General features: G+C 72.5%; 59 protein-coding genes, 1 tRNA gene and 1 riboswitch (1 of these 61 running past the window's edge). Of the genes, 19 read left to right on the top strand and 41 right to left on the bottom strand.

Annotation, left to right across the window (positions count from 1 at the left end; all coding sequences use genetic code 11):
• The 6 genes from ACIBJE_RS03500 to ACIBJE_RS03475 form a co-directional block, all read right to left on the bottom strand.
• On the bottom strand, positions 1-2780 hold the 5' portion of the coding sequence (locus ACIBJE_RS03500) for an FtsX-like permease family protein (RefSeq protein WP_396742354.1). 406 nt of this gene lie to the left of the window's left edge; only the first 2780 of its 3186 coding nucleotides appear in the window; the start codon lies at positions 2778-2780; its stop codon lies off the left edge, out of view.
• A gap of 147 nt (positions 2781-2927) precedes the next feature.
• Positions 2928-3608: a thymidine kinase gene (locus ACIBJE_RS03495; protein WP_396743460.1), complete on the bottom strand. Its 681-nt coding sequence runs from the start codon at positions 3606-3608 to the stop codon at positions 2928-2930.
• A gap of 75 nt (positions 3609-3683) precedes the next feature.
• Entirely contained in the window at positions 3684-5069 is a 1386-nt protein-coding gene (locus ACIBJE_RS03490) for an MFS transporter (RefSeq protein ID WP_396742352.1), read from the bottom strand.
• A gap of 16 nt (positions 5070-5085) precedes the next feature.
• The gene (locus tag ACIBJE_RS03485; protein WP_396742350.1) at positions 5086-5847 is read right to left on the bottom strand and encodes a glycerophosphodiester phosphodiesterase family protein; all 762 of its coding nucleotides are present in this window, start codon (positions 5845-5847) and stop codon (positions 5086-5088) included.
• A 307-nt stretch (positions 5848-6154) separates the two neighbouring features.
• A complete protein-coding gene (locus ACIBJE_RS03480) occupies positions 6155-7288 on the bottom strand; it encodes a calcium:proton antiporter (protein ID WP_396742348.1) in 1134 nt (377 codons plus the stop codon).
• Positions 7289-7463: 175 nt separating this feature from the next.
• Positions 7464-8240 carry a lysophospholipid acyltransferase family protein gene (locus ACIBJE_RS03475; protein WP_396742346.1) on the bottom strand — a complete coding sequence of 259 codons (777 nt, stop codon included), beginning with the start codon at positions 8238-8240 and terminating at the stop codon, positions 7464-7466.
• Positions 8241-8432: 192 nt separating this feature from the next.
• Between ACIBJE_RS03475 and ACIBJE_RS03470 the strand changes: the two genes are divergently transcribed.
• Together ACIBJE_RS03470 and cydB are read left to right on the top strand one after the other, a co-directional pair.
• Positions 8433-9848, top strand: a complete 1416-nt coding sequence (locus ACIBJE_RS03470; protein WP_396742344.1) for a cytochrome ubiquinol oxidase subunit I — start codon at positions 8433-8435, stop codon at positions 9846-9848.
• A 15-nt stretch (positions 9849-9863) separates the two neighbouring features.
• Positions 9864-10862, top strand: coding sequence for a cytochrome d ubiquinol oxidase subunit II (gene cydB, locus ACIBJE_RS03465; RefSeq protein WP_396742342.1), 999 nt, complete (start codon positions 9864-9866; stop codon positions 10860-10862).
• A gap of 65 nt (positions 10863-10927) precedes the next feature.
• Here the strand turns inward: cydB and ACIBJE_RS03460 are convergent, their stop codons facing one another.
• Entirely contained in the window at positions 10928-11740 is an 813-nt protein-coding gene (locus ACIBJE_RS03460) for a hypothetical protein (protein WP_396742340.1), read from the bottom strand.
• 190 nt (positions 11741-11930) lie between these two features.
• Positions 11931-12635, bottom strand: coding sequence for a hypothetical protein (locus tag ACIBJE_RS03455; RefSeq protein WP_396742338.1), 705 nt, complete (start codon positions 12633-12635; stop codon positions 11931-11933).
• Positions 12636-12811: 176 nt separating this feature from the next.
• On the opposite strand from ACIBJE_RS03455, the gene ACIBJE_RS03450 reads away from it, so the two are divergent.
• Both ACIBJE_RS03450 and ACIBJE_RS03445 read left to right on the top strand, forming a co-directional pair.
• Positions 12812-13546 (top strand): SDR family NAD(P)-dependent oxidoreductase, encoded by a 735-nt coding sequence (locus ACIBJE_RS03450; protein ID WP_396742336.1) that lies wholly within the window; start codon positions 12812-12814, stop codon positions 13544-13546.
• Between the two features lie 536 nt (positions 13547-14082).
• Positions 14083-15078 (top strand): tyrosine-type recombinase/integrase, encoded by a 996-nt coding sequence (locus ACIBJE_RS03445; RefSeq protein ID WP_396742334.1) that lies wholly within the window; start codon positions 14083-14085, stop codon positions 15076-15078.
• A 33-nt stretch (positions 15079-15111) separates the two neighbouring features.
• On the opposite strand, the gene ACIBJE_RS03440 is transcribed toward ACIBJE_RS03445, so the two are convergent.
• A complete protein-coding gene (locus ACIBJE_RS03440) occupies positions 15112-15891 on the bottom strand; it encodes an endonuclease/exonuclease/phosphatase family protein (RefSeq protein WP_396742332.1) in 780 nt (259 codons plus the stop codon).
• Positions 15892-16083: 192 nt separating this feature from the next.
• On the opposite strand from ACIBJE_RS03440, the gene ACIBJE_RS03435 reads away from it, so the two are divergent.
• Together ACIBJE_RS03435 and ACIBJE_RS03430 are read left to right on the top strand one after the other, a co-directional pair.
• The gene (locus ACIBJE_RS03435) at positions 16084-16842 is read left to right on the top strand and encodes a sulfite exporter TauE/SafE family protein (protein ID WP_396742330.1); all 759 of its coding nucleotides are present in this window, start codon (positions 16084-16086) and stop codon (positions 16840-16842) included.
• 32 nt (positions 16843-16874) lie between these two features.
• Entirely contained in the window at positions 16875-17030 is a 156-nt protein-coding gene (locus tag ACIBJE_RS03430; RefSeq protein ID WP_396742328.1) for a hypothetical protein, read from the top strand.
• Here ACIBJE_RS03430 and def read toward each other — a convergent pair.
• Positions 17013-17519, bottom strand: coding sequence for a peptide deformylase (def, locus tag ACIBJE_RS03425; protein ID WP_396742326.1), 507 nt, complete (start codon positions 17517-17519; stop codon positions 17013-17015). The two genes, ACIBJE_RS03430 and def, sit on opposite strands and share 18 nt — an antisense overlap.
• Positions 17520-17670: 151 nt before the next feature.
• Between def and pip the strand changes: the two genes are divergently transcribed.
• Positions 17671-18621: a prolyl aminopeptidase gene (gene pip, locus ACIBJE_RS03420; RefSeq protein ID WP_396742324.1), complete on the top strand. Its 951-nt coding sequence runs from the start codon at positions 17671-17673 to the stop codon at positions 18619-18621.
• Between the two features lie 15 nt (positions 18622-18636).
• On the opposite strand, the gene ACIBJE_RS03415 is transcribed toward pip, so the two are convergent.
• On the bottom strand, positions 18637-19824 hold the full coding sequence (locus ACIBJE_RS03415) for a chorismate-binding protein (RefSeq protein WP_396742322.1): 1188 nt from the start codon (positions 19822-19824) through the stop codon (positions 18637-18639).
• Positions 19825-19947: 123 nt separating this feature from the next.
• On the opposite strand from ACIBJE_RS03415, the gene ACIBJE_RS03410 reads away from it, so the two are divergent.
• Positions 19948-20148: a DUF5999 family protein gene (locus ACIBJE_RS03410; RefSeq protein WP_088983917.1), complete on the top strand. Its 201-nt coding sequence runs from the start codon at positions 19948-19950 to the stop codon at positions 20146-20148.
• 112 nt (positions 20149-20260) lie between these two features.
• On the opposite strand, the gene gcvP is transcribed toward ACIBJE_RS03410, so the two are convergent.
• From gcvP to ACIBJE_RS03325, 17 genes are all read right to left on the bottom strand, one after another.
• Complete coding sequence (gene gcvP, locus ACIBJE_RS03405) at positions 20261-23083, bottom strand: aminomethyl-transferring glycine dehydrogenase (protein WP_396742319.1); 2823 nt, start codon at positions 23081-23083, stop codon at positions 20261-20263.
• Positions 23084-23157: 74 nt separating this feature from the next.
• A riboswitch (glycine riboswitch) is annotated at positions 23158-23258 on the bottom strand.
• 68 nt (positions 23259-23326) lie between these two features.
• A complete protein-coding gene (locus ACIBJE_RS03400) occupies positions 23327-24175 on the bottom strand; it encodes an NAD-dependent protein deacetylase (RefSeq protein ID WP_396742317.1) in 849 nt (282 codons plus the stop codon).
• A gap of 82 nt (positions 24176-24257) precedes the next feature.
• On the bottom strand, positions 24258-24962 hold the full coding sequence (locus ACIBJE_RS03395; RefSeq protein ID WP_396742315.1) for a DivIVA domain-containing protein: 705 nt from the start codon (positions 24960-24962) through the stop codon (positions 24258-24260).
• Positions 24959-26134: a globin domain-containing protein gene (locus ACIBJE_RS03390; protein WP_396742313.1), complete on the bottom strand. Its 1176-nt coding sequence runs from the start codon at positions 26132-26134 to the stop codon at positions 24959-24961. Before ACIBJE_RS03390 ends, ACIBJE_RS03395 begins: the two co-directional genes overlap by 4 nt.
• A gap of 2 nt (positions 26135-26136) precedes the next feature.
• Positions 26137-26532 (bottom strand): group 1 truncated hemoglobin, encoded by a 396-nt coding sequence (locus tag ACIBJE_RS03385; protein ID WP_396742311.1) that lies wholly within the window; start codon positions 26530-26532, stop codon positions 26137-26139.
• 193 nt (positions 26533-26725) lie between these two features.
• On the bottom strand, positions 26726-27310 hold the full coding sequence (locus ACIBJE_RS03380) for a MerR family transcriptional regulator (RefSeq protein WP_396742309.1): 585 nt from the start codon (positions 27308-27310) through the stop codon (positions 26726-26728).
• A 197-nt stretch (positions 27311-27507) separates the two neighbouring features.
• Positions 27508-27972: a bifunctional nuclease family protein gene (locus ACIBJE_RS03375; protein ID WP_088983911.1), complete on the bottom strand. Its 465-nt coding sequence runs from the start codon at positions 27970-27972 to the stop codon at positions 27508-27510.
• Positions 27973-28143: 171 nt separating this feature from the next.
• A complete protein-coding gene (locus tag ACIBJE_RS03370) occupies positions 28144-28854 on the bottom strand; it encodes a MerR family transcriptional regulator (RefSeq protein ID WP_396743457.1) in 711 nt (236 codons plus the stop codon).
• Between the two features lie 50 nt (positions 28855-28904).
• Positions 28905-29357 (bottom strand): FHA domain-containing protein, encoded by a 453-nt coding sequence (locus ACIBJE_RS03365; RefSeq protein ID WP_088983909.1) that lies wholly within the window; start codon positions 29355-29357, stop codon positions 28905-28907.
• A gap of 217 nt (positions 29358-29574) precedes the next feature.
• Positions 29575-29955, bottom strand: coding sequence for a glycine cleavage system protein GcvH (gcvH, locus tag ACIBJE_RS03360; protein WP_396742306.1), 381 nt, complete (start codon positions 29953-29955; stop codon positions 29575-29577).
• A 68-nt stretch (positions 29956-30023) separates the two neighbouring features.
• On the bottom strand, positions 30024-30968 hold the full coding sequence (locus tag ACIBJE_RS03355) for a DUF881 domain-containing protein (protein ID WP_396742304.1): 945 nt from the start codon (positions 30966-30968) through the stop codon (positions 30024-30026).
• Positions 30969-30979: 11 nt separating this feature from the next.
• The gene (locus ACIBJE_RS03350; RefSeq protein WP_088983906.1) at positions 30980-31312 is read right to left on the bottom strand and encodes a small basic family protein; all 333 of its coding nucleotides are present in this window, start codon (positions 31310-31312) and stop codon (positions 30980-30982) included.
• Positions 31309-32292, bottom strand: a complete 984-nt coding sequence (locus ACIBJE_RS03345) for a DUF881 domain-containing protein (RefSeq protein ID WP_396742301.1) — start codon at positions 32290-32292, stop codon at positions 31309-31311. Before ACIBJE_RS03345 ends, ACIBJE_RS03350 begins: the two co-directional genes overlap by 4 nt.
• The gene (locus tag ACIBJE_RS03340) at positions 32289-32930 is read right to left on the bottom strand and encodes a CDP-alcohol phosphatidyltransferase family protein (protein WP_396742299.1); all 642 of its coding nucleotides are present in this window, start codon (positions 32928-32930) and stop codon (positions 32289-32291) included. The genes ACIBJE_RS03345 and ACIBJE_RS03340 overlap by 4 nt, the downstream gene beginning before the upstream one ends.
• Before the next feature lie 297 nt (positions 32931-33227).
• Positions 33228-33701 (bottom strand): MarR family transcriptional regulator, encoded by a 474-nt coding sequence (locus ACIBJE_RS03335; protein WP_396742297.1) that lies wholly within the window; start codon positions 33699-33701, stop codon positions 33228-33230.
• A gap of 48 nt (positions 33702-33749) precedes the next feature.
• A complete protein-coding gene (locus tag ACIBJE_RS03330) occupies positions 33750-34934 on the bottom strand; it encodes a PP2C family protein-serine/threonine phosphatase (RefSeq protein WP_396742295.1) in 1185 nt (394 codons plus the stop codon).
• Between the two features lie 72 nt (positions 34935-35006).
• Positions 35007-35804, bottom strand: coding sequence for an SAM-dependent methyltransferase (locus ACIBJE_RS03325; protein WP_396742293.1), 798 nt, complete (start codon positions 35802-35804; stop codon positions 35007-35009).
• A 115-nt stretch (positions 35805-35919) separates the two neighbouring features.
• On the opposite strand from ACIBJE_RS03325, the gene ACIBJE_RS03320 reads away from it, so the two are divergent.
• From ACIBJE_RS03320 to ACIBJE_RS03310, 3 genes are all read left to right on the top strand, one after another.
• Complete coding sequence (locus tag ACIBJE_RS03320) at positions 35920-36801, top strand: universal stress protein (protein WP_396742291.1); 882 nt, start codon at positions 35920-35922, stop codon at positions 36799-36801.
• A 115-nt stretch (positions 36802-36916) separates the two neighbouring features.
• Complete coding sequence (locus ACIBJE_RS03315) at positions 36917-37126, top strand: phosphatidylethanolamine-binding protein (protein WP_396742289.1); 210 nt, start codon at positions 36917-36919, stop codon at positions 37124-37126.
• A complete protein-coding gene (locus tag ACIBJE_RS03310; protein ID WP_396742287.1) occupies positions 37123-37590 on the top strand; it encodes a hypothetical protein in 468 nt (155 codons plus the stop codon). The genes ACIBJE_RS03315 and ACIBJE_RS03310 overlap by 4 nt, the downstream gene beginning before the upstream one ends.
• Here ACIBJE_RS03310 and ACIBJE_RS03305 read toward each other — a convergent pair.
• Positions 37587-37790, bottom strand: coding sequence for a hypothetical protein (locus ACIBJE_RS03305; protein ID WP_396742285.1), 204 nt, complete (start codon positions 37788-37790; stop codon positions 37587-37589). The two genes, ACIBJE_RS03310 and ACIBJE_RS03305, sit on opposite strands and share 4 nt — an antisense overlap.
• Positions 37791-37934: 144 nt before the next feature.
• Between ACIBJE_RS03305 and ACIBJE_RS03300 the strand changes: the two genes are divergently transcribed.
• Positions 37935-38591: a hypothetical protein gene (locus tag ACIBJE_RS03300; protein ID WP_396742283.1), complete on the top strand. Its 657-nt coding sequence runs from the start codon at positions 37935-37937 to the stop codon at positions 38589-38591.
• A gap of 74 nt (positions 38592-38665) precedes the next feature.
• Here ACIBJE_RS03300 and ACIBJE_RS03295 read toward each other — a convergent pair whose 3' ends face one another.
• From ACIBJE_RS03295 to fdh, 9 genes are all read right to left on the bottom strand, one after another.
• Entirely contained in the window at positions 38666-38851 is a 186-nt protein-coding gene (locus tag ACIBJE_RS03295) for a hypothetical protein (protein WP_396742281.1), read from the bottom strand.
• Between the two features lie 51 nt (positions 38852-38902).
• Positions 38903-40291 (bottom strand): hemolysin family protein, encoded by a 1389-nt coding sequence (locus ACIBJE_RS03290; protein WP_396742279.1) that lies wholly within the window; start codon positions 40289-40291, stop codon positions 38903-38905.
• Between the two features lie 26 nt (positions 40292-40317).
• A complete protein-coding gene (locus ACIBJE_RS03285) occupies positions 40318-40515 on the bottom strand; it encodes a hypothetical protein (RefSeq protein WP_396742277.1) in 198 nt (65 codons plus the stop codon).
• Positions 40516-40578: 63 nt separating this feature from the next.
• Entirely contained in the window at positions 40579-42339 is a 1761-nt protein-coding gene (gene selB / locus ACIBJE_RS03280; RefSeq protein WP_396743454.1) for a selenocysteine-specific translation elongation factor, read from the bottom strand.
• A gap of 2 nt (positions 42340-42341) precedes the next feature.
• Positions 42342-43634, bottom strand: a complete 1293-nt coding sequence (gene selA / locus ACIBJE_RS03275) for an L-seryl-tRNA(Sec) selenium transferase (protein WP_396742275.1) — start codon at positions 43632-43634, stop codon at positions 42342-42344.
• Positions 43635-43658: 24 nt separating this feature from the next.
• A tRNA-Sec gene (locus ACIBJE_RS03270) sits at positions 43659-43754 on the bottom strand.
• Positions 43755-43801: 47 nt separating this feature from the next.
• Complete coding sequence (gene nrfD / locus ACIBJE_RS03265) at positions 43802-44851, bottom strand: NrfD/PsrC family molybdoenzyme membrane anchor subunit (protein WP_396743451.1); 1050 nt, start codon at positions 44849-44851, stop codon at positions 43802-43804.
• Between the two features lie 50 nt (positions 44852-44901).
• Positions 44902-45867, bottom strand: coding sequence for a 4Fe-4S dicluster domain-containing protein (locus ACIBJE_RS03260; protein ID WP_396742273.1), 966 nt, complete (start codon positions 45865-45867; stop codon positions 44902-44904).
• A complete protein-coding gene (gene fdh / locus ACIBJE_RS03255) occupies positions 45860-49102 on the bottom strand; it encodes a formate dehydrogenase (protein ID WP_396742271.1) in 3243 nt (1080 codons plus the stop codon). The genes ACIBJE_RS03260 and fdh overlap by 8 nt, the downstream gene beginning before the upstream one ends.
• Positions 49103-49294: 192 nt before the next feature.
• Here fdh and ACIBJE_RS03250 point away from each other — a divergent pair, with 192 nt between their 5' ends.
• Both ACIBJE_RS03250 and ACIBJE_RS03245 read left to right on the top strand, forming a co-directional pair.
• Positions 49295-49636 carry a hypothetical protein gene (locus tag ACIBJE_RS03250; RefSeq protein WP_358041656.1) on the top strand — a complete coding sequence of 114 codons (342 nt, stop codon included), beginning with the start codon at positions 49295-49297 and terminating at the stop codon, positions 49634-49636.
• The gene (locus tag ACIBJE_RS03245; RefSeq protein WP_396742269.1) at positions 49633-50292 is read left to right on the top strand and encodes a nucleotidyl transferase AbiEii/AbiGii toxin family protein; all 660 of its coding nucleotides are present in this window, start codon (positions 49633-49635) and stop codon (positions 50290-50292) included. Before ACIBJE_RS03250 ends, ACIBJE_RS03245 begins: the two co-directional genes overlap by 4 nt.
• 28 nt (positions 50293-50320) lie before the next feature.
• On the opposite strand, the gene ACIBJE_RS03240 is transcribed toward ACIBJE_RS03245, so the two are convergent.
• Both ACIBJE_RS03240 and ACIBJE_RS03235 read right to left on the bottom strand, forming a co-directional pair.
• Positions 50321-51217, bottom strand: a complete 897-nt coding sequence (locus ACIBJE_RS03240; protein WP_396742267.1) for a glucose 1-dehydrogenase — start codon at positions 51215-51217, stop codon at positions 50321-50323.
• A gap of 41 nt (positions 51218-51258) precedes the next feature.
• Positions 51259-51588, bottom strand: a complete 330-nt coding sequence (locus ACIBJE_RS03235; RefSeq protein ID WP_396742265.1) for a hypothetical protein — start codon at positions 51586-51588, stop codon at positions 51259-51261.
• Positions 51589-51895: 307 nt separating this feature from the next.
• On the opposite strand from ACIBJE_RS03235, the gene ACIBJE_RS03230 reads away from it, so the two are divergent.
• The 3 genes from ACIBJE_RS03230 to ACIBJE_RS03220 all read left to right on the top strand — a co-directional run bounded on the left by ACIBJE_RS03230 (position 51896) and on the right by ACIBJE_RS03220 (position 53042).
• Positions 51896-52099, top strand: coding sequence for a helix-turn-helix transcriptional regulator (locus ACIBJE_RS03230; protein ID WP_396742263.1), 204 nt, complete (start codon positions 51896-51898; stop codon positions 52097-52099).
• A 22-nt stretch (positions 52100-52121) separates the two neighbouring features.
• Complete coding sequence (locus tag ACIBJE_RS03225) at positions 52122-52358, top strand: GntR family transcriptional regulator (protein WP_396742261.1); 237 nt, start codon at positions 52122-52124, stop codon at positions 52356-52358.
• A 378-nt stretch (positions 52359-52736) separates the two neighbouring features.
• Positions 52737-53042 (top strand): hypothetical protein, encoded by a 306-nt coding sequence (locus tag ACIBJE_RS03220; protein ID WP_396742259.1) that lies wholly within the window; start codon positions 52737-52739, stop codon positions 53040-53042.
• Positions 53043-53128: 86 nt separating this feature from the next.
• Here the strand turns inward: ACIBJE_RS03220 and ACIBJE_RS03215 are convergent, their stop codons facing one another.
• A complete protein-coding gene (locus ACIBJE_RS03215) occupies positions 53129-54277 on the bottom strand; it encodes a geranylgeranyl reductase family protein (protein WP_396742257.1) in 1149 nt (382 codons plus the stop codon).
• Positions 54278-54412: 135 nt separating this feature from the next.
• On the opposite strand from ACIBJE_RS03215, the gene ACIBJE_RS03210 reads away from it, so the two are divergent.
• A complete protein-coding gene (locus tag ACIBJE_RS03210; RefSeq protein WP_396742255.1) occupies positions 54413-54649 on the top strand; it encodes a hypothetical protein in 237 nt (78 codons plus the stop codon).
• 48 nt (positions 54650-54697) lie between these two features.
• A complete protein-coding gene (locus ACIBJE_RS03205; RefSeq protein WP_396742253.1) occupies positions 54698-56161 on the top strand; it encodes an MFS transporter in 1464 nt (487 codons plus the stop codon).
• Positions 56162-56270 lie beyond the last annotated feature (109 nt).

Raw genomic sequence — 56270 nt, 5'->3', positions numbered from 1 at the left:
GCGAAGAGGGCGCCGCGCGCGCCGACACCGAACGGGTCACCGGCCAGGTCCCGGGCGGTCGCCTGCCGGTCGTGCACCTTGACGCCGGTCAGGGCGGCGGCTGCGGTGACCGCCTCGTCGTGCCGGTCGGCGGGTACCGACAGCCACCACTCCTGCGCCTCGCGGGTGAGGCCCCGGTCGTGGAAGATCCGGTCCCGCAGGGACGGCAGGTCGGCGACGACGGTGGCGGCGGCGGTGTCGCCGGGGAACGCGTCGACGGTGCCGACGACCCGGACGTCGACCTCGGCGGCGCCGAGGAACAGCCGGGTGTCGTCGCCGACGTCCAGTCGCAGCGCGGCCAGGGCCGGCGGGGTGACCAGCAGCGGCACCCGGCCGGTGGCCGGTCGGGTGACGGCCATGTGCACGGGGGAGTTGCCCCGGCCCCGGCGGCTATCGTCGTCGCGTGCCCATCGGGCGGTGAGGGTGTTTCCGGTGGCGGTCGCGGTGGCGCCGTCGCGGGGCGTGCCGCTGCTGTCGGCGGTGTGCCACGGTCCGCCGTCGGCCAGGTCGACGGGACGGCCGTCGACGCGCAGGTCGTCGAGGCGCCAGTCGAGGACCAGCCGGGCGGGACCGGTGGTGTCGACGGTGAAACCGGCCAGTCGGGCCGGGGTGGCAGGCAGGTCGACGGTGAAGTCGACGGGTCGTCCGTCGCGGCTGGCGCCCAGCGGCACCCGCCGGTGCGTGCCGGTGGGTTCGGTGAACACGGCGAAGGCGCGGACCGCCCCGGTGTCGGTGGTGACCGCACCGGTGAACTGGCCGGTCAGCCGGCGGGCCCCGGCCGGCAGCACGGTGTGGGGAGCGTCGACGCGGGCCTCGGTGAGCTGCGCGAAAGCGCTGGCGGGGGAACCGCCGGCCAGGTCGGGGCGCAGTCGTACGACACGGGCCGCAGTGTCGGCGTCGACGGCGACCAGCGACGCGGGTTGCCTGGTCGCGCCGAGGCTGAGGGTGGCCCGCCAGGCGGGCAGCGCGGCGGCCACGCCGGGCAGCCGGGTGAGCTGCGCGGCCCGGTCGTCGGGTGCGCTGCCGTCGGTCTCGGTCAGCCGCAGGTCGGCGCCGACCCGGTGGTCGGCCTGGTCGGTCAGGGACCGTCCGGTGGTGCCGGCCAACGACCAGGCCAGGGCGCTGACCGCGACGGCGAGGGCGACCAGCAGCACCGGGCCGGCGTGCGGGCGGCGGCCGGCCTGCCACACGCCGAGCATCGTCGCGGTCGCGCGGGTGCGGTCGACGTACCGTTCGGCCAGGCGGGTCAGGGGTGGCAGGAGCCGCAGGGCCAGGACGGCGCCGGCGAGGACCCCGATGGTGGGCGCGGCGGCGAGCAGCGGGTCGATGGCCAGGCCGTCGCCGGTGGTCCCGGACAGCGGCGACGAGTACGACCGCAGCTGGTACCAGCCGAGCACGGCCACGGCGACGAGGACGACGTCGACGCCGGCGCGTTGCACCGCGCCCCGGCGGCCGGGCCGGGACCGGGCGGCCAGGTCGGCGACATAGCTGTCGCCCCGGCGCAGGTTGGGACCGACCATGGCGAGGGCGCAGCCGGCGGCGACGAGCAGGCCGGCGGTCCAGGCGAGGGTGTCCAGGCGTGGTTGCAGACGCAGCGACACCTCGGCGAGCGCCGGTATCCGGCCGGCGTGTCGCAGCAGTTCGGTGGCCAGTGGTGGGGCCAGCAGCACGGCCGGGGCGACGACCAGCGCGGCTTCCCGGCCGGCCAGGCCGGCGATCTGCCAGCGGGCCGCGCCCCGGGCGCGCAGCAGCGCGGTCTCGGCGCGACGCTGCTCGGTGATCAGGGCGGCGACCAGCAGCAGCGTGTACCCGCCGAGCACCGCGACCAGGAGCATCGGGGTGACCAGGGCGGACCGGCCGACCAGGGCGGCGCGTTGGATCCGCTCGACCAGGTCACCGAGGGCGGTGGTGACGGTGCCGGAGTCACCGAGCCCGGCGGTGCCGGCCAGCCCGCCGGTGGCGGCGTCGGCGGCGTCGGCGAGCCGGTCGAGGTCACCGGTGCCGGTGGCCGCGTCGACGTCGGGGGTGATCAGCCAGCCGGCGGAGGCGTTGGTGAGGAAGTGGCGCAGGAAGTCGGCGCGGTCCACGGTCAGTGGCCCGTAGGTGGCGGTGCCGGGTTGCACGCCGGTGGTGGCCTCGGGGGCGAGCCGCCAGTACGGGTCGTCGGCGGCGCGGGGTCGCCACAGTCCGACGACGGTGAGGTCGGTGACCCGGCCGGTGAACCCGTCGGTGACCGGGATGCGGTCGCCGACGGTGACGCCGAGGGTGGCGGCGGCCGGTTCGGCGAGGGTGGTCTGCACGGGGCTGCCGCCGGCGGTCGGCCAGGTGCCGGCGGTCAGGTCGGCGTGCGCGGCGAGGTCGTCGAGGAACAGCAGGCTGGCGTAGACGGTGCCGCCGTCGTCGGCGACGGCCGCACCGACGTCACCGCGCAGTTGCCGGCCGGCGGCGTAGCCGGCCGCCTCGACGGTGCCGGGCCAGCCGTCGAGGACGTCGGCGGCGCCGGCGCGCAGCGCGCGGTCCCGTTCGGCGTGGGAGTCGGGGGTGCGGCCGGCCGCACCGCGAACCAGGATGGAGCGTTCCTCGACGGTGGCGGCGGCGAGGACCCCGCGCACCCCGGAGTCGACGACGTCGCGGTGGTAGCCGGCCAGGCCGGTGAGGGCGACCGTCGCCACCAGGGTGGCGCCCACCGCCGCCAGGAGCAGGCCCTTCGCCCCACGGGCCCGTCGAAGCGCCAGCCGCATGTGTGGTGTCCCCCGCGTCGCCGTGGCGGGGCGGCCCGGTGCCGTCCCGCGTGCCGGTTGAGAGCGGTAGGGCGGGGCGAAAGGTTGGCGCGGCGACCGGATCCCTTGATCACGTTCTGGTCACGGCGGGGGGGCGTGCCGGTGCGTTCAGTCGCGGGGGCCGAGGTCGCCAGTGCGGTGGTGGCGGCGGCAGAGCACCTGGTAGCGGACCCGCGCGTCGGGGACGGTGTCACCGATGACGACCTGTTCGCCCTCCCGCACCACCCGTCCGCCGACGACGCGGGCGTTGAGCAGCCCTTCCCGGCCGCACCAGCAGAGCACCTCGACCTGGATGCGGGCGACGGAGTCGGCGAGTTCGAACAGCCGCTGCGCGGCGGGGAAGAAGCACGACCGGAAGTCGGTGGCCAGGCCGAAGGCGAACACGTCGACGTCGTCGTGGTCGACCAGTTCGGCCATCTGCTCGACGTGCGCGACGCTGTAGAAGGACGCCTCGTCGCAGATGAGGTAGTCGATGCGTTCCCCGTCGGCCCACCGCTGCCGCACCAGGGCCCGCAGGTCCAGGTCGTCGGTGACCTCGATGGCGTCGTGGGCGAGACCGATGCGGGTGGTGACCCGGGGCCCCAGGGACCGGTCGATGCGGGTGGTGACCAGTCCCCGGCGGCCCTGCCGGGCGTGGTTGTAGTTCATCTGGAGGGCCATCGTGGACTTGCCGCAGTCCATCGGCCCCCAGAAGAACTTCAGCGCCGCGGCGTGCAGCGGACGCCCGTCGGCCCCGCGCGTGGCGGCGCAGACGGGGGTGTCCTGCTCACCCGGCAGGGGTCGGGCCAGGCAGGTGGGGGCGGCGGGGTCGAGGTCGGTCACGGTCGGGCAGCCTATCTGATCGACCGTGACCGATTGGCTTGGTCAGAGGACGCGCGGCGGGGTGTTCCCGGCGGCGATGATGGCCCGACGCACCGGCACCGCCGCCAGGAGCAGGAACCCGACCACGAAGAAGATCAACAGGGAGACCAGCCCGACCCGGTAGGAGTTGGTCAGCTGGAACACCAGCCCGAACGCCAGGGGCCCCAGCCAGCTGGTGCCCTTGTCGCTGATCTCGTAGAAGCCGTAGTACTCGCCCTCCCGGCCGGCGGGGATCAGCTGGCTGAACAGCGACCGGCTCAACGCCTGGCTGCCACCGAGCACCAGACCGATGCCGGCGCCGAGGATCATGAACGGCACCGGCGCCTCGGCGGGCAGCCGGAACGCGGCGAGGATCACCGCCGTCCACAGCACCAGCGACAGCAGCACCGTCTTCCACGCGCCGATGCGGCGGGCGAGCGCGCCGAGCAGCAGCGCCCCACCGAAGGCCAGGAACTGCACCAGCAGGATCGTCACGATCAGCGTGGTCTGCCCCAGCCGCAGCTCCTCGGTGCCGTACTGGCTGGCCAGGGCGATCACCGTCTGGATACCGTCGTTGTAGACCAGGAACGCCAGCAGGAAGAACAACGTCAGCGGGTACGCCTTGACCTCCCGCAGGGTCCGGCCCAACTGCCGGAACCCGTCGACGAGCACGTTCCCGCCGGCGACGGTCGCCTCCACCGACGGGTGTTCCCGCAGCCACCGCAGCGGCACCAGGGTGAACAGCGCCCACCACAACCCGGCCGACACGATCGACCAGCGGGCCAGGTCCAGGGTGCGCTGGGCGGTGCCGTCGCCCAACGAGTTCACCACCACCAGGTTCACCCCCAGCAGCAACCCACCGCCGAGGTAGCCCAGCGCCCAGCCCCGACTGGAGATCGCGTCACGGTCGTCGGGGCCGCCCAGCTGCGGCAGGAACGAGTTGTACACCACCACACCCGCACCGAAGGCGATGTTGGCGACCACGAACAGCGCCCCACCCAGCAGGTAGCGGTCCCCGGTCACGAAGAGCATCGCCGTGGTCGCCCCCGCGCCGAGGAACGCGAACCCGGCCAGCAGCGGCTTCTTGTGCCGCGACCGGTCGGCGATCGCGCCGGTGACCGGGAGGACGAACACCGTCAGGAACACCGACAGCGACACCAGGTACGGGAAGTACGACCCGGCGGCGACCTTGACGCCCAGCGGGTACACGTACCCGGAGCAGGTGTCCGCGCCCAGCTCGCAGCCGGCGGCCACCTCCGTGATGCTGGTCAGGAACGGCCCCAGGAACACGGTGATGACCGTGGTGGAGAACGCCGACATCGCCCAGTCGTAGAAGTACCAGCCGGTGCGTTCCCGGCGGGTGCTCGACGGTGGGGTGCGTTCCGCCGGGGCGGCGAGGGTCTCGGCCATCAGGTCCTCGGATGGTTCAGGCGGCCCAGTGGCCGCGGCTGCGGTAGACGTCGCGCAGCACGCCGACGTGATCGGTCATGATGCCATCCACACCCAGCTCCAGTAACTCGTGCATCTCGTCAGGTTCGTCGATCGTCCAGACATGCACGTGCAGACCGAGTCGGTGGGCGTAGCGCACCAGCCGCCGGTCGACCACCGGCACCCGCCCGAACCGGACGGGCACCTGCGCGGCGACCACCGACGGCGGCAGCCGCAGCCGCTGCCCGGTCAGCGACGCCCACCGCAGCCGGGCCACCCCGCGCATGCCCAGCGAGGTGGCGACCTTCGGGCCCGCGAGGACCCGCAGCCGGGCCAGCCGGGCGTCACTGAACGAGGCGAGCAGCACCCGGTCACCAGCCCCGGCGCGGTCCACCGTCGCGACGGTCGGCTCCACCCCGCCGTCGGCCTTGACGTCGACGTTGAACCGGATCTCCGGCCAGGCGCCGAGGACCTCGTCGAGGCGGGGCACCACGGCCGCCCCACCGACCCGGACGGTGGCCAGGTCCGCCCAGCGCAGCGCGGCGATGCGCCCCCGTTCACCGGTGACCCGGTCGAGGGTCGCGTCGTGGAAGACCACCGGCACACCGTCGGCGGTGGCGTGCACGTCGGTCTCGACGTACCGGTAGCCGAGCGCGACGGCCCGGGCGAACGCCGCGGCGGTGTTCTCGTCACCCTGCGCGGCGCCGCCCCGGTGGGCGGAGGCCAGCGGGGCGGCCGCGTCGAGGAAGGGGTGGGACACGCCGGCAGTATGCTCCCCGCCGGTGGCCGGCAGGTGACCGGCCGGCGACCACTGCGGGCGGTGCCGAACATCGGATACTGCGTACCGCCGCGCGGGCCGACTCGGCCGCGACCGGCGGCGGGCCCGTACCCGGCAGACCGTCCCGGACGCCGAACCCGCCCGGGTGGCCGGCCTGCTGGAACGGCTGGCCGTCGTGGCCGCGCCGGTGGCACCGATCACCACCGCGGTCACCGAACTGCTGCGGGTGTTCCACCCGGCCTGACGTCCCCGGGCGGGACCTCACCGACGACGGGGTGCCGGACGGCGGTCACGGGTTCGCGGCGAGGAACAGGTAACTCGCGCACAGCGACAGATGCACCCAGGCCTGCAACAGCGTCGCCCGGCCGGGCATGATGGTGAGGATCCCCACCGCGGCGGTCAGGCCGAGCAGCACGATCTGGGTGGCTCCGAGACCGAGCACCAGCGGCCCGTCGAGCCAGAGCGAGGCGATCGCGATCGCCGGGATGGTCAGCCCGATGCTGGCCATGGCCGACCCGAGGGCCAAATTGAGGCTGATCTGGGTGCGGTCGCGGCGGGCGTTGCGGGCCGCGGCGAGGGTCTCCGGCAGCAGCACGAGCAGGGCGATGACCACACCGACGACCGGCCGGGGCAGTCCCGCGTCGGCCACCACCGCCTCGATGGTCGGCGACTCGACCTTCGCCAGGCCCACCACCGCGACCAGCGCGACGATCAGCAGCGCGAAGCTGCCCAGGGCGGTGGTCATGGGCGGCACCGGGGCGTGCTCGTCGTCCCCCACGGCGTCACCCCGACGACGGCGCGAGGGCGACGAGGCGAGGACCTCGCGCGGCGGCGGCAGGAAGTAGTCGCGGTGCCGCACGTTCTGCACGAACACGAACGTCGCGTACAGGAACAGCGACGACACCGCGGCGAACGCCAACTGCGGCCCGGTGAACGCCGAACCGGGGCTGCCGGTGGTGAACGTCGGCAGGACCAGGCTCAGGGTCGCCAGGGTGAGCACCGTCGCCAGGGCCGCGCCGGTGCCCTCCGGGTTGAACACCACCACCCGCCGCCGTACGGCGGTCAGCAGCAACGACAGCCCGACGATGCCGTTGCAGGTGATCATCACGGCGGCGAAGACGGTGTCCCGGGCCAGCGTGGCGGTGTCCGGGCCACCGGACACCATGAGGGTGATGATCAGGCCGACCTCGATCACGGTCACCGCGACGGCGAGGATCAGCGACCCGAACGGCTCCCCGACACGGTGCGCGACGACCTCCGCGTGGTGCACCGCGGCCAGGACCGCGCCCGCCAGCAGCACCACGACGACGACCTCCACCAACGGCGGCAGGACGCGACCCCAGACCACGGCCAGCGTCACCACGGCCAGCAGCGGCACCAGCGTCGCCGGTGCCAGCAGGGGAAAGCGGGTCGGTGCGCGCATGCGTGCCTCCACGGTTCGGCGCGGGCCGGATCCGCCACCGGGTACTTCGCCGGCAGCCGGAACCGCTCACCGTCCGGCGGGGCGGGACACGACCTGGGCGGCGGGCGGCTGCCCAGGCCATGATCGTACCGGAGCGGGGCAGCTCAACCCGGCTGCCGGTGCCGTAGTCCCCGGTTCAGGGACGCGCCGACCGCCGGTGCAGCCGGCTGGTGTCGGCCGGCCGGCCGGGATCGACGTGCCGGGGCCGGTCGGGCTCGTCCAGGCGCAACGGCACCAGCGCGTCGGTGACCGCGTCGATGATCCGGTCGGTGGCCCGCCGGGCCGCACCGGACGCCACCGGATCCACGTCGGCCAGGTCGACCGGCGCACCGAAGTGCACCCGGATCACCGGCCGCCGCCACAGCGCCCGCCACACCGCGCCCACCATGCCCTTCGGCGCCCGGTAGGGCAGCACCTCGTGCGAGCCCCACTGGGCGACCGGCACCACCGGCGCGCCGCTGGCGAAGGCCAGTCGGGCGGTGCCGGTCTTGCCGCGTTCGGGCCACATGCCGGGGTCCAGGCCGATGCGGCCCTCCGGGTAGACCAGGATCACCGACCCGGCGGCGACCGCGTCGGCGGCGTCGTGCAACGCCCGTCCCACCGCGGCGGTGCCCCGGTCGACGCGGATGTGCCCGGCGTGCCGCATCGCCGCGCCCACCACGGGCGCCCGGAACAACCCTCCGGTGGCCATGATCCGGGGCGCGATGCCCCGGGTCCGGCAGGCGGCGGCGAGCACGATCGGATCGAACGGGCTGATGTGGTTGGCGGCCAGGACCAGCGGGCCCGCGCGCAGCCGGTCGGGCACGTCGCCGCTGACCCGCAGGCGGGCCACGGCACCGACGACGAGGTACGCGAGCAGCTGCGCGGCGCGCCACAGCCACGGCGGCCGCCAGGGGGAGTGGGGTGTCTCCATCAGCGGTCGATGGTCGCACGTGCACGCCAACGGCGGGGGACCGGGCGGCGACGGCGGCTGCGGCGGGGGCGAGCGGCCGGGGTGAGCAGGGTCATTGGTCCCGGGACGGTTCGGGCCGCCCGGCCCTGCCACCCCTTCTACGACACCCGGTAGTATTTACTACGTCTCGTAGTACGACCTGGGGGGTTCCTGGTGGACGCGTTGGACGTCGCCCGCTGGCAGTTCGGTGTCACCACCGTCTACCACTTTCTCTTCGTACCACTCACCATCGGACTCTCCGTCCTCGTCGCCATCCTCCAGACCATGTGGCACCGCACCGGCGACCAGCGCTACCTCAAACTCACCAAGTTCTACGGCAAGCTCTTCCTCATCAACTTCGCCATGGGCATCGTCACCGGCATCGTCCAGGAATTCCAGTTCGGCATGAACTGGAGCGACTACTCCCGCTTCGTCGGCGACATCTTCGGCGCACCCCTCGCCATCGAAGCCCTCGTCGCCTTCTTCCTCGAATCCACCTTCCTCGGACTCTGGATCTTCGGCTGGGACCGCCTCCCCAAACGCATCCACCTCGCCACCATCTGGGCCGCCGCCATCGGCTCCACCTTCAGCGCCTACTTCATCCTCGCCGCCAACTCCTGGATGCAGAACCCCGTCGGCTACCGCATCAACCCCGACACCGGACGCGCCGAACTCACCGACTTCCTCGCCGTCCTCACCAACAAGGTCGCCCTCATCACCTTCCCCCACACCATCGCCGGCTGCTTCCTCGTCGCCGGCAGCCTCATCGTCGCCGTCGCCCTCTGGCACCTCATCCGCCACCGCGACCACGCCGACACCCCCACCTACCGCTTCGCCGCCCGCTTCGGCGCATGGGTCACCCTCGCCGCCACCGCCGGCGTCCTCATCACCGGCGACATCCAAGGCAAGATCATGACCGACGTGCAGCCCATGAAAATGGCCGCCGCCGAAGGCCTCTACACCACCGAAAGCCCCGCCGCGTTCAGCGTCCTCACCATCGGCAGCCTCGACGGCAGCCGCGAAATCTACGCCCTCAAGATCCCCCACCTGCTCAGCTTCCTCGGCACCGGCGACCCCAACGGCACCGTCCAGGGCATCAAAGACCTCCAGGCCCAGTACACCGCCCAGTACGGCCCCGGCAGCTACACCCCGATCATCCCGGTCACCTACTGGAGCTTCCGCATGATGATCGGCTTCGGACTCGCCGCCGCCGCCATCGCACTCTGGGTCCTCTGGGCCCACCGCAAGGGCCGCACCCCCACCGGAAAATGGCTCCTCCGCGCCGGCCTCGTCATGCCCCTGCTCCCACTCGCCGCCAACAGCTTCGGCTGGATCTTCACCGAGATGGGCCGCCAACCCTGGATCGTCTTCGGCGAAATGCTCACCCGCGACGGCGTCTCCCGCAGCGTCAGCCTCACCGAAGTCCTCACCAGCTTCACCGCCTTCACCATCGTCTACGCCACCCTCGCCGTCATCGAGGTCCGCCTCCTCATCCGCTACGCCAAGAACGGCCTCCCCGACGTCACCGAAAACCCCCCACCCGACGACGACACCGACGACGCCGACCGCCCCCTCGCCTTCGCCTACTGACCCCGGAGCCCCACCGTGGACCTCACCACCGTCTGGTTCGTCCTCATCGCCGTCCTCTTCACCGGCTACTTCATCCTCGAAGGCTTCGACTTCGGCGTCGGCGCACTCCTACCCGTCCTCGCCCGCAACGACCGCGAACGCCGCGTCATGATCAACACCATCGGACCCGTCTGGGACGGCAACGAGGTATGGCTCATCACCGCCGGCGGCGCCATGTTCGCCGCCTTCCCCGAGTGGTACGCCACGCTCTTCTCCGGCTTCTACCTGCCCCTCCTGCTCATCCTCCTCGCCCTCATCGTCCGCGGCGTCGCCTTCGAATACCGCCACAAGCGCCCCGAATCCACCTGGAAACGCCGCTGGGACACCGCCATCACCCTCGGCAGCATCGTCCCCGCCCTCCTCTGGGGCGTCGCCTTCGCCAACATCCTCCGCGGCGTCCCCCTCGACGCCGACCACGAATACACCGGAGGCCTCATCGACCTCCTCAACCCCTACGCACTCCTCGGTGGCCTCACCACCACCGCCCTCTTCCTCACCCACGGCGCCGTCTTCACCGCCCTCAAGACCACCGGCGACATCCGCCACCGCGCCCGCACCCTCGCCACCCGCCTCGGCACCCTCGCCGCCGCCCTCACCGTCACCTTCCTCACCTGGACCCTCACCATCCGCGGCAACACCACCGCCGTCATCCTCGCCACCGCCGCCACCGCCGCCCTGCTCGCCGGCCTCACCGCCGCCCGCGCCCGCCGCGAAGGCTGGGCCTTCACCGGCACCGCAACCGCCATCGCCCTCACCGTCGCCACCCTCTTCACCGCCCTCTTCCCGAACGTCCTGCCCTCCACCGCAGACCCCGCCGGCACCCTCACCGCCACCAACGCCGCCAGCACCCCCTACACGCTCGAGATCATGACCTGGGTGGCCGCCGTCTTCACCCCCGTCGTCCTGGCCTACCAGGGCTGGACGTACTGGGTCTTCCGCAAACGCATCGGCGTCGCCAACATCCCCACCCACTGACCCCCGGACAGCCCGCCCACGCCTCGGCCCACACGCCGACGGTGGCCACGACCTGCACGTCCACATCACACGCTGCGAGGGAAGTCCTTGCGCTTGATCTTGGCGCGACGGCCGTCCGGGTGGTGGAACACGATGCCCTCAGCCAGGTGACCAGGAGCGAACCGGCTCTCCAACTCGACCAGATACTCCCGCAGCCCGACGTAGCTGCGCGGCGCGTCCGGCAGGACGGGCACGTGCAGATTGAACGGCACACACGCATGCTCTTCCAGGCCCAGCGGGTTGCCCTGAACACGAGGACCGAGCGCCTCGCACGGATGCTCGCCGTCCGGCCAGTCCGACACGTCGGTGTTGCCGGCGGCGGCCAGGATCCACTTGTCCTCCGCGCCCTGCTCGTCGGTGTCGACATACCACCCGTCGACGATGCCCTGCTGCTTCTGCGCCTTGGTGGGATTGCGACGCTTCTCCACCCGCACCAGATGTCCAGAACGGACGGTGAGCCGCACATTCGTGCCATCGAGCTTCTCGGTCGGAGTCCCCTCACCGTCGAACACCCACGCGCACTCAGGCCGCGGGCGGTCAACCACCCGGAAGCGGTCGTCACGTTCGAACAGCGTGGGAATCTTCTCCATGACCTGCGTTCCCTTCCTGACGTGCCCGATCAGTTCCTCGGCGGTGATGAGCCCACTGGCCAGACCACTGGCCAGCGCGCGGACCAAATCGGCCACGGCGACATCGGCCTCGACGGCGACGTGCTTGAGCGCCTTCTTCTCCTCCGGCGAAATCCAGGCGACCAGCCGCGACCAGCCCTCCGGTGGAGACCACCGCGCCAGCTGACCGGGTGTCTTACGGGGCCGTCCGGGGCGCCTCACCTCGTCCATGCCCGAACCGTAGAAGCGGGATCATATTGTGTCAATTGGCATAACAGAAATTACGACACCTGGGAGCACCCGGCAGGAACGCCGACGACCCCCAGACGACACGTGGCGCAGAGCCGCCCCCAGGCAACCCCACGCCACGCACCCCCACGGTCAGCGACACCCACCCCGGCGCCCCCGACCACCACACCGATTAACCCGCCTCGCGCAACTCCGCTAACCGCGCCTCGATCTCCGCCAACTCCGCCCGCAACCGATCCGCCTGCTGCTCCGCCTCAGCCCGCTCCGCAGCCATGATCTGCTCCACCGCCTCCTGCACCCCCGGCACATCCACCAACGCCACCATCCGCAACGCCTCCGCCGGCTTCACCACGTACGGCTTCGCCAACGACTTGCTGCCCTGCTGCGCCGCCACCGTCCACTCGCCCTCCGCGTACTGCAACGTCACCGTCAACCCCGCAGGCGCCTTCGGCTTCGCCGCCTTCACCGCCCGCTTCGCCGGCTTCGTCTCCACCGCATCCACCTTCGGCTCCTCCCGCCGCTCATCCCCACGCGACTGCTCCGGCACCGGCGCACGCTCCAACACGAACTCCGGCTCCGCCGCCACCGGCTCCACGACGACCTCCGCCTCCGGCTTCGGCTCCGCCACCCGCCGCCCCGCACCACGCGGCGCGACCGCCACGTCAGCGGGGGAGAAGGGCAACTCGTCCCGCCCGAACCGCACCACCACGAACTCGTCCGACACCGCCGGGTCCGTCAGCTCCACCACCTGACCCACCTGCCCGGCAATCTGCCCCGCCGCAGCCGTGAACACCACCTTCGGCTTACGGCCCGCCGCCAACGCCTCCCGGATGCCCTGCACCTCGTCAGTGGACAACCCCTGACCCGCAGCCCCCATCACCAACCACCCTCTTTTCGGACAACTGTCGGAATTTCCTGCCTTTGATACCAGCCGCCACCGACACCCACCCCGCCGGGGCACCACCCACCCGACACCCCATCACCGACCACAACCGACGGACCCGCGCCACGGTAACCTCGGCCGACACCACCACAGCGGGGGAGAGGGGCACCGTGACGACACCGGTCACCGTCATCACCGGAGGCGGACGCGGCATCGGCGCCGCCACCGCCCGCCGCCTCGCCCACGCCGGCCACGACATCGCCCTCTGCTACCGCCGCGACCACGACGCCGCCACCGCCGTCCTGGCCGACGTGCACGCCGCCGGCCGCCACGGCATCGCCGTGCCCACCGACACCCGCGAACCCGACCAGGTCGCCCGCCTCTTCGACACCGCCGCCGACACCCTCGGCCCGGTCACCGGCCTGGTCAACAACGCCGGCATCACCAGCCCGATCGGACCCTTCGTCGACCTCACCGTCGACGACATCCGCCGTGTCGTGGACGTCAACGTCGTCGGCTACCTGCTCTGCGCCCAACAGGCCGCCCGCCGGATGACCGCCGGAGCCGCCATCGTCAACGTCTCCTCGGTCGCCGCGACCCTCGGCAGCCCGGGGGAGTACATCCACTACGCCGCCAGCAAGGCCGCCACCGACACCCTCACCGTCGGCCTGGCCAAGGAACTCGCCCCACGCGGAATCCGGGTCAACGCCGTCGCGCCCGGCATCGTCCGCACCGAGATCCACGCCCTGTCCGGCATGCCCGACCGACCCGACCGGGCGGCGGACCGGATCCCGCTCGGCCGCGCCGGTGAACCCGACGAGGTCGCCGCCGCCATCGCCTGGCTGCTCGGCCCGGAAGCGTCCTACACCACCGGTACGGTCCTGCGCGTCGCCGGCGGACTCTGACAGCCCGCCCGCAGGCGACGCGGAGGAGGGCCACAACCTCGTTACTTTACATAATGTACATTATCGAATCACTGCCGGGGCGGGCGGAAGAAGGGCGATCGGGGTCCGTCCGGCGCGTGTGACGCCCCTGGCCGTCGGTGCACGTCGCGCGGACGTCGAGGCGCCCCGCCGCGCCACCCTTCTGCGGCGGGCTCGGTCGTCTCGACGTCTTCGGCGACGACCGTGCGTCATCCACGTACGCGGGACGCCTCCGCGCCGAAGGCCGCAGTCACGCGTGTCGGACCGGCCGTGTCGCCGCGCTCGCAAACCCGCAGGACACAGAACGCGCGACGGCCCGCGCGGTGGACGTGGCCCGCCCGGCCAGAACCCGCGCAGCCGTCCCCCGCGTCCACGGTGCCCGGCCGACGAGTCGCCTGCAGGTGGACGACAGTCGGGCACGCGCGGCCGGGGCCCCGTTCTCGCGGCACCGTAACTCTCCGAATTCACCCCGCTCCCCTGGCGTGCCGTCAACCCGAAAAACCTGCATAATTACCCTTATGCATGAAAAAGCGGATGAAAAGGTCAGCACGTTGATCGAGGAGTTCCTGACCGCCCGGGCCACCCGGAAGCCCTCACCGCACACGCTCCAGGCGTACCGACGGGACCTGCTGGGCGTCGCCCGCCTGGCCGCCGAACAGGCCACCCCTCCCCTGTCCCCGGACGCGCTGCCGATCACCGCCCTCTCCCCCCGGTCACTGCGGGCGGCCTTCGCCGCGTTCGCCGCTCCCCGGGCGGCGGCATCGGTGCACCGCGCCTGGTCCACCTGGAACAACTTCTTCACGTTCCTCGTGGCCGAGGGCGTGGTGGCGGGCAATCCGATGCCGGCGGTCGACCGTCCCCGCGCTCCTCTCCCCCAGCCCAAGCCGCTGCGGGGCGACGACACACCGGAGCAGTTGCTCGACGCGGTGGCCCGGGCCGCCGGCCGGCAGCACGATCCGTGGCCGGAGCGGGACTTGGCGGTGGTGGCGTTGGCGCTGTGTACGGGCCTGCGGTTGTCGGAGCTGTTGGCGTTGCGGGTCGGGTCGGTGGCGGGTCGGCCGGGTGAGCGCCGGGTGGACGTGGCGGGTAAGGGTGGTCGCCCGCGGGTGGTGCCGGTCGAACCGGAGCTGGACGGGGTGCTGGCCGCGTATCTGGAGAGTCGGGTGCGGCGGTTCGGGGCGCGCTCGGTGCGGCCGGACTCGGCGTTGCTGGTGGATCGGCGGGGTGGGCCGTTGCGGCGGGGTGGCCTGCAGTACCTGGTGGACTCGTGTTACCGGCGGGCGGGGATCACGGACCGGGTGCCGGCGGGTGCGCGGTTGCACGCGTTGCGGCACACGTTCGCGACCCGGTTGGCCGAGGACGGGGCGAGCGCGGCGGAGATCATGCGGTTGCTGGGTCACGCGTCGTTGGCGTCGTCGCAGACGTACATCGAGGTGACGGCGGGTCAGCAGCGGGCGGCGGTGCGGTCGAACCGTACGCATCGGGTGTTGGTGGGTCTGGTGTCGGCGGGGTGAGTGGGGGGCTGGCTGGTGGCCTCGGCACGGGGGTCAGCCGAGGTCGACGACGAGGGGTCGGTGGTCGGAGATGGTGGAGGTGGGGGTGGTGACGGCGGTGACGGGTGGGAGTCGGTGGGCGTCGTGTCGGTCGACGAGGATGTGGTCGAGTTGGACGCGGGGTTGGGCGGCGGGGTAGGTGGGTTGGCGGCCGAGGGGTTGCCAGCCGGAGACGAGTCGGGTGGCGGTGGTGGGGAGGTTCAGGTCGCCGAGGAGGACGCGGGGTGCGGGGAGGGTGCGGAGTGCGCGGACGACCTGGCGGAGTTGGTGGGCGTTCCAGCCGGGGACGAAGGAGAGGTGGGTGGCGGCGGCGGTGAGGGGGCCGTGTGGGGTGTCGAGGACGGCGGCGAGGAGGACGCGTGGTTCGTCGTGGAGCAGGAGCAGTCCGCCGCCGGGGCCGGGTACGTAGACGGGGGATCGTACGGGTGCGGGTCGTAGTCGGGTGACCTGCCAGGTGCGGACGGGGTAGCGGCTGATGAGGCCGACGCCGTAGCAGGGTTCGCCGTGGCCGTCGTCGTCGTGGGTGAGGGGGCGGAATCGTTCGCCGGGGGTGCCGACGACGGCGGCGGCGAATCGGTGTTCGGGGGCGTGGAGGGCGCGGGCGGCGATGGCGGTGAGGTCGAGGTTTCCGCTGCGGGTCTGGTCGCGGTCGACTTCCTGGAGGGCGAGGATGTCGGCGTCGAGGGCGGTGACGGCGGCGGTGAGGCGGTCGGGGTCGACGAGTCCGTCGGCGGGTGATCGGCCGTGCAGCAGGTTGAAGGTGGCCAGGCGCACGTTATGCACGATACGTGGTGGTGGGAGGGTTGCCGGGTGGTGAAGGCGCTGGTGTGTTCGGTGTTGGTGTTCATGGCGGTCGGTGTGGCGGGGTTGTGGGTGCGGCGGCGTCGTGGCCGGTGAGGCTGCCCACAGGCGGTCTCGTGGGGGTGGGTGGGGTGGGGAGAATGGCGGCCCGTGGATGCTGTGTCGTTGACGACCCTGCTGACTGCGGCTGCCCTGGCGGGTTGGGTGGATGCCGTGGTGGGTGGGGGTGGGTTGTTGTTGTTGCCGGCGTTGTTGGTGGCGGCGCCGGGTGTGCCGGTGGCGACGGCGTTGGGGACGAACAAGTTGGCGGCGATCGCGGGGACGTCGACGGCGGCGTTGACGTATGCGCGGCACACGAAGATCGACTGGTCGGTGGCGGGTCCGGCGGCGGGGTTGGCGGTGGTGTGTGCCGGGGTGGGTGCGGCGTTGGCGGGGGCGGTTCCTGCGGGTGCGTACCGGCCGGTGGTGTTGGGGGTGTTGGTGGCGGTGGCGGTGTTCGTCGCGGTGCGGCCCCGGTTGGGGGTGGTGGCGTTGCCGGAGCGGCGGACCCGGGGGCGGGTGGTTGCGGCGGTGGTGGTTGCCGGTGGTGGTATCGCGTTGTACGACGGGTTGATCGGTCCGGGTACGGGGACGTTTCTGGTGGTGGCGTTCACGTTGCTGGTGGGGGCGGATTTCGTGCACGGTTCGGCGATGGCGAAGATCGTCAATGCGGGTACGAATCTGGGTGCGTTGGTGGTGTTCGGGTTGGCCGGGCATGTGTGGTGGTGGCTGGGGTTGGCCATGGCGGTGTGCAACATCGTGGGTGCGGTCGTGGGTGCGCGGATGGCGTTGCGGCGTGGTGCGGGGTTCGTGCGGGTGGTGTTGCTGGTGGTGGTGTTGGCGTTGTTGGGGAAGTTGGGTTACGACCAGTGGTTGGCCGGCTGACTTGACGGGCGGGGCGGTTCCGGGTGGGCGGCGTGGTGGCGCATCGCCGGCTGGTCGACCATGTGGCGTTGAACGTGCGGGCGGACAACGTGGCGGCGTTGCGGCTCTACGGGCGCCTGGGGTTCACGCCGGTGGCGGAGTACGGGGAGTTCGCGTTGTCGGTGTGGGGGTCAGTGGCGGCGGGGTGAGTCGTAGCGGCCGGCGCGGATCTCCCGTAGTGCCCGGCGGCGGGTGTCGCCGCGGAGGGTGTCGACGTAGAGGGTGCCGGCGAGGTGGTCGGTTTCGTGTTGCAGGGCGCGGGCGAGGAATCCGCTGCCGGTGATGGTGAGTGGTTCGCCGTGTTGGTCGACGCCGTGGGCGGTGGCGTGGAGGGCGCGGGGGGTCGGGAAGTACAGGCCGGGGATGGAGAGGCAGCCCTCGTCGTCGTCCTGGAGTTCGGTGGACAGTTCGAGGGTGGGGTTGATCAGGTGTCCGCGGTGGCCGTCGGCGTCGTAGACGAACACCTGGGCGTTGACGCCGATCTGGGGGGCGGCGACGCCGGCGCGGCCGGGGGCGCCGAGGAGGGTGTCCATCAGGTCGGTGACCAGGGCGCGTAGTTCGGCGTCGAAGCTGGTGACGGGTTCGCTGGGGGTTCGCAGGACGGGGTCGCCGATGATGCGGATGGGGCGCATGGTCATGGCGGAAGGTTAGCGTCCGGGTGCGGGGGGTGTGCTGTCCGGTCGGTGGGCGACGGGGTCGGTGGGGTGGTGGGAAACCGGTCGTGGGTGGGGGTCGGGGCGGTCATCATGATCGGTTCGGATTCGTTCACGAGGGTGAGGAGGACCGCCCATGTATCCGTCGTTGCGGGCGCACGCGGAGGGGATGCTCGATGTCGGTGAGGGGCATCGGGTGTTCTGGCAGGTCGGTGGGAATCCGGACGGGAAGCCGGTGCTGGTGGTGCATGGGGGGCCGGGGTCGGGGTGTGCGCCGGGGTGGGCGCGGTACCTGGATCCGGAGCGGTACCGGATCGTGTTGCTGGATCAGCGGGGGTGTGGGCGGAGCACGCCGAGTGCGGGTGACGTGTCGGTGGATCTGTCGACGAACACCACGGACCGTCTGGTGGCCGACATGGAGCGGCTGCGGGAGCACTTGGGGGTGTCGCGGTGGTTGGTGTTCGGGGCGTCGTGGGGCAGCACGTTGGGGTTGGTGTATGCGCAGCGGCATCCGGAGCGGGTGTCGGAGGTGGTGTTGTTCAGCGTGACGTTGGGGACGCGTCGGGACATCGACTGGATTTGCCGGGACATGGGGCGGGTGTTCCCGCAGGAGTGGGCGCGGTTCCGGGACGGGGTGCCGGTGGCGGACCGGGAGGGGTGTCTGGCGGACGCGTACGCGCGGTTGTTGGCGGATCCGGATCCGGTGGTGCGGGAGCGGGCGGCGCGGGACTGGTGTGCGTGGGAGGACACGCATGTGGGGACGGTGCCGGGTCATCGGCCGGATGCCCGGTATGCCGATCCGGTGTTCCGGATGGTGTTCGCGCGGTTGGTGACGCACTACTGGCGGCATGGTTGTTTCCTGGCCGAGGACGAGGTGCTGCGGGGTGTGGGGCGGTTGGCCGGGATTCCGGGGGTGCTGGTGCACGGCCGGTTGGACGTCAGTAGTCCGGTGGACGGGCCGTGGCGGTTGGCGCAGGCGTGGCCGGGGGCGCGGTTGGTGTTGGTGGAGGCGGCTGGGCACGGGGCGTCGGGGCCGGGGATGGCGGAGGCGGTGACTGCCGCGTTGGACGGGTTCGCGTCGTCGTGAGTCCGTCGGGCGGGGTCAGGGTTTGGCGAGGGCGGCGCGGAGCGGGGCGGCTTTGGCGGCGGCTTCGGCGACCTCGGCGTGGGGGTCGCTGTCCCAGGTGATGCCGCCGCCGGCCCACAGGTGCAGGTGGTGGGGGTCGGCGGCGGCGGTGCGGATGGTCAGGCCGAGGTCGATGTGGCCGGGGCCGATCCAGCCGAGGGCGCCCATGCTGGCGCCTCGGCCGACGGGTTCGGTGGCGGTGATCTGGGTGAGGGCGGCGAGTTTCGGGGCGCCGGTGACGGAGCCGCCGGGGCAGACGGCGCGGAGCAGGTCGGCGAGGCCGAGGCCGTCGGCGACGGCGGCGGAGATGGTGGATTCGGCCTGCCACAGGTCGCACCAGCGGCGGATGGCGAAGAGGTCGTCGACGCGGACGCTGCCGGTGCGGGCGACGCGGGCGAGGTCGTTGCGTTCCAGGTCGACGATCATGATGTGTTCGGCGCGTTCCTTGGCGGAGGCGAGCAGGTCGCGGTGGCCTTGGGTGGTGGCGGGGCGGGTGCCCTTGATGGGGCGGGTGAGGATGCGGCCGGCGGTGACCTCGACGAGGGTTTCCGGGGAGGCGCAGCCGATTGCCCAGCCGTCTCCGTGGAGGGTGCCGCCGTAGCGGGCGCCGGGGAGGGCGCCGAGGCGGGTGAGGGCGGGCAGGGGGTCGCCGGTGTAGGGGGCGGCGGCGTGGCCGACGAGGTTGACCTGGTAGACGTCGCCGCGGGCGATGGCGGCGCGGACGGTGTCGACGGCGGCGGCGTGCTGGTCGGGGGTCCAGCTGGGTTGCCATGGGCCGAGCCACCAGGGTCGGGGTGGGGGTGGTGGGGTGGGCTGGTGGGTGTGGGCGTGGACGACGACGGCGATGTCGGGCAGGGCGGGTGCGGGGGTGGGTGGGCCGGGTGGGGAGCCGGCCATGAGGGCTCCGGCGGTGGCGGAGACGTACAGGGAGGCGCCGCAGACGCCGGTGGGGTCGTGGTGGGTGGGGCGGGTCAGGTCGTTCACGGGCAGGCCGTGGGCGGTGAGGAAGTCCTGGACGATGGTGGCGGGGTCGCCGCCGTCGGTGGGGCGCCATTCGAGGCGGGCGTGTTCGACGAGGGTGTGCCGGCAGGTGGGTGGGGCGGCCGGTGGGTTGCTCACCCGCCGTGAAAGGGCTTCCACGCCGTCCGGTCCATGGGGGATCATCCGTTCAGCGGAATTCCGGGCAGCTCTGCGTATAGCTGCTCGATGTCGTGCACTTCCGCTTGGTACTGTGCGTCACTGGTCATGTGAACCATGACACAGTGCCCCCACAGTGCGGAGAACCCGATGTGCCAGCACCAACCCACCTGCCCCTCCGCTGAGGCGACCGACCGGGAAGCCGCCCGGATCCTCGCCTGTTTTCCCGAGCAGGGCTGGAGCCTGCTCTGCAACGGCGTGATTGTCTTCGAGGACACCGGCGAGCTGCTTCCCGACGGCCGTACCATCGCCCCGCACCGCGGGCCCGCCCGCCACGCGCTCGCCGCCTGACGGCGACACCGCGACCGCCGCCCGGCCGGCGTCCGCGCTGGTCCAGGCTAGACCCCGGAACACGCGCCACACCGGCCGGGGCGGCGTCATCACCGCTCCGGCGCGGTCCGGCTCACTCGGCGAACGCCTCCGGCGCCGGACACGAACACACCAGGTTCCGGTCGCCGTACGCTCCGTCGACCCGCCGCACCGGCGGCCAGTACCGTCCCATCCGGTCCACGCCGGCCGGGTACGCGCCCACCGACCTCGGGTACGGGTGCGGCCACTCGTCGGCCGACACCATCGCCGCCGTGTGCGGGGCGTTCGACAGCGGGTTGTCCCCCGCCGGCCACTCCCCCGACCCCACCCGGTCGATCTCCGCCCGGATGGCGATCATCGCGTCGCAGAACCGGTCCAGTTCGGCCAGGTCCTCGCTCTCGGTCGGCTCCACCATCAGCGTGCCCGCCACCGGGAACGACATCGTCGGCGCGTGGAACCCGTAGTCGATCAGCCGCTTGGCCACGTCGTCCACGCTCACCCCGGTCGCCTTCGTCAACGGCCGCAGGTCCAGGATGCATTCGTGCGCCACCAGGCCCTTGTTGCCGGCGTACAGCACCGGGAAGTGGCCGCGCAGCCGCACCGCCACGTAGTTCGCCGCGAGGACCGCCACGCCGGTGGCCCGGGTCAGCCCCTCGGCGCCCATCATCCGCAGGTACGCCCACGGGATCGGCAGGATGCCCGCCGACCCGTACCGGGCCGCCGACACCGCCGGCCGGTCGGCGTCGTGCCCGCCGACCGGGTCACCGGGCAGGAACGGCGCCAGGTGCGCCCGCACCGCCACCGGCCCGACGCCCGGACCACCCCCGCCGTGCGGGATGCAGAACGTCTTGTGCAGGTTCAGGTGCGACACGTCCGCCCCGAACCGGCCGGGCTTGGCGTAGCCGACCAGGGCGTTGAGGTTCGCCCCGTCGACGTACACCTGACCACCGGCGTCGTGGACCTTCGCGCAGAGCTGCGCGATGCCCGTCTCGTACACGCCGTGCGTCGACGGGTACGTCACCATGATCGCCGCGAGGGCGTCCCGGTGCTTGTCGATCTTCGCGTCGAGGTCGACCAGGTCCACGTTGCCGTCGGCGTCGCAGCCGACCACCACCACGCGCATCCCGGCCATCACCGCGCTCGCCGCGTTCGTGCCGTGCGCCGACGACGGGATCAGACACACGTCCCGGTGCTCCTCGGAGCGGCTGCGGTGGTACGAACGGATCGCCAGCAGTCCCGCCAGCTCTCCCTGCGAACCGGCGTTGGGCTGCACGCTCACCGCGTCGTAGCCGGTCACCTCCGCCAGCCAGCCCTCCAGCTGGGCAACCAGGTCGCGGTACCCGGCGGTCTGCGCCGCCGGCGCGAACGGGTGCAGGTGGGCGAACTCCGGCCAGCTCACCGGCTCCATCTCGGTGGTGGCGTTCAGCTTCATCGTGCACGACCCCAGCGGGATCATGCCCCGGTCCAGGGCGTAGTCGAAGTCCGCGAGGCGACGCAGGTAACGCAGCATCGCCGTCTCCGAGTGGTGGCGGTGGAACACCGGGTGGGTGAGGATGTCGCCGGCACGCGCCAGCGCGGCCGGCAGCGCCGTGTCCACCGCACCGGTCACCGGCTCCACCCCGAACGCCGCCCACACCGCCTCCAGGTGCACGCCGGTGGTCGTCTCGTCGCAGGAGATCCCCACCCGGTCGGCGTCGACCAGCCGCAGGTTCACCCCCCGCTCGGCGGCCTTCGCGACCACCTGCGCGGCCCGCCCCGGCACGTGCGCGCACACCGTGTCGAAGAACGGCACGTCCGCGACGGCCACCCCACCGGCACGCAACCCGGCCGCCAGCCGCGCCGCCATGCCGTGGGTCCGCGACGCGATCTCCCGCAGCCCGTCCGGGCCGTGGTAGACGGCGTACATGCCGGCCATCACGGCCAGCAGCACCTGCGCGGTGCAGATGTTGCTGGTCGCCTTCTCCCGACGGATGTGCTGCTCGCGGGTCTGCAACGCCAGCCGGTACGCGGGGTCGCCGGCGGCGTCGCGGGACACCCCCACCAGGCGGCCCGGCAGCATCCGCTCCAGGCCGGAACGGACCGCCAGGTAGCCGGCGTGCGGGCCACCGAAGCCCATCGGCACCCCGAACCGCTGGGTCGTGCCGGCGGCGATGTCCGCGCCGATCTCACCCGGCGCGCGCAGCAGCGTCAACGCCAGCAGGTCCGCCGCGACCGTCACCAACGCACCGGCGGCGTGCGCCGCCGCGACCAGGGGGGCGTGGTCCCGTACCGCGCCGGACGCCCCCGGGTACTGCAGGTGCAGGCCGAAGAACTCCGCGGGCAGCTCGTCGACGTCGACGTCGACGACCCGCACCTCGATGCCGAGCGGCTCGGCCCGGCCGGCGATCACCGCGACGGTCTGCGGCAGGGTGTCCGCGTCGACCACGTACACGTTGCTCTTCGTCCTCGTGGCGCGGCGGGCCAGGGTCATGGCCTCCGCCGCGGCGGTGCCCTCGTCGAGCATCGAGGCGTTCGCGGTGGCCAGGCCGGTCAGGTCGGTCACCATGGTCTGGAAGTTCAGCAGCGCCTCCAGGCGGCCCTGGCTGATCTCCGGCTGGTACGGGGTGTAGGCGGTGTACCAGGCCGGGTTCTCCAGCACGTTACGGCGGATCACCGCCGGGGTGTGCGTGCCGTGGTACCCCAGCCCGATCATCGACACCGCGACGGTGTTCCGCGCGGCGAGGGCCCGCAGCTCGGCGATCGCCTCCCGCTCGCTGGCCGGGGCCGGCAGGTCCAGGGTGCCGTGCCAGCGGATCACCTCGGGGATCGCCGCGTCCATCAACTCCTCGACGGAGCCGTAACCCACCGTCTCCAACATCCGGCGCTCACTGTCCGGGTCGGGGCCGATGTGACGGGCGACGAACTGCTCTACGGTCATGGGCTGTGCTCCCCGGGGGCCAGGTCGACGGATCGGCCTCCCCCTCTGTCGCGCCCGCACAGCGCTCCACAGTGCCTGCCCACGAGGTCCTTTTGCCTGAGAGGTTCCGGGGAGGGGTTGCCCCTTCGGCGCCGCGGCGGGACGACGCCCGCGCGGTCTCTCCCCCGTGGGTGGTACCGGCATGGTCCACGCTACCAGCGTCCGTGGCGCCCGGCGGTGGTGGCGTACCCCACCCGTGCGGGGTCAGGACACCACGTCGACCGGCGCGGCCACCAGCCGGCCGGCCAGGGCGGGCAGGAACCGCCCCAGCGGCGCGTCGACCGTCACCGCCGCGTACCCGTCGCCCCGCGTCGGCCCCTGGTTGACGATCACCACCGGAACATCCCGTTTCGCCGCCCGCAGCACGAACCGGCGACCCGACATCACCGTCAGCGACGACCCGAGCACCAGCAGCAGCCGGGCCTGTTCCACCAGATCGAAGCAGCGGGCCACCCGGGACGCCGGCACCGTCTCGCCGAAGAACACCACGTCGGGCTTGAGCATGCCGGTACGGCAGAACGCGCAGTCCACCACCCGGAACGCGGCCACCGCCGCGTCGGGGAGTTCCACGTCACCGTCCGGGTTGACCGCCGTGACCGCCGCCGTGAACCCCGGGTTCGCCTCCCGGAGCCGCCGGTCCAGTTCCTCCCGCGAGGTGAGGTTCCCGCAGTCCAGGCAGACCACCTCGTCGAGGCGACCGTGCAGCTCCACCACCCCGGGGCTGCCCGCCGCGGTGTGCAGGCCGTCGACGTTCTGGGTGATCACCGCGTCCACCAGGCCCGCGTGCTGCAACCGGGCCACCGCCCGGTGCCCGTCGTTCGGCGCGGCCCGGGCGATCAGCCGCCACCCCAGGTGGCTGCGCGCCCAGTAGCGGCGCCGCGCGGCGGTGTCACCGGTGAACGTCTGGTACGTCATCGGGGTGTGCCGGCGCGCCACCCCGCCGGGCCCCCGGTAGTCGGGGATCCCCGACTCGGTGGACAGCCCCGCGCCGCTGAGCACCACCACACCACCGGCGGCCACCAGCTCGGCCACCGCGTCGACCTGCTCCGTCACCCGTCCATGCTGCCTCAGCCACCGTGCCCGTGGCGACCGGGACGTGCGGGGGTCGACCCGCGTCCGGGCCGACCCCCGCGCGTCACCGTGGCGCGGCGGGCGGCTGCTGCCGCGGCAACGCGGGCGCGCCTCCCGCGGCGGCCACCGCCGGACCGGCACCGGCCGCCCCCACCAGCCGGTCCATCGTCCGGGCCAACTGGCTGCTGCCGTCGTCGAGCTGACGGGCCGCCGCCTGCATGTGCGAGATCATCATCTCGCCGTAGATCCGCAGGGCCTCCCGGGTGGCCACCGAGTCGTCGAAGTCCGGCCCGGCCGTACGGCGGTAGTCCTGCACCGCCCGTTCCGCCTCCTGCCGGGCCTCCTCCGCGGCGGCCTGCACGTAGCTGTCGTACTGCATGCGGGCGTACTCGGCGACCCGCCGGGCGTAGTCGTGGGCCTGGGCGATGATCTGCTCCGCCTCGCGCTGCGCGGCCGAGAGCAGGTTCACCTCCTTGGCCGCCGGCATCGCCGGACCGGCGCTGGGGATCACCCCGTGCCGGTGCAGCTCCACCCGGTCGTTGAGTCGCTCGTTCTCCGCGCGCAGGTGCGCGAGCTGCGCGGACAGCAGGTCCAACTCGTCGGCGACCTGCACCCGGAACCGGTCCACGTCCTGGTGGTCGTAGCCGCGACGGGTGAACGACCCTGTCGCGAACTCCCACCGCCGCACCCGGTCCGCGGTCAACCGCACCTGCGGCCCGCTCCCGGGCACCGGCACACCCTCGTAACTGCCGATCGGGGTCGTGTTCACCGGGCACCTCCGGAATCGTCCTGGGGCGACGACTCCACCGCCGTGCGCCACGCCGGGCCGTACCAGTACCGGCCCAGCCCCTCGTGGTGCACCTGACCGGCGTGGTAGCCGGCCCGTGACAGGGTCTGCACCGTACGCCCCACCATCTCGTCCGAACCACACACGTACACGTGCCGGGACCGCCAGTCACCGTCGGCCATCGCCCGGTCCACCGGGTACGTCAACTCCCCCGGCCGACGTGGGTCGACCCCCATCACGGACGTCACCGTCAACCACGGGTACGCCGCCGTGAGCTTGTCGACCGTGTCGGTGTCGTAGAACTCCAGCCGCGACCGGGCCCCCAGATACAGGTCCACCCGCCGGTGGGAACCCTCCGCAGCCACCTGCTCCACAAGGGCCTTGACCGGCGCCCATCCGGTACCGGAAGCCAGCAGCAGCAGGTCAGCTCCACCCGCCGCCCAGAGCGTCAACCGGTCCCCCACCGGGGCCGCCAGGTGGACGTGGTCGCCCACCGCGCACCCGTACACCAACCGGGAACTCACCGCCCCGCCCGGGGCGGCCCGCACGTGCAACTCGATGGTGCCGTCCGGGCGGGGCGCGTTCGCCGGGGAGTAGTACCGCCAGGCCCGCACCGCCGGATGGGACACCCCGATCGACTGGCCCGGCGTGAACGGCAGCAGGTACTGCGGACGCAACGTCAGCACCGCCACGTCGAAGGTCCGCCGTTCGTGCCCGACGATCTCCGCCACCCACCACGGCGGGTGGACCTGCTCCGCCGCCTGCGCCGCGTCGATCATCACCTGGGACACCAGTTGGTACGCGCTCGCCCAGTCCCGGGCCAGGTCCTCGGTCCACTGGTCACCGAGGAAGTGCCGCAGGGTGGTCAGCAACGCCTCACCGACCGCCGGATAGTGCTCCGGGCGCACCGCGAACTTCCGGTGGTCCGCGCCGAGATCCCGCAGGAAGCCGGTCAACCGGTCCACCTGGTCCACATTGGACACTATGTGGCCCAGCGCCGTCACCAGCCGGTCCCGCTGACCGGCCATGTTCGTCGGGAACATCTGCCGGGTCTCGGGATGGGACAGGAACAGCGCCGAGTAGAAGTAGAGCGGAACCTGGTCGCCGTGCGCGGCGACCAGGTTCCAGCTCTGCTTGAGCCGTGCGACGTCCACGCTCAGACGCCCGAGCGGGATCCGTCGGCCACCACCTGGTCCTGCACCTGAACCAACACCGCCCGCACGTGGTCCTGCACGTCCTCCGGCACACCCAGCTGCGTCAACGTGGCCAGCAGGTGGGCACCGACGAGCGCGTAGTGCGCCTGGGGAATACCCAACGGCTGGTGCGCCTCGGCCAGCCCCCGACCGGCGTACTCGTTCGGGCCGCCCAGCACCACGGTCAGCATCAACGCCAGGTGCCGACGCTGCCCCACCATGTCGATGTCGGTGAAGTAGCCGGCCAGCTCCGGGTCGGCGAGCACCCGGTCGTAGAACACCTCGACGGCGGCCTTGACGGCCGCCGCGCCGCCGATGCGGTCGTAGTGCGAGGGAATGGACTGCTCGGTAACCGTCACGGTCAATCCTTCCAGAAGGGAGGGGATCCGCGCGAAGGACATCGCGGACCAACGGGCGGCCAGCTGGCATAAGCCGTTCGGGCCTCACCGGCTGACCGTGTGACGGACCATAGCGTGTCCGCCCGGACGACCCGCGCCCGGCCTGTCGGCTTCCCGTCTCCCCTGTCCCGGACGGCCTGGCCCTCCGGCCCCCTCAACCCGCCTGACGTCGGGCCCGCCGCGCCGCCAGTTCGTCCCCCGCCGCCGGCTCCGTCGGCTCCGCCGGGCCGGGCACCGCCGGCTCCGCCGGCAGGTGCGACAACGAACCCTGGATCTCCTTGAAGGCGCCACCGATCGCGATGCCGAACACGCCCTGGCCGCCCTGCAACAGGTCGACCACCTCCTCCGGGGAACGGCACTCGTACACCGTCGTCCCGTCCGAGATCAACGTGATGCCCGCCAGGTCACCGACCCCACGCGACCGCAACGCCTCGATCGCCTTACGGATGTTCTGGAGGGACACCCCGGCGTCCAGCAACCGCTTCACGACCTTCAACACCACCAGGTCGCGGAAGGAGTAGAGCCGCTGCGTCCCCGAACCCGACGCGTCCCGCACGCTCGGCACCACAAGCGTCGTACGGGCCCAGTAGTCCAACTGCCGATAGCTGATGCCCACCGCCGCGCAGGCGGTCACGCCCCGGTAACCCACCGAGTCGTCACCCTCCGTCGCCATCGGTGGCGACACCTCACCGAGGCCCTGCGGCGCCGTACCCGGATCTGAATCTCGCGGCCCGTGCATCCCGACAACCTCCCCGCCCGTGCGGTGACACGTCGTTTCCGGGACGTGCACCCCTCGACACGGCAACCTTATAGCGGGGTTCAGACGTTACCGGGCACGCGCGTCGCGACACGCCGAACGATCACCCATATATCACGGACCGTGACGACGGGCAACTCCACCGACACCCGGCTGGAACACCCCCGGTTCCGACCGGCTCAGCCGGCGAAGTCCTCCGGACGGACCTGCTCCAGGAACTCCCGGAACTTCTCCACCTCGTCCTCCTGCTCGTCGGGAATCACGATCCCCGCCTCGCTGAGGACCTGCTCGGCACAACGAATCGGCGCGCCGACCCGCAACGCCAACGCGATCGAATCGCTCGGCCGCGCCGACACCCGCACCCCGTCACCGATCAGCAGATCGGCGTAGAAGACGTTCTCCTTCAGCTCGGTGATCTCCACCGCCCGCAACGGCGCCTTCAACGCCGCCAGCACGTCCCGCAGCAGATCGTGCGTCAACGGCCGGGCCGTCTTCACACCCTGCTGCTCGTAGGCGATCGCCGTCGCCTCGACCGCGCCGATCCAGATCGGCAGATAGCGGTCCCCCTCAACCTCTCTGAGCAGGACGATCGGCTGATTGGTGGGCAGCTCCACCCGAACTCCGACCACGCTCAGCTCGCGCACCGCCGCCTCCGTGTCGTTGTCACCTACGCCGCACCGCGCCCTTCCCTGCACGGTACACGGACCCCGAGACGAGCGTCCCGCGCGCACCGCGCCCGCCGCACCCGCGCCGGGGAGGGATTACCCCAGGAAGCCTACGGCACGCTCCCTGGAGCAGATCTCTGCCGCCATCCCTCAGCGGCCACCCAACGTCGACCGCAGCCCCACCCGGACCAACGCCGCGTGCAACTGCTGCGACAACGCCACCAACTCCCGGGCGGTCTCCGCCGCCCGGGCCCGCGCCGCCGGGTCGCTCTGCCGCGCCAACGGCAACAGCAACTGCGCGAACAAACCCGCCTCCCGGTCCGCCGCCGTCCGGAAGGCCCGCAGATGCCGAGGCTCGAGCCCGTACGCCGCCAGCCCCGCCACCGCCCGCGCGATGATCAGAGCGTCCCCGTCGTACCAGCCCGGCGGACTCGACACCACCACCCCGAGCCGTTCCAGCTCACCCAGGGTGGACTCCTCGATCCCGCTGCGGGCCACCAGGTCGGTACGGCTCAGCCGCACCGACGCGGACTCGACCTGCTCCGGTTCCGCCGGCGCGCGGTTGGGCACCTCACCGCCCGGGCCCACCGCGACCAACGTCGGTCGCGGCCGGCCCGCGCCGTCCGGCGAGGAGTCCCACTCGGCCAACTGCTCACGGATCACCCGCAAGGGCAGGTACTGATCCCGCTGTGCCGTCAGCACGAACCGCAGCCGGGCCACGTCGTCCCAGCTGTACTTCCGGTAACCCGCCGGTGTGCGCTGCGGCTCCACCAGGCCCTCGGCCTCGAGGAACCGCAGCTTCGAAATCGTGGTGTCGGGAAACTCCACCCGCAACTGGGCCAGCACCTCGCCGATACTCATCAGCGGTTGGGACCGGGCCGCCCCGGGCGGCATGGAGGCCGCAGGCTCGTTCACCCCCGGCCGGCCTCCTCCTCCGGGCGCGGACCGGCGATGAACACGACCCGGAACTTACCGATCTGCACCTCGTCACCGTTGCTCAGCGTCGCCGCCTCCACCCGCTCCCGGTTGACGTACGTGCCGTTCAGGCTCCCCACGTCCCGCACGGTGAACGTGCCGCTGTCGCGGTGGAACTCGGCGTGCCGCCGTGACACCGTCACGTCGTCGAGGAAGATGTCACTGTCCGGGTGCCGGCCACTTGTCGTCACGTCATGGTCCAACAGGAACCGGGCACCGGCGTTCGGACCGCGACGGACCACCAGCAACGCCATACCCGGCGGCAGTGAACCGGACATCCGGCTCGGCACCACGTCGGTGTCCGGACCCTCGAGAACTTCGTCGAGCGAACCGAGATTGAGCGTCGACGTGACGTCGAGTGGGGGGAACTCGTCGTCTGGGCGCGTCATGGGACCACCTCACGGATCTGTTCGGTCGGCGTCGGGTGGAGACCGGTGTTGGCCGCCGGGCTCAGGAACACCCGGCGGCTGGCTCCCCGGGCCCGGGAAGGCAATTCTCCACGACGCTCAACTATTTGGTTTCTCGGTCGACTGGGCGAGCCTAGCCAGCGCCGAAATGCAGGGCAACCGGACGCGCGGGAACACCCCACGATCCGGATCGGAGGACTCAGCCCCCGATGAGATCCTGGTACGCGCCCGAGGTCAGCAGACCCGCCACCGCACCGGGATCGTCCGGCCGGATCTCCAACAACCAACCCGCACCGTACGGATCGGTGTTGATCACCTCGGGCGTGTCGCCGAGCGCCTCGTTGCGCGCCGACACCGTCCCGCTCACCGGCGCGTAGATCTCCGACACGCTCTTGGTCGACTCGATCTCGCCCAGCGGCTCACCGGCCGCCACCACCGCACCCTCGTCCGGCAACTGGACGTACACGATGTCACCCAACGCGTCCTGGGCATAGTGGGTGATGCCGACCCGGACCGGGCCGCTGCCGTCACCCGCCACCCACTCGTGCTCGGCGGTGTATCGCAGGTCCTCAGGAATCACCAGACGCGTCCTTCGTCCTCGTACTGACCAATCGGCGCGCCGGGACGAAACCCGGCGCCGCCCACCGGTCAGGAGACCGGACGGGCGTGTTCCAACGTGATCGGTTCGTGCAGTGCCGAAACCTCGGCAACCTCACGATCCTCAAAGCTCACGTTACCGCCGTCACCCTTGATCGATGCGGCCACCCCGCCGGGAATGTTCAAGGCGGTTCGCATCGTCGCCGGGTCACCGATCACCGTGATCGAATACGGCCCGGTCATCCGCCGCCCGTCGACCACCAGGCCACCGCCCTCGCCGTCCAGGAAATACGTCGACGCGATGATCCGCACCGGCGATCCGACCCCACCGGAGATCTGCATCGCCTCCGCGCCCGCGCCCCGCAACTCCTGCACCGCGTCGAGAACCCGACTCGCCGGGATCGACCTGCTCCCGCCGCTGATCCGGATCGTCAACCCCGGCCCGGTCGCCGGCAACGTCCCCGCCAGAATCCCCAGCTCGTCGGCGCGCCGCGCCGCCTCCTCCAGCGCCGCCTCCCGCCCCTGCGCGCCCGAGGCCAACTGCCGCTGGCTCTCCTCCAGCTCGGCGATGTCCTGCCGCAGCCGGTTCTCCCGGGCATCCAGGTCGGAGAGGATCCGCACCAGGTCCTCCTGCCGGGCCGCCGACAGGGTCGGATCGGTCGACGTGGTCTTCAACTGCACCACCAGGGTGAACCCCAGCAACGCCAGCAGCACCGCGATCATCACCGACGCGGAACTCATCCGCTTCCTCGACGCGGCCCGCGGCCCGTCACCTGCCGCCACCGAACGGCTCAGGTCGACGGTGGCCTCCTCACCGTCCGGACGGTCGCCGTCAGGGCCGGTCCGCTCCCGCTGCGGTTCGCTCCGCAGCGGCACGGTCTCGTCCGGGTCGGGGGCGTCGGGACGCGGATCCGGCTCCGCCGCCGGACCGGTGGGCCGGGACGGCCCGGTCGGCTCGGGCCAGCCGGTGCCGGTGTCACTCTGCTCGTCGCTCATCGCCCACCAACCTACGCCCGGAACAGGTGCCGGCGGATCGCCGCCACGTTGCCGAAGATCCGCACGCCCAGGACGACCACCACACCGGTGGAGAGCTGCCCGCCCACCCCCAACTGGTCACCCAGGTACACGATCAGCCCGGCGACCAGCACGTTGGAGATGAACGACACGACGAACTGCTTGTCGTCGAAGATCCGGTCCAGCTTCGCGCGCACCCCGCCGAAGACCGCGTCCAACGCCGCGACCACGGCGATCGGCAGGTACGGCTGCAAGCCGGCGGGAACGGTGGGGTCCAGGTACACCCCGAGCACCACACCGGCGATCAACGCCAGCACCGCGATCATCGGCCACCTCCGGAGGGGCTGGGAGACGACGTTCCCGAACCGGACGGCCGGGGAACACTGGAGGAACCCGCCGTCGACGACGACGGGGACGGCGACGGCGACGGCGTCACCGGTGGGCTGGCGTAGCGCAACTGCGAGTTGGTGGCCGCCTCCGGCAACGTCAGGTCATCGGCATCCCGTGACCCGAACGACAACCCGGTCTCGTCGGCGACCCGCCGCAGCAGCGCCGCGGTGGTGCTCGCCTCGAACTGGCGGCGCATCCCGTCCGGTCCGATCGCCGAGACCCGGTACGGGCCGGTCACCGGCCGGAAGTCCACCAGGATCGCCTCGCCGGCCGAACGGATCGTCGACGTCGAGGTCAGCCGCTGGTCGTTGACCGCGATGGCCTCCGCGCCCGCCGCCCACAACGCGTTCGCCACCATTTGCAGGTCCCGGTACAGCACCCGCCCCGGCCCGGGACCACCGGCGCCGGTGACCGCGTCCTGGTTGCCGGGGGCGTCGGCGAGCTGCACCACCAGGCCGTCCCCCCGGACCCGGCCCAGCCCGGTCGTCGCCTCCAGGTCCCGCAGCCGGGCCGCGGCACTGCGGGTCAACGCCGCGTCCCGCTGCCGGGTGACCTCCTCGCGTAACTGCTCGGCACGACGGGTCAACCGGTCGGTCTCCTCCTGCCGTTCCCGGATCTGACTCACCAGCCCCGACCGGGCCTGACTGCGGTCGGGTTCCTCCGCGACGGTCTGCCGGTAGGCCACCGCGAACAGGAACCCCAACGCCACCAGCACCACCGCGCTGACCACCCGCCCCGACCGGACCCGGGCCGGCGACGGCGGTTCCACCCGCCGTCGCGCCGCCGCGTCGGCGTAACCGTGGTCGAGGGGGTTGCGGAACAGCTCGGTGAGGAAGTCCGGCGCGAAGACACGGTCGCCACGGCCGCCGCCGTGGCGGGGGTCACGGTCGTCCCCGTCACGTGGGGATCCGGTCATGCGGCGGCTCCGCGACCACGTCGCACCAGCTGGCCGGCCTGCACCACGTAGAACGCGCCGGCCACCCAGTAGAGGACCAGCCCCCACCAGGCCAGGCCCCAGCCGATCGCCGCGGCGGCCGTCGCCACCGCCGGGGTGGTCGTGGCGAGCAGCAGGATCGGGAACGCGGCCAGCAGCACGAACGTGGCCGTCTTGCCCACGTAGTGCACCGGCGGTGGCCCGTAGCCGTGGCGGCGCAGCACCGCGAGGGCGCCGAGGAGCAGCAGTTCCCGGCCGAGCAGCGCGGCGGTGAACTGCCACGGCACCACCTCCCGCGCGGTGAACGCGAGCAGGGTGGCGAGGATGTAGAGGCGGTCGGCGAACGGGTCGAGCAGCTCCCCCAGCCGGCTCACCTGACGTAGCCGGCGGGCCACCCATCCGTCGACCCAGTCGGTGGTGCCGCCGATCGCCAGCACCACGATCGCGGCGACGTCGGCCTCGACGGCGAGGAACAGGTAGAGGAAGAGCGGCACCCCGAGCAGCCGGACGAAGCTGATCAGGTTCGGCAGGGTCCACACCCGCGAGCCCGCGTCCGTCGACTGGTCGACGGTGTCTCCGGACGGCTGGTCGTGCCCCGTCCGAGCCTGCCGACGCGACACCGAACCTCCCTCCGCGACACGGTCCGACGCCCGGCCGGTGGTCGGGGCGCTGCGGAGAGACGTGCGCGCTGCCGGGCCGGCGGTCGCCGGCACCCTCTGCCCCGTCTCGGGGCGCTGACGTGAACCCGGACCCATGGTGATCATGGGCCGCCGATTCGCGGTGCCACTATATCCGGCTCCCGTCTCCGGTCCGTGGTGCCGGTCGTTGGAGCGGGGTGTGAGCGGCGCACGTCGAGCAGGGGTGCCGGTCGACACGTCGCCTAACCCGTCCTAGGATGACCGGGTGGGCCGGGGCCGTCAGGCCGTCCGGGCCGCCGGGTCGCGCTGCGCGGGCACCGGTTCCCCGAGCGCCGCCGCCTGCCCGAAGGCCAACAGGGCCAGCAGCAGCTCGTGCTGCGCCCGGCTCGGCATCCGGTCCAGGACCGCCTGCACCGCCCGGTGCCGCCGTTCCTTGATCTCCCGCAGCAGGTTCTCCGCCGCCGGGGTCGGCACCAGGTGGACCTCGCGGCGGTCCCGGGGGTCGGCCACCCGACGCACCAGCCCGGTCGCCTCCAGCCGGTCGCAGAGCCGACTCGCCGACGACGGTACGACGTCCAGCAGCTCGGCCAACCGGTTGACGTTGGTGCCCGGCCGCTCCGTGATGATCGACAGCACGCGGAGCTGGGTCGGCGGCACCGACACGCTGTGCCGGGAGGCGGCCGACTCCAGCACACCGACGAGAGACCCGGCCGCAGCCTCGACCGCCGCGGCCAGATTCGGAGGTCGCTCCACCCGATGTCCCCTGCGATTGTCCCGTGTGGGTCGTCCCCGCACGTTCGGCTACTGCTCCCGCCCGTCCCGGCGCGGAAGTCCCCGCCAGTCGAGGCACACGACCACCGCATCATCGCGCAGATCGGCGTCAGCGTGGTAGGCGTGCAGTTCGCGCATCACCGTACCAACCGCCTCGGCCGCCGGTTGCAGCCGTGTCGATCGCATGGCCCGGGCCATCGCCCGCCGCCCGTACGGCTCCGCGCCGTCCGGGTCCGCCGCGTAGACCCCGTCGCTGACCGCGAACAGCCGGTCCCCCGGCTCCAGGGCGAACTCCTGCAGCTCGTAGCGGGTGTCGGGAAACATGCCCAGGGGCATCTGCTGTTCCAACGGGATCCGCTGCACCACTCCGGCGCGAGCCCGCAGCAGGTGCGGCGAGCCGGCGTCGACGGCCCGCACCCGCCCGGAGGGCACGTCCACCTCCAGCAGCAGGGTGGCCACGTGCCGGCTGCCCCGATGCTGGTAGAAGATCGTGTCGGAGGCCAGCTCGGCCTGCTCGACGAGACTCCCACCGGAACGGCGGGCATTGCGCATCGCGTTGACGGTCACCGAGGTCAACAGTGCCGCCGGCAGGCCAGTGCCCGTGCCGTTGAGCACCGTCACGGTCAGCCGGTCGGTGTCCAACGACCAGTCGAAGTGGTCGCCGCCGACGGAGTACGCCGGTTCGAGCTGCCCGGCCAGCAGGAACGCGGCGTGGTCGAGGCTGCGTCCGGGCAGCAGGTCCCACTGCATCTCGGCGGCCAGGGTCAGCCGCTCCCGCCGCCGCACCCGACGGTACCGGTCGGTCTCCCGGTCGGCGGCGCGCAACGCCACCGCCAGGTCCCCGGCGACCTCACCGGTCCAGGCGAGCAGATCCGGCCCCGGCGGCGCGGTCAGCTCCACCAGCAGCACCCCGAGCCGTTCCCCCCACACCGTCAGCGGCAGCCACAGCTGGCAGCGTCCGTCCCCGGCGTCGTCGAGCACCGGCTGCTGACTGCGGAAGCACCGGGGTGCGCCACCCTTGCCGTGCAGCGGCCCGGCGTCGGACAGCGTCGGGTCGAGCACCGGCCACAGGCCGGTGATCCGGTAGTCGGCGATGAAGACGTCCGTCCGCAGCGCGCCGGTCGACGAGCGGACGAGCCGGTCGGCGACCTCCACCAGCCGGTCGGGTGGGGCCTGACGTAACGCGCGCGACACCGGTGCGGGCGCCTGCGGCATGGATGCCTCCGAGAAACTGTTGCCGTACGGCAAGCAAGCATACGGAGGACGTCGCGGGCGCCTCGCCCGCGGTCACCCGGCGGGCTTCACCGCCACCGCCCCGTAGAACGCGTCGGGCACCGCCACGGGGGTGCCCTCCGGCCGCCACCGGGCCACCGGCACGATGCCGTCAGCGGTCGGCTGCCAGCGTCCCAGCAGCCGGGCGAACGACTCCGGCGGCCGCATCCGGAACGCCGGACCCATCATCGCCAGGGCCTCCGGGTAGCCGGCGAGCTCCTCGGTGTCGAAGTCGACGGCGAGCCGACTGCCCGGCGCCACCGCCTCGTACAGGTCGTCGAGGGTGCGGGCGAGGGTGTCGTCGTCGAGGAACGCGGCCAGCCCGAGGAAGACCAGCCCCACCGGCCGGTCGCCCCAGCCCGGAAGGTACCGCTGCCGCAGTGCCGGGTCGATACTGCCACCGGAGTCGGTGGCATCGGCGAAGCCGTAGCCAACCCGGTCGTGGCCGGCGACCATGCGCTGCCCGATCTCGACCGCCACCGGGTCCACGTCGGTGTAGAGGACGGTCGCCCCCGGCACCACCTCGTGGACGTTGCCGCAGGTCGGCACACCCGCGCCGAAGACCAGGAAGGAATCCACACCGGCGTCGGCGATGTGCCGCACCGCCCGGCCGAGGAACGCCCGCAACGACCGGAACACCGGCGCGCACGGCCCGTACGCCTGCTCGAAGGCGCGCGCGGCGGCCACGTCGACCGGGAAATGGTCACTCCCGCCGAGCCAAAAGTCGATCATCCGGGCAGTGCTCGGCGCGGTCGGCTCGGCCATCGTCTCGTCCCCCTCCACTGTGGTGGCCGACAGCGTACCGACCGGCATCCTGACCGGTATCGCCACGGCGTACCGGCCCCGGCCGTGATACTGGGCCGAGGTGGTCGGCCCCGTCACGTCCGGCGGGCGTGCCGGACCGGACGGCGCGGAAGGGGACACGGCGGTGAACTCGGCGGACGGCGCGGCGGTGGTGGTCGGGGTGGACGGATCACCGCAGGGACTGCGCGCGGTGCGCCTGGCCGCCGTGGAGGCCGACCGGCGAGGCCGGCCGCTGCGCGTGGTCCACGCGTTCATCTGGCCGCTGCTGCGGGTCAGCGGTGCCCCACCGGCCGGCGGGCCACCGGGCAGCGGACTGCGGCAGCAGGCCCACCGGATCGTCGGCGAGGCCGTCGACGAGGCCCGGGCGACCGTGGCGGACCTACCCGTCACCGGGGAGATCATCGACGGTGGCGCCGCCGCGGTGCTGCTCGGCGAGTCCGTCACCGCCACCGTGGTCGTCGTCGGCGACCGGGGCCTGGGCGGATTCACCTCACTGCTGGTCGGGTCGGTGGCGATCCAGGTCGCCGCGTACGCCGACTGCCCGGTGCTGGTGGTCCGGGGCGCCGACCGGACGACCGGTCCGGTGGCCGTCGGGGTGGACGGCTCCGACCTGTCCCGGCTGGCCGTGCAGGTCGCCGCCGAGCAGGCGGCATGGCGGGGCACCGGGCTGCTGGCGGTGCACGCCTACCGGCATCCGGTGTCCACCCGGCCGGGGGACATGCAGCCCCTGGTGCACGAGGAGGGGGCCCTGCGGGGCGAGGAGGAACGGGTGCTCGCCGAGTCCCTGACCGGGCTGGCCGAACGGCACCCGCAGGTGCCGGTGACCCCGCAGGTGGTCCACGCCCGGCCCGGTCCGGCGTTGACGGAGGCGTCCCGGCAGGCGCAGCTGCTGGTGGTGGGCGCGCGGGGCCGGGGTGAACTGACCGGCCTGCTGCTCGGATCGGTGAGCCAGTCGGTGCTGCACCACAGTGACTGCCCGGTGACCGTGGTCCGCGCCTCGCGCTGACGTCGCCGGGCCGGCCGTGGAGGCCGTTGCCGCCCGACCGGGCGGCATGGCCGGGGACGCGGCGGGTACACGGCGTACGCCAACGGTCACGACGACGCACAGGGAGGCGGGGGGCATGCCGGGACCACGACCGGGCAGTAACGCGTACGACAAGGAACGGGCCCGACTACGCAAGCTCGTCGAGGACTCCGGGCGGGCCGCCGACGACGAGGCCAACGAGGTCGCCAACCGGATCCTGCAGGAGGACCGGGGACAGCGGGGCATGGCGCGCGGTGAACGGACCTTCGGCCCGAAAGCCGAACGGGAACCGGGTGATCCCCGATGAGGGGCGCCGCGGTCGACGGAATGATCGCCGGCGCGGTCGGCAGCGCCGCCCTGAACATGGTCGGCTACCTCGACATGGTGGTGCGGGGCCGCCCGGCCAGCAGCACCCCCGACGAGACAGCAGGCCGGCTGGCCGGGGCCACGCACGTCGACCTGGGCGCGGGGGAACCGGCCGCCAACCGGCGCGCCGGCCTCGGTCCGCTGCTCGGCTACGGGCTGGGCGTGGGCGTCGGCGCGCTGTTCGCGGTGGCGGCCCACTGCCGCCCGGTGGCACCGCCGGTGGCCGTGGCGCTGCTCGGCGCCGGGGTGATGGCGATGTCCGACGGCACGATGACCGCCCTGCGGGTGACCGACCCCCGCGGGTGGAGCCGCACGGACTGGCTGGCCGACATCGTGCCGCACCTGGCGTACGGGGTGGCGGCCGCCGCCACCTGGTACCGGCTGCGGCCGCCCTGCCGGTGCTAGCCCCGGCGCTCGCTGTCGTCGTCGGCGACCTGCTCGCCGGCCGGCCCGTACGGTGAGGTCTGTCCGCGCGGCACCGGCCGGCCCCGGTCGCCGGTGCGGGAACCGCCGAGGGGATGCCCGGTCGCACCGGGTCCCTTGGCGTCCTGCACCGCGTCGTTACGGGCGTTGCGCCGCAACTCCGGCTGCTGTGGGTTCGACACGGCGTCTCCTTCCGGTCGGATGGTGCGCGACGGTGCGCCGCCGTGCACCGGTTACCCGGGCCCGGCGGCCCCATGCGGCATCCCGACCCGACGGATCAGCCCCGCCCGAGGGCTGATCCGTCGCGCCCCGGGTACATCCCGCCGGTGAGCGACGAACGCGCGGTGGCGCGGGCCCTGCTGCGCCGCCAACCCGACACCTACGCCGGCCAGGCCGGAATCCGGCTGACCGACCGGCCCGCCGCCCTGTACCAGCTGCTGGTGCTGGCCACCCTGCTCAGCACCCGGATCCGGGCGCAGGTGGCAGTGGCCGCCGCCCGGGAACTGTTCGCCGCCGGCTGGCGGACCCCGCAACGGATGGAGGCCGCCACCTGGCAGGACCGGGTCGACGCGTTGGGACGCGGCCACTACCGCCGCTACGACGAGCGGACCGCCACGATGCTCGGCACCGGGGCACGGCTGTGCCTGGACCGGTGGCGCGGGGACCTGCGGCGGCTGCACACCACCGCCGACGGGAACCCGGCGGCGTTACGGCGACTGCTCACCGCGTTCCCCGGGATCGGCCCCACCGGCGCGGACATCTTCCTGCGCGAGGTACAGACGGTGTGGGCGGACGTGCGGCCCTTCGCCGACCGGCGGGCCCTGGCGGGCGCGGACCGGCTCGGCCTACCCACGTCCGCGGAGGGCCTGGCGGCGCTGGTCGCCCCGGCCGACGTCGGCCGGCTCACCTCCGCGCTGGTGCGGGTGGCCCTGGGTGAGGAATCCCCCGCCGAGGTGACCCGGGCCGCCACCGACCGCCGGTGACGGCGCGGCGGCGCGCTCGACCTGAACGGCGTGACCGCCCCGGGCACGGCTCGGGACGCACCGCCGACACCGGCTTACTTGGCCGCGGAGCCGCCCGGCTTCGTCAGGTTCCACACCAGCAGCGCGGCGAGCAACGCCAGAACGATCACCCCGTTCGACACCCGCCCGGTCTCGCCCGGATCCCGTCCCGCGCTGCCGAAGTAGAGCACCACCAGTCCGGCCAGCACGGTGACGAACGTCCGTAGTCCTCGGTCCTTCACCTCACCGACAGTAAGCGGAATGACAAGCGCGAAACGGAAATAGTGGTGGGGTCACCCGTCCAGGTGGCGACGCCCGTCACCCTCCGACGGCGCACCCTCCGGCGCAACGGGCGTCACCCGCCGGGGCGCCACCCTCGACGCGCCGGCACCGCCCGAACAACCCGACGACCCCGCGCCCACCGGCCGCACCCGCACCTGCCGGACCGCCCGGTCCACCACCCGCACCACCTGAACCGTCAACCCCGGCAGACACACCGTCTCCCCCACCCCACGGGGCACATAACCCAGACCGGCCAACACCAGACCCGCCACCGTCGTGTACTCCCCCGACACCGCGAACCCCACCGGCACCCCCACGTCGGGCAGGTCATGCAACGGAAAATCACCCGGCAGCAGCAACGCCCCGTCCGGCTCCCGCACCACCGCCCGCACGTCCCGGTCCGTCTCGTCGTACAACTCGCCGACGACCTCCTCCAGCAGGTCCTCCATCGTGACGATCCCGTCGACGCCACCCCACTCGTCCACCACCAGCGCCAACCGCTCCCGCTCCACCCGCAACCGGCGCATCGCCTCCGACACCGGCACCGACCCCGGCAGCAGCAACGGCGGCCGGGCCCGACCCGCCACCGTCGGCGCACCCGCCCCCACCAGGTCCCGGATGTGCACCACCCCCACCACGTCGTCCAACCCGCCGCCCCCGACCACCGGCGACCGCGACCGGCCCGCCGCCGCCAGCCGACGCATTCCCTCCCCCGGCGACAGGCCCGCCGGCAACACCGTCACGTCACGCCGAGCCACCAGCACCTGCCGCACCGTCCGGCCCGCGATGTCGAACGCCCCGGTCAGGATCTCCCGCTGCTGCGCCGACAGGCCACGCTGGCTGACCAGCATCTCCCGCAGCTCCTCCTCGGTCATCTCCTCCCGCCGCGCCCGCGGATCACCACCCACCACCCGCACCACCGCGTCGGTGGTCACGCTCAACAACCACACCGCCGGCCGCGCCACCCACGCCGCCGCGTCCAACACCACCGCGCCCCGCAGCCCCCACCGCTCCGCCCGCTGCATCGCCAGCCGCTTCGGCGCCAACTCCCCCACCACCAGCGTGACGAACGTCAACACCACCGTCACCGCCAGCACCGCCACCGGCCCCGCCGCCTGACCGAGGAACCCCAACGGACCCACCAGTGGACGCGCCAACGACACCGCCGCCGACGCCGACGCCAGAAACCCCGCCAACGTGATACCCAACTGGACCGTCGCCAGGTACCGGTTCGGATCCCGGGCCAGCCGCGCCAGCCGCGCCCCCCGACCACCGGCCTGCGCCAGCCGCCGCAACTGGCCCTCCCGCAACGACACCAACGCCATCTCACTGCCCGCCAACGCGCCGTTGACCAGCACCAGCACCACGACCAGCGCCACCTGCCCCAGCAGACCCCCCACCCGCAAACCTCCGGTCCGCGCCGCAGTCAGTCCCGCTCCAGGTCACCCAACTCGATCGAATGGGTCATCAACCAACGCGCCAACGCCGGCATCCCGAACAGCCACACCGGCGCGGACTCCGTCGTCCCGTTCGTCGCGACGATCGCGAACCGCAGATCAGGAGCCCGGTACGCCTCGATCCGCCACCGATGCAGCCGGTCCCGCCAGACCGCCGAAGGGTCCATGCGCCCACCGTAACCACCGGCCCGACCACCCCACCCCCGGAATCGACCAACCCGCCCACCAGGTCAGCGCGACACCACCGTCCGCACATCCCCCGGCAACCGGCGGGTCACCCCCCGACTGTCCAGCAACTCCAACAACGGCACCGCCACCCGACGCGTCGTGTCCAACGCCTGCCGGGCCGCGCTCAGCGTGAACGGCTGCGGCAACCCCGCCAACACCCGCACCGCCTCCTCCACCACCCCCGGCAACAACACCACGCCGGCCGCCAACCGCAGCAACACCCCCGCCCGTACCGCCGCGCCGACCTCCCGGGGCCCCAACCCCAACTCCACCAACCGGTCCGCCTCCGGCGCCCGGAACGGCCGCGACCGCGACTCCTCCCGCAGCCGATCCACCGCCCGCACCACCGGCTCCGGCAACGCCGACACCGGCCCCGAACCGACCCGACCGGCGTGCACCCGCAGCGGAGCCCGCACCAACGCCTCCACCAACGACCGCTCCGGCAACCCCAACCGCTGCCGCAGCACCTCCACCGGCACCCCCGACTCCAGCGGATGCTCCACCGCGTACCGGGACACCTCCACCACCAGCCGCGCCCCCAACCGGGCCCAGTGCCCCTCGTCCGCCAGCCAGTCGCCCACCACCGGCACGACCGTCACCGGCGGCACCCCCATCCGGGTCAGGTCACCCGCCCGCACCAGCCCCCGCCGCCGCACCTCCCCCACCGGATCGGCCCGACCATCCAGACCGGCCAGCACCCCCGCCCGCACCGCCGCCGCGCCCCGACGCACCAACGGCGGCGGCGCCACGTCCAGCACCCTCACTCCGCCGGCCACCAGCCGCCGCCCCGGATCCCGCAGCACCGCCCGATCCCCCACCAGCAGCGGCAACGGCCGGGCCAACCGCAGCCGGGCCGTGTCCACCCCCAACGGCCGCACCCGCACCGGCACCGCCGCCGACCCCACATGCAGCATCACCGCCGCCGGCAGCCCCGCCACCGGCTCACCGGAGATCCGCACGTCCACCAGGTCGGTACGGCCGAACCCGTCCGGCGTCACCAACGCGTCCCCCCGGGCCATCCGCTCCCGCGCCACCCCCCGCAGGTTCACCGCCACCCGCGCCACCGCCGACACCTCCTCCCGGGCCACCCCCAGGCTGTGCAGGCCCCGCACCCGCACCCGCGTGCCGTCGGCGGCAACCTCCACCTCGTCACCGACCCGCAGCCGACCCGCCCGCAGCGTGCCCGTCACCACCGTGCCGCTACCCCGCACCGTGAAACACCGATCCACCCACAACCGCACCGGCCCATCGACCACCGGCGCCGGCAACCGCGCCCCCAGCCGGTCCAACGCCCCCCGCAGCTCCGGCAGACCCACCCCCGTCACCGCGCTGACCGGCACCACCTCCACCGCACCCAACGACGTACCGGCCACCTCCGCCCGGGCCCGCGCCGCCACCGGCCCCGGATCCGCCAGATCCGCCCGGGTCACCGCCACCAACCCGTACGCCACCCCGAGGGCGTCCAACGCGGCCAGGTGCTCCGCCGACTGCGGCATCCACCCCTCGTCCGCCGCCACCACCAGCAACACCGCCGGAACCGGACCCACCCCGGCCAGCATGTTCGGCACGAACCGCTCATGCCCCGGCACGTCCACGAACGCCACCGTCGCCCCCGACGGCAACGACGTCCACCCGAAACCCAGATCGATCGTCATGCCCCGGCGCCGCTCCTCGGCCCACCGGTCCGGTTCCATCCCCGTCAACGCCCGCACCAACGTCGACTTGCCGTGATCCACGTGCCCGGCAGTCGCCACCACCCACATGCTCAACCAGCCACCCGCGCCACCGCCGCGCACAGCACCTCGTCCGCCGACTCCGGCACACACCGCAGATCCAGCAGCAACCGGCCCCGCACCACCCGACCCAGCACCGGCGGGTCACCCACCCGCAACGGCTCCGCGAACCGCTCCGGCAACGCCACCGCCCACGACGGCAACTCCACCCCCGGCGCGCCGCCACCACCGACCACCGACCCGCACTCCACCACGTCGGCCGGGCACCCGCCGGCGGCCAGCCGGTCCCGCAACCGGGTCGCCCGCGCCCGCAACCGCGCCGCATCGGCCCGCAGCGCCCGCCAGGTCGGTGTCGCCGGGTCCCGCAGCGTCGCCGCCAACGCCGCCAACGTCAACTTGTCCACCCGCAACGCCCGCGCCAACGGATGCCGCCGCAGCCGCTCCACCACCTCGGCCGCGCCCAACAGCAACCCCGCCTGCGGGCCACCGAGCAGCTTGTCCCCACTGGCCGTCACCAACGCCGCCCCCGCCCGCAACGCGCCCGCCGCGTCCGGCTCCGCCGGCAACACCGGATCCGGCGCCAACAACCCCGACCCGATGTCCACCACCACCGGCACGCCCAACGGCGCCAGCCGCTCCACCGGCACCGACGCGGTGAACCCCGACACCACGAAGTTCGACGGATGCACCTTCAACACGAAACCCGTCTCCGGGCCCACCGCCGCCGCGTAGTCCGCCACCGACGTCCGATTGGTGGTGCCCACCTCCCGCAACCGCGCCCCCGTACTCACCAGCAGATCCGGCAACCGGAACCCGTCACCGATCTCCACCAGCTCACCCCGGCTGACCACGATCTCCCGGCCCGCCGCCAACGCCGTCGCCGCCAACACCAGCGCCGCCGCACCGTTGTTCACCACGTGCACCGCACCGGCCGCCGGCACCGCCGCCGCCAACGCCTCCAACGCGTCCCGGCCCCGCCGCGCCCGCCGCCCCGTCCGCAGATCCAACTCCACGTCCGTGTGCCCCGCCGCGGCCACCACCGCCTCGACCGCCGACACACCCAACGCCGCCCGGCCAAGGTTCGTGTGCAACACCACCCCGGTCGCGTTCACCACCTGCCGCGGCAACCCCGCCGGCAACGACGCCACCGCCACCGCCGGCACCTCCTCCGGGCCGATCTCCCCGGCCCGCGCCCGCCGCTGCGCCCCGACCACCGCCGCCTTGACCCGGTCCCGGCCCCACACCCCGACCGCCGCAGCCACCCGGGGATCCGCCAACACCACATCCGTACGCGGCACCCGCCGCCGCGGATCAACCGCCCCCACACCCACCACCCGCCCTGTGAAAGCTGGCGGAGACGGACGGGAATCGAACCCGCCTGACCCGGATCCCGGGCCACACCGGTTTTGAAGACCGGGAGGGGCACCAGCCACCTGAACGCCTCCACCCGGCACTAAACCACAACCCCCGGCCGCCCACGCGGCAAGGTCGCCTACCGGCCCCCCACCCGCCGATCCAACCGCTGCCGCTGCGGCACCACCGTGTACTTCGGATCCCGCGCCGACGCCACCCCACCATGGAAGATCCCGAACCGCGTCGCCACCGACGCCGCCAGCAACGCCACCCCCGACACCGCCGACACCACCCGACTCCGCCGGCCCACCAGCGCCCCCACCACCCCGGCCGCCGTCAACACCCGCCCCGCCCGCAACAACCGGCCCGCCAACCCCACCCGGTACGGCTCACTCAACAACCCCAACCGCGTCTCCACCCGGTGCGCACCGACCAACTCCATCGCCGCACCCGCCACCGCCATCCGCCGCGCCGGCCCCGCCTCACCCACCGGCGCCGCCAACAACCCCACCCCCGCGCCACTGGCCAACGCACTCCCCGCGAACACCACCGGCAGCTCCGGCCACGCCTCATGCCACGACGGCACCGCCGTGTTCGCCAACAACACCCCCGTGTACGTCGCCAACGCCGGCGCCGTCACCGCCGCCACCCACCCGGCACCCCGCCCCACCGGCGGCAACACCCGACGCGCCAAACCCGGCACACCACGGCCCGGCAACCACGGCGCGGCCTCCGCCACCGCCGCCACCCCCGCCGCCGGCCCGAACACCGCCAAAATCCACGTCCCCACCGACATCGGCGACGTCACCTTCACCACCCGCAACATGTGATGGAACCGCGCCGGCCGACCCAAGTCATGAACCAGGAACACGGTGCTCGCCCCCACCGCACCCAACGCCACCAGCCGACCCGCCCGCCGCAACACCGGCCGACCCGTCACCTGGCCCCCCACCGCCAGCAACGACGACCCCGCCGCCAACCCCCCGGTGAACAGATACGCCGGAATGTCCCACCGCCACACCGGAGCCTTCACCACCGGCCGCCCGTAGTACGAGGTGAACTCCACCGGCGGCACCGCCAACTCCTCACCACCCCGACGACGCCCCGCCGGCACCGCGCCGACGCCCTCCACGCCCGCCGCCCGCTCCCGGAACCGACGGAACAACGCACCCACCGGCCGCCCGTCCACCCCACCCCCGAACGCCCCGGAGCGCCCGTCACCGCCCCGGCCGACCCCGGTCACGACGAACGCCCCAGGAACGCCGCCACCGCCGCAGCCGCCATCGCCAACGCCGCCACCCCCGCCCGCCGCCACATCCGCGGCAGATCCCGCGTCGTCACCACCGGATCCGGCGGCAACCCGTACACCTCCGGCTCATCCAGCAACAGGAAGAACGCACCGTCACCACCCACCCCGTCGTCCGGATCGGCACCGTACAACCGCGCCTCCGCCACCCCCCGCTCGTGCAGCACCCCCACCCGCGCCGCCGCCCGCTCCCGCAACTCCGCCAACGGCCCGTACTGGATCGACTCCGTCGGACACGCCTGCGCACACGCCGGCGTCGCCCCCGCACCGATCCGGTCGTAACACAACGTGCACTTCCACGCCCGACCATCACCCCGACGCTGATCGATCACCCCGTACGGACACGCCGGCACGCAGTACCCGCACCCGTTGCAGATGTCCTCCTGCACCACCACCGTCCCGAACTCCGTCCGGAACAACGACCCCGTCGGACACACGTCCAGACACGCCGCATGCGTGCAGTGCTTACACACGTCCGACATCATCAACCAGCGGAAATCCGACCGGACCCCACCACCGGCCCGCCCCGGCGGCTGCGAACCCGGCATCCCCAGGAACTGCGGGCCACCCGCCGACCCGTGCCCCGCCGACACCGAACCCGACGACCCCCCGTGCGGCCCAGCCGGAAGACCCGCACCGCCCACCCGCCCCGGCTGCTCCACGAACGCCACATGCCGCCACGAATTCGCCGTCAACGCCCCCGTGTTGTCGTACGACATGCCCAACAGGTCCAGGCCCGACCCCGGCACCCCGTTCCACTCCTTGCAGGCCACCTCACACGCCTTACACCCGATACACACACTCGTGTCGGTGAAGAAACCCATCCGCGGCGGGGCATCCGTCCAACCCGCATCCGGCGCCGGATCCACCGGCCCGAACAGGCTGTTCCCGTCAACCATCACACTCCCCGCCCGCCGCCTCCACCGGCAACCCCGCCCGCCGCCGGTACTCCTCCACCAGGCCCCGCAACGCCGCACCCCTCGGCCGCCGCCCCGCCCGCACGTCACACGTACCGACCTTGCTCTCCTGGATCAACACATTCGGATCCAACGTGATCCCGAACAGATCGTTCGCCGAATCACCCGTCACCAGACCCTCCGACCCGAAGTGGTACGGCAACCACACCTGGTGCACCACCCGGCCCTCCACCCGCAACGGCGTCAACCGGTCCGTCACCAACACCCGCGCCTCGATCACCGCCCGACCCGAGACCAGATGCGCCCACCCCAGATGCGCCAACCCCCGCTCGGCCGCCAACTCCGGCGACACCTCCACGAACATCTCCGGCTGCAACTCCGCCAACGGCCCCACCGTCCGGCTCATCCCACCCGCCGTGTGATGCTCCGTCAACCGGCTCACCGTGAACACGTACGGGAACACCTCGGAATGCGCCTGCGGCGGCGACGGATTCACCGAATTCACCCAGTGCCCGTACACCTTCCGCGTCGGATTCGCCTGCTGCCCGTACAGCGGATTCCGCACCGGCGACTCCGCCGGCTCGAAATGCGTCGGCAACGGCCCGTCCAACACCCCACTCGGCGCGTACAACCAGCCCTTACCGTCACCCTGCATCACGAACGCGTCGTCACCCGCGATCCCCGCCGGCCCACTCGCCCCCTCCGGCGGCCGATACGACGGCGGCTTCGTCCGCTCGAAGTCCGGCACGTCGTAACCCGTCCACTCCCCCGCGTCCGCGTCCCACCACACGTACCGCTTCCGCTCACTCCACGGCCGGCCCTCCGGATCCGCCGAAGCCCGGTTGTACAACGTCCGCCGATTCGCCGGCCACGCCCAACCCCACTCCGCCGCCACCCAGTCCTGCTCGTGCCGCGACCGACGCCGCGCCGCCTGGTTCACCCCGTCCGCGAACACCCCGCTGTAGATCCAGCACCCGACCGCCGTCGACCCGTCGGCAGCCGCCTCCGCGAACGACGACAACGGACGACCCGAACCCACCTCGAAACCGTTGATCTCCCGCAGCACCGCCTCCGCGATCGGCTCCGCGTCCGGGCCGTGCGTCGGATAGTCCCAGGTCAAATCCAGCAACGCCCGGTCCCGGGGCAACGTCGAGGCGGCCAACTTCTCCCGCAGCCGCAACCCCAGGTGATAGAAGAACCACAACTCCGACCGGCAGTCACCCGGCGGATCCACCGCCTTCTCCCGCCACTGCAACAACCGCTGCGTCTGGGTGAACGTGCCCTCCTTCTCCACGTGCGACGCCGCCGGCAGGAAGAACACCTCCGTCCGGCACTCCTCCGGCACGATCTCCCCGGTCTCCACCTCCGGAGAGTTCCGCCAGAACGTCGCACTCTCGATCATGAACAGGTCCCGGACCACCAACCAGTCCAGGTTCGCCATCCCCAACCGCTGCGCCCGACCGTGCGCCGACCCCACCGCCGGATTCTGACCCAACAGGAAGTACCCCTTCACCTTCCCGTCGATCATGTTCAACACCTGCTGGTACGTCCCATGATCACCGGTCAGGCGCGGCAGGTACCCGTAACAGAAGTCGTTCTCCGGCGTCGCCGCGTCCCCCCAGTACGCCTTCAACAGACTCGCCGCGTACGCCCGCGCGTTACCCCAGAACCCCTTCTGCCCCGGATGCGCGATACTCCCCACCCAGTCGTCGAACGTCACGTGCGCGTCATGCCTCGGCATCGGCAGATAACCCGGCAACAGATTGAACAACGTCGGAATGTCCGTCGACCCCTGGATACTCGCGTGCCCCCGCAACGCCAGCACCCCACCACCCGGACGACCCACGTTCCCCAGCAACAACTGGATGATCGCCCCGGTCCGGATGTACTGCACACCCACGCTGTGCTGCGTCCACCCCACCGAATAGATCAGACACCCGGTCCGCTCCCGACCCGAGTTCTCCGTCCACGCCCGCGCCAACTCCAGGAACTTCTCCTGCGGAACACCGCAGACCCGCTCCACCATCTCCGGCGTGTACCGCGCGAAGTGCCGCTTCAGGATCTGGTACACACAGCGCGGATGCCGCAACGTCTCGTCCCGCCGTGTCCGGCCGTCCACCGGCGCGCCGTGCGACTCGTGTTCCAACCCCGCCGCGCTGTCCCGCTCCCGCGCGGTGTGCCCCGCACCCGAGTCCCGCTCGTGCCCGGCGTACTGCCAACTGTCCTGGACGTACGCGCCGGTCTCCGGATCGAACCCGGAGAAGAACCCGTCACCGTCCTCGGCGTCGACGAAGTCCTCGCTCACGATCGTCGCCGCGTTGGTGTACGCCAACACGTACTCCCGGAAATCCAGCTCGTTCTCCAGGATGTACCGCACCACCCCGCCGAGCAGCGCGATGTCCGTCCCCGCCCGGATCGGCAGGTACGTGTCCGCGAGCGCACTGGTCCGGGTGAACCGGGGATCGACGTGGAACACCCGGGCACCGCGCCGCTTCGCCTCCATCACCCACTGGAACCCCACCGGGTGGGCCTCGGCCATGTTCGAGCCCTGGATGACGATGACGTCAGCGTTGGCGACGTCCTGCTGGAAGTCCGTCGCACCACCGCGACCGAAGCTGGCCCCCAGACCGGGGACGGTGGCGGAGTGTCAAATGCGCGCCTGGTTCTCGATCTGGAGCGCCCCCAACGCGGTGAACAACTTCTTGATGAGGTAGTTCTCCTCGTTGTCCAGCGTCGCCCCGCCCAGGCTGGAGATGCCCAGCGTCCGGTTCAGCGGACGTCCCTCGGCGTCGGCATCCTCCCAGGTGGCGTCCCGCGCGGCGAGGATCCGGTCGGCGATCATGTCCAGGGCGGTGTCGAGCTCCAGGTCCTCCCACTCCGTGGCGTACGGACGCCGGTACCGGACCTTGGTCTGCCGTAGCGGACTGGTCACCAGGGACCTGCTGGCCGACCCCTTCGGGCACAACCGCCCCCGTGAGATGGGGCTGTCCGGGTCACCCTCGATCTGGGTCACCTGCTCGTCCTTGACGAACACCCGCTGGCCGCACCCCACCGCACAGTACGGACACACCGACCGGGCCACCCGGTCGGCGGACTCGGTGCGCGGGGTGAGCGCCCGCGAACGGTCGGACTGCGCGGCGGCTCCCCGACCGAGTGGGTCGGTGCCGGTGAGCTGCCGGTACACCGGCCAGCCCGCGAGGAAGGTCCGCAGTCCCACCGACCGCCACCTCCCCTCGCCGCGTCTCTCTGCTGACCCTAGGCCAACCCGGCGGCGGGTGCGAGTGGGTGCGGAACGGTTTGCTCCGTGTGGGCGACCGCGCGACGGCTAAGGCATCCTAGGAAGATAGGTAACAGCTGGATCCGCTGCCGGTTGGCACGCGTCGCCGGAAACGGGAGTTACCCTGACTGCATGCAGGGCCTCTCCCCCACCTCGGCCGGCGTGGCGTTCCTGGCCCGCCCGGGGCGTCCGGCCGTGGTCGCGCGTACCCTCGCCGAGCTGACCGGCCCGAGTCACGGCCTGGTCGAACTGCCGCTCCGGTTGATGTGGAACACCGAGCGCACCTTCGACCTCGGCGACCCGGACGACCTGCTCTGGATGTACGAGAACGTCCTGCGCGAGACCACTCGCTGCGAAGACCTGCGGCAGCTCATCAACGGCCGGACGCTCCGGCTGGTCTGGCGCCGGCTGAACCTCCCCCGGGGCGTCCGACAGGCGTGGGAGAGCCGGCACCGCTGTCTGCGTACCGCGTGAGCACCACCCACCTGAACGAGTTCTACCGCGAGGTCGCCCGGGTGGCCCTCTCCGCGGCCGGGCCGCACCGGTTCGTGCTCGGCGGCGGGGTCGCCTGGGCGGCACACGGGCTGGTCACGCGGCCGACCGAGGACGTCGACCTGTTCGCCGACGTCGAGGGCGCGGCGGGCGCGGCGGCGGCGGAGGTGCGCGCCGCGCTGGAGCGGGCCGGCTTCGCGGTGGCCGACGCCGACCCGGACAGCGAGTTGGCCGACCTGTTCGCCGGGTTCGACCAGGACATGAAGGACTTCGTGGTCACCCGGGACGGGCGGCAGCTCCGGCTGACCCTGGCCCGCCTCGACCGGTACCGCAGTCCCGTGGTCATGGACCTGGGGCCGGTGATGGACGTCCGTGATCTGGTGGCGAGCAAGACGGCGGCGTTGGTCAACCGCCGGGAGGTACGCGACTACATCGACGTCGCCGCCGCGCTGGACCACTACCCGGTGGCGGAGTTGCTGGAGTTGGCCCGGCAGCTCGACCCGGCCCTGGACCCGGAGGACGTGACCGCCGCCGGCCGTTACCTGGACCGGCTGCCCGAGCGGCGGTTCGCCCGGTACGGGTTGGACGCCGACCAGGTCCGCCGGCTGCGGGAACGCCTCGCCGGGTGGCCGCGCTGAACCCGCCCGGCCACCCGGCTACGTACCGTCAGCTGATGGGCTTGCCGCCGGTGACGCCGAGCACCTCGCCGGTGATGAAGCTCGACTCCTGCGAGGCGAAGAAGACGTACGCCGGGGCCAGCTCCGCCGGCTGCCCGGCCCGGCCCATCGGGGTGTCCTCGCCGAAGGACTCGACCTTCTCCTCCGGCATGGTGGCCGGGATCAGCGGGGTCCAGACCGGGCCGGGCGCCACCGCGTTGACCCGGATCCCCTGCTCGGCGAGGTCCTCGGCGAGTGCCTTGGTGAAGTTGGCGATCCCCGCCTTGGTCGTCGCGTAGTCCAGCAGCTGCGGCGACGGCTGGTACGCCTGGATCGACGACGTGTTGATGATCGCCCCGCCCTCCGGGATGTGTGGTACGGCGGCCTTGCAGAGCCAGAACATCGCGTACAGGTTCGTCTTGAGCACCCGGTCGAACTGCTCGCTGCTGATCCCGGCGATGCCCTTGTCCTGCGCCATCTGGTAGGCGGCGTTGTTCACCAGGATGTCGAGACCACCGAGGTCGGACAGCGCCCGGTCGACCAGCGACTGGCAGGCCGCCTCGTCGGTGATGTCACCCCGGACGGCGATGCCGCGCCGGCCGGCCTCCTCGACCAGCCGGACCGTGTCGCGGGCGTCCGCGTCCTCCTCCTCGCCGAGGTAGGAGATGAGCACGTCGGCACCCTCCCGGGCGAAGGCGATGGCGACCGCCCGGCCGATACCCGAGTCACCGCCGGTGATCAGCGCCCGCTTGCCCTCCAGCCGGCCACTCCCCCGGTACGACTCCTCGCCGTGGTCGGGCTTCGGTCGCATCTCGCCCGTCGTGCCCGGCGGGGACTGCTGCTGCTCGGGCTGGCCCTGCGCGTACTGCTGGGTCGGGTCCTGCTGGGTGTACTGGTTCTCGCTCACTGCCGTCTCCTCGCGCTCACCGGGCGGGTCCTGTTCTGCCCCTACCCGGCGGCGGCGTCCGGAAACAGCGGGCGTGTCCCGACTCCTGCCGAGCGATGTGAGGCCGGTTCCGCGCTGGCGGGACCGGTCACCCGCACCACGTCGCCGCCGGACATGGGGCTCCAGAAGGTCTCCACGGTCGCGAGGGACTCGCACCAGATGATCTCGCGGCTCTCGGGACGGCCCCGCACCATGAGCACCCGCCCGTCGGGGAGCACCACGATCCAGCCGAGCACCCCGTCCGCCGGTGCCGGGTCGTCGGCGGTCCGGTACAAGGCGAAGACCTCGGGTACGGCGGGAAGCACGACCGTGTCCCGTCCGTCATCCACCATTGCGACCCCCGTATCCGCCTCGACGCTGGTTGAGCCGCCGTGGAACCGCACATGTGGGTCTTGCTGCCATCGCGCCAGTGCGGTCGCCTCCGGACCCCGGTGGGTCGCCGGGCGGAGCCATCGTCCCGATCCGGTAGCGCCTCTCACCCGCCCCGCTCCGACGGACGACGTTCAGGAACCACTTCGCCACGCTCACTGCCACCTCCCACGGGTTGCGTTCTGTCAACCATACATGCCATACCTCATGTGCAGTAGCCGAAAAGCGGTAGGCCACATGTAACCTGGTCGTGAAAATAGTGTGTAGCACGTGGACTTGCAGTTGATGGGGGCGGCAGAGATCCAGGAACGCCTGGGCATCTCCCGGCAGCGGACCTACATCCTGATCTCCCGGAGAGACTTCCCCGCTCCTGTTGCCACGCTGAAGATGGGCAACGTCTGGTTGAAGGACGACGTGGAGGCGTGGATCTCCGCCAAACGCCCCCACCTTCAGGAGACAACGGAGGAAGCCTGACCGAGGCCGGTTTGCTCGCTCCATGCCGTACGCACAGCCGCTCTGGAGATCGATCCGGGATGATCTTCGTGGCAAGATCCGGGCGGGCGTCCACCCTCCAGGGAGCAAGCTTCCCGCAGTACGCCTCCTGGCCGAGCAGTACGACACCTCCCACGTCACCGTCCGACGCGCACTGGACACGATGATCGAGTTGGGTGAGCTGGTCGGGCGGCAGGGCATCGGGATCTTCGTCGCCGAGCAGAGCACCGACGGGCGATAGGTCAGCCGACACGGACCGGGTCCGGTCAGCGGAGAGCCGGTCCAGCAGGGCGAACATGGCCCCGCACCGGGCTCCGTGAACCTTGCGGTGCAGCCATGATCGCCAACTGCCACTGCCTTGGCGACGCCGTAAATCATCATCAGATGGCACGTTCGTGCAAGCATCAGCAGGGAGCGAGCGTTCACGGAATCGTCGGAAGTGAGTGGGACAGTGAGCAGCGGGGAAGCCGGCTGGCGCCCGTACCCGGGCGCCTACCGCGCTCCCACGGATCTTCCCCAGGTCGAACCCGGTCGCGTCGTTGGCCTGGGGGCCACCTGCGATCTCAGAAGGGCGTACCCCGAAGATGCGTGCACCCGCAGCTTCATCGTCAGTGAGTTCGTGAGGCTGGAGGACGGCCGGCACGTACTCCTGCACGCGGAACGTGGTTTCACTGTCACCGCCAGATCCACCGCCGCCCCCGGCAACGGCGCTGTTCCGCTCCACGAGACTCAGGGCAGCCTCACCCAGCAGGTTCTGATCGTCGTGCTTCCCGACGACGAGGAGTCCGGGGAGGACCATCCCTGGTCGTGGCTGGCCGAACTGGCCCAGGCTCGCGGCCTGGAGGTGACCGCGGACGACCTGCGCGGGCTTCCGTACGAAGTGGTCTTCACCGACGCCGTGTCCCGCTGGCTCACTCCCGGCTGAGGCCCGGCCGGGGTCACTGAGCGGGTCACGGGTGCTGCCGATAGTTCCTGGACCAGAACAACTCCAGCGTCCACCGACGACAGCCGTCAGCCCACCCGGGCCGGGGTCCGGGCGGTCGGAAGCCGGTCCAGCAGGGCCAGCCCGGCCCGCACCGGTGCCCGGTTCAGGGTCTCGTCGAAGCTGGCCCGGCCCTGGCAGAAGCGGACGAACATCCCCCAGCCGGGCGGGGTGGCCAGCAGCGCGTGGAACACCTCCGGACGGCGGGCGAAGACGTCCAGCAGCCGGTGGCCGGCGCGCATCGACGGCACCAGGTCGGCGTGCACCGCGCGGACGTACCCGTCGAGGTCTCCGGCGGCCACCGCCGCGCCGGCCAGCGCGCCGGAGCGCAGGGCGTAGCTGATGCCCTCGCGGCTCCAGGGTTCCAGCAGGCCGGCGGCGTCCCCGGCGACCAGCACCCGGCCTCGCCGCAGTGGGGCGTCGTCGGCGCGGCAGCGGGTCAGGTGGCCCGAGTCGTGTGCCGGTTCCACCCCGGTCAGGCCGAGCCGCTCGACGAACGACCGCAGGTAGGCGCGGGTCCGCTCCCCCTCACCCCGGGCGGCGATGACACCGACGGTCAGGCGGTCGCCCTTCGGGAACACCCAGGCGTACGACCCGGGGATCGGCCCCCAGTCGAGCAGGACCCGGCCTCGCCAGCGTTCCTGCTCCACGGGCGGCACCGGCAGTTCCCGTTCCAACCCCAGGTCGACCTGGCGGTATTCGACGCCGACGTGTCGGGCGGTGACGCCGGAGGACCCGTCCGCACCGACCGCGTACCGGGCGGTGATCGTGTCCCCGTCGGCCAGCCGCAGGCGGACCACGTCCGGGTCCTGCTCCACGGCGCGCACCGGCGCGCGTTCCCGCACCTCGGCACCGGCGTCGGTCGCGGCCTGGCGCAGCCGCAGGTCGAACTCCTCCCGGCGGACCATCGTCACCAGCGGTGCGGCATGTCGGCGGGTGAACTCGCGCCGGCCGTCGCGGGTGAAGGTGACCCGGTCGACCCGGTCGTCGGCGGGCACGTCGATCCGGTCGGTGACGGCCGTGAGGGAGGTGCCGATCAGGCCGCCACCGCAGGTCTTGTAGCGGGGGTGGGCGGCCCGCTCGACGACGAGGGTCCGCAGGCCGGCGCGGGCGGCGGCGTACGCGGCGGAGAGCCCGGCCGGGCCGGCTCCGATGACAGCACAGTCCCAGACGGTCACGCCAGGCAGCCTAGGGCACGGCCGGCCCGGATCCGGTGGAGGAACCGCCCGGACGGGTGGGCATCGTCGCCGGTGAGGCGGGTAACCGGCGCTGGGCACACCGCCCCGCCGGGGCGGCGGTCGAAGGAGGACGTCATGCAGCAGGTCCCGCTCTCGGAGCTGGAGGAACGGGTCTACCGGGCGGTCTACGCCCTGGAGACGCGGGGACAGGTGCCGTATCCGGCGGTCATCGCCGAGGAGTCCGGACTGACCGAGGAGGAGATCGTCGCACCGTTGCGGATGCTGTCGGAGAAGAACCTGCTGCATCGGGAGGACTCGCCGATGGCCGGGCTGGACTTCGGGCCCCGCTGGTGCGCGCGGCAGATGGCGTGACCTGTCCGAACGCTGTTTGCACAGGCCGGTGCCGGGTAGCGGTCGAGGTTGCATGATCAATCCTCGTCGGGGCCCGGCGTGAACCGGCCGGCGACGCCGCAACGCGGCGAGGAACGCCGCCGGTGGCAGGCGCTCGCGGTCGGACTGGTCGCGGCGTTCATGACCCTGCTCGACGTCAGCATCGTCAACGTCGCCGTCCCGTCGATCGACCGGACGCTCGGCGCGAGCCCCAGCGACCTCCAGTGGGTCCTTTCCGGGTACGCGCTGACGTTCGGGTTGGTCCTGGTGCCGGCGGGGCGGCTCGGGGACGCCCGGGGCCGACGCAACGCGTTCGTCGTCGGCATCGCGCTGTTCACCCTGACCAGTGCGCTGGCCGGGTTCGCCACCTCACCGACGTGGCTGATCGTGGCCCGGTTGTTGCAGGGAGCCGCCGCAGGGCTGGTCAACCCGCAGGTCACCGGGCTGATCCAGGAGCTGTTCCACGGTCCCGAGCGGGGCCGGCCGTTCGGCCTGCTCGGCGCGACGATCGGGATCTCCACCGCGATCGGCCCCCTACTGGGCGGGGTGCTCATCGCCGTCGGCGGCGAGGATCACGGCTGGCGGTGGGTGTTCTTCGTCAACGTGCCGGTGGGGATCGCCGCGGTGGTGCTGGGCTGGCGGCTGCTGCCGGCACCCGTGCGACGGGAGGGCACGGGGGTACGGCGGCTCGACCCGGTGGGCGTCGGACTACTCGGTGTCGGGGTGGTGCTGGTGCTGCTGCCGCTGGTGCAGCGGGAACAGTGGCACGGTCTGAGCCGGTGGCTGCTCGTGGTCGCCGGGCTCGCCACCCTGGGCGCGTTCGGGTTCTGGGAACGGTGGTACGCCCAGCGCGGCGAGCCCCTGTTCGACCTGGGGTTGTTCCGGCTGCGCTCGTACACCCTCGGGTCGGTGATCGCCCTGGTCTACTTCGGCGGCTTCACGGCGCTGTTCTTCGTCTTCACGCTCTTCCTGCAGAACGGGCTCGGCTACTCCGCGCTGCTGGCCGGTCTGGCGATCACGCCGTTCGCGTTGGGGTCGGCCGCCGCGTCCGCGTTCGGCGGCCGGGTCGTCAACCGGTACGGACGACCACTGGTCACGGTCGGCCTGCTCGTCGTCGTCGTCGGGCTGGGCGCGGTGGTGCTCGCCCTGCGGTTCCTGCCGGACGTCCCGGCTCCCCTGGCGACGGCGCTGCCGTTGCTGGTCGCCGGGATCGGCAGCGGACTGGTGATCACACCGAACCAGACCCTCACCCTCGCCGAGGTGCCGGTACGGGAAGCGGGCAGCGCCGCCGGCATGCTCCAGACCGGGCAGCGGATCGGCGCGGCGGCCGGCATCGCCGCCGTCGGCGCGGTGTTCTTCTCCTCCCTGACCGACACCGACGGAGACTGGTCGGTGGCGTTCCGGGACTCGCTTCTGCTCGCCGTCGGCGTCATCTCCCTGGCCCTTGTCGCCGCCCTGCTCGACGTGCACCGACACCGCCGGACCCGACGCTGACCTCGGGTGGAGACGCGTGTGGGCCGGCACCCCGGTTGGGGGTGCCGGCCCACACGTGTGATCAGGGTCAGCTGTTCCAGTGCTCGGCGACCAGGTCGGCGGCCTGCTT

Source organism: Micromonospora sp. NPDC050187 (assembly GCF_044459745.1).
GTDB lineage: Bacteria > Actinomycetota > Actinomycetes > Mycobacteriales > Micromonosporaceae > Micromonospora.
The sequence above is the reverse complement of the archived record's forward strand: the minus strand, read 5'-3'. Positions and strand labels throughout refer to the sequence as shown.

Bases quoted from the DNA above. Each gene is read 5' to 3' on its own strand.
- ACIBJE_RS03490 (WP_396742352.1), bottom strand. From the start codon at position 5,069: ATGGCCGAGACCCTCGCCGCCCCGGCGGAACGCACCCCACCGTCGAGC.
- ACIBJE_RS03480 (WP_396742348.1), bottom strand. From the start codon at position 7,288: ATGCGCGCACCGACCCGCTTTCCCCTGCTGGCACCGGCGACGCTGGTG.
- ACIBJE_RS03475 (WP_396742346.1), bottom strand. From the start codon at position 8,240: ATGGAGACACCCCACTCCCCCTGGCGGCCGCCGTGGCTGTGGCGCGCC.
- ACIBJE_RS03460 (WP_396742340.1), bottom strand. From the start codon at position 11,740: ATGGACGAGGTGAGGCGCCCCGGACGGCCCCGTAAGACACCCGGTCAG.
- ACIBJE_RS03455 (WP_396742338.1), bottom strand. From the start codon at position 12,635: ATGGGGGCTGCGGGTCAGGGGTTGTCCACTGACGAGGTGCAGGGCATC.
- ACIBJE_RS03445 (WP_396742334.1), top strand. From the start codon at position 14,083: ATGCATGAAAAAGCGGATGAAAAGGTCAGCACGTTGATCGAGGAGTTC.
- def (WP_396742326.1), bottom strand. From the start codon at position 17,519: ATGACCATGCGCCCCATCCGCATCATCGGCGACCCCGTCCTGCGAACC.
- pip (WP_396742324.1), top strand. From the start codon at position 17,671: ATGTATCCGTCGTTGCGGGCGCACGCGGAGGGGATGCTCGATGTCGGT.
- ACIBJE_RS03415 (WP_396742322.1), bottom strand. From the start codon at position 19,824: ATGATCCCCCATGGACCGGACGGCGTGGAAGCCCTTTCACGGCGGGTG.
- ACIBJE_RS03410 (WP_088983917.1), top strand. From the start codon at position 19,948: ATGTGCCAGCACCAACCCACCTGCCCCTCCGCTGAGGCGACCGACCGG.
- gcvP (WP_396742319.1), bottom strand. From the start codon at position 23,083: ATGACCGTAGAGCAGTTCGTCGCCCGTCACATCGGCCCCGACCCGGAC.
- ACIBJE_RS03380 (WP_396742309.1), bottom strand. From the start codon at position 27,310: ATGCACGGGCCGCGAGATTCAGATCCGGGTACGGCGCCGCAGGGCCTC.
- ACIBJE_RS03370 (WP_396743457.1), bottom strand. From the start codon at position 28,854: ATGAGTATCGGCGAGGTGCTGGCCCAGTTGCGGGTGGAGTTTCCCGAC.
- ACIBJE_RS03365 (WP_088983909.1), bottom strand. From the start codon at position 29,357: ATGACGCGCCCAGACGACGAGTTCCCCCCACTCGACGTCACGTCGACG.
- ACIBJE_RS03355 (WP_396742304.1), bottom strand. From the start codon at position 30,968: ATGAGCGACGAGCAGAGTGACACCGGCACCGGCTGGCCCGAGCCGACC.
- ACIBJE_RS03350 (WP_088983906.1), bottom strand. From the start codon at position 31,312: ATGATCGCGGTGCTGGCGTTGATCGCCGGTGTGGTGCTCGGGGTGTAC.
- ACIBJE_RS03345 (WP_396742301.1), bottom strand. From the start codon at position 32,292: ATGACCGGATCCCCACGTGACGGGGACGACCGTGACCCCCGCCACGGC.
- ACIBJE_RS03330 (WP_396742295.1), bottom strand. From the start codon at position 34,934: ATGCCGCAGGCGCCCGCACCGGTGTCGCGCGCGTTACGTCAGGCCCCA.
- ACIBJE_RS03325 (WP_396742293.1), bottom strand. From the start codon at position 35,804: ATGCCGGTCGGTACGCTGTCGGCCACCACAGTGGAGGGGGACGAGACG.
- ACIBJE_RS03315 (WP_396742289.1), top strand. From the start codon at position 36,917: ATGCCGGGACCACGACCGGGCAGTAACGCGTACGACAAGGAACGGGCC.
- ACIBJE_RS03310 (WP_396742287.1), top strand. From the start codon at position 37,123: ATGAGGGGCGCCGCGGTCGACGGAATGATCGCCGGCGCGGTCGGCAGC.
- ACIBJE_RS03285 (WP_396742277.1), bottom strand. From the start codon at position 40,515: ATGGACCCTTCGGCGGTCTGGCGGGACCGGCTGCATCGGTGGCGGATC.
- selB (WP_396743454.1), bottom strand. From the start codon at position 42,339: ATGTGGGTGGTGGCGACTGCCGGGCACGTGGATCACGGCAAGTCGACG.
- ACIBJE_RS03260 (WP_396742273.1), bottom strand. From the start codon at position 45,867: ATGGTTGACGGGAACAGCCTGTTCGGGCCGGTGGATCCGGCGCCGGAT.
- ACIBJE_RS03250 (WP_358041656.1), top strand. From the start codon at position 49,295: ATGCAGGGCCTCTCCCCCACCTCGGCCGGCGTGGCGTTCCTGGCCCGC.
- ACIBJE_RS03235 (WP_396742265.1), bottom strand. From the start codon at position 51,588: ATGGTGGATGACGGACGGGACACGGTCGTGCTTCCCGCCGTACCCGAG.
- ACIBJE_RS03225 (WP_396742261.1), top strand. From the start codon at position 52,122: ATGCCGTACGCACAGCCGCTCTGGAGATCGATCCGGGATGATCTTCGT.
- ACIBJE_RS03210 (WP_396742255.1), top strand. From the start codon at position 54,413: ATGCAGCAGGTCCCGCTCTCGGAGCTGGAGGAACGGGTCTACCGGGCG.